Genomic DNA, 54,040 nt, shown 5'->3' with positions numbered 1-54,040 from the left:
AAGGCACGAAGGCCAAGAGCGCATCGGGCTTCGCGTCGGCCACCTTCTGCAGGAAGGGCGAGAAGTCGGGGTTCGCCAGCGGCACCCGCAGGTTCTCCTCCTGTCCGCCCGCCTTCGTGAAGGTCTCGGTGAACGCCTTCTCCACATCGATGCCCGGACCGTAATCGGAGACCAGGGTAACGACCTTCTTGATGCCTTCCTTCGAGGCCCATTCGGCGAGAGGAACGGTCACCTGCGCCGCCGTGAAGCTGGTGCGGACAACATATGGTGACTGCTCGGGAATGATCGACGTGGCGGCCGCCATCACCACTTCCGGCACCTTCGCCTGGGTGGCGAGCGGCGCGGCTGCCAAAGCCAGCGGCGTGAGGCCGAAGCCCGCCATGACGGTGATCTTCTCGTTGACGATCAGCTCCTGCGCCAGGCGCTTGGTGACGTCGGCGACGCCGGTGTCGTCCTTGACGATGAGCTGGATCTTCTTGCTGGCGACCGTATCGCCGTTCTGCTGCATGTCGAGTTTGGCGGCGGCCTCGATCTGCCGACCGGTTGAGGCGAAGGGTCCGGTCATCGGCAGGATGAGACCCACCTTCACCACCTCCTGGGCCGAGGCCAGCGTCGGGCCGAGCGAAAGCGCCAGCGCCGCCGCTCCCGCTTTGAGAATTGTCCGTCTCTTCATGTGTTCCTCCTGGTGATTATTGGACCCGGGCTCTTGAGCGGCCCGGCTTCCTGTTGGCGATCCCTACCGTGTCATGGGATCGATCCGATGGGCCTGGAAGCGCGATGCCAGGGCCGTGATCTCGATGGATTCGACGAGCCCGGCGAGCGCAAACGGGTCGTTCTCCGCGAAGGCCTGAGCGGCCTCACGCGAGGCCGCCTCCAGGATCCCGAAGTTCCCGAGCGGCGTCTCGGCGTCGTCCTCGGTCAAGGCGCTTCCGATCAGCACCCTGGCGAGCCCTCTCCCCCGCCTGTTGCGACATGCTGGCGGTGAGCCTCGCGATGCTGCTCGCGCAGTTCGGTCATGCCCGGCTTGTGGCGGCAGATCATGAGCCAGTACATGACGTCACGCCGCCTCCGCCGGAGCGGCCGTCGCCGCGTTCTCCATGACGATCATCCCCGCGCCGGTCATCGAGGCGGGCACGAAATAGTGCTTGTGGCGGACGACCACGTCCCGATCCATGGCGCCGCGCATCACCAGCCACATCATCAGTTCCGCGCCCTCGCTGCCGAACATCTCCACATATTGCTCGCGCGACATGGCCGCGAGCTTGTCGGGATCCGTGGCGATATCGTTCAGGAAGGCCCGATCGGCCTCCGGATTGACGAAACCCGCCCGTGCGCCCTGAAGCTGGTGCGACAGGCCTCCGGTGCCGAGAATGACGAAGCGCTCGTCGGTGGGATAGCTCTCGATCGCCCGCCGCAGGACGCGGCCCATGTCATGGCAGCGGCTCGGGAGCGGAATCGGATATTGGATCACGTTCACGAAGATCGGCACAACACGCACCGGCCACTCGGCCGGCCGTCCCCAGAACAGCTCCATCGGAACCTGGATGCCGTGATCGACCTCGATCTCCTGGCAGATCATCGGATCGAAGCGGTTCTCGACCAGGGTGTCGATCAGGTGCCAGGAGAAATCGACGGCACCCTTGAAGGGCGGGATGGCGCGCGGTCCCCATCCTTCGTCGACGGGATGGTATTCCTCGGCGCATCCGACGGCGAAAGTCGGCACCTTGTCGAGGAAGAAGGAATTGCCGTGATCGTTGAAGATCACGACCGCCACGTCGGGCCGGTGCTCTCGCACCCATTCTTGCCCCGGAATGTAGCCGTCGAAGAACGGCTTCCAGTCGGGCGTATCCCGCAGGCCCTTGTCGAGCGCCGCGCCAATCGAAGGGACGTGCGATGTCCCCAGACCGCCGATGAGCCTTGCCATTGCTATCTCTTCCCCAAACGGTTGCGCAGGAAGTCGTCGTGCTCCATGCCGGCCTGATGAGCGCCGATCTCGGTGATGCGGACCGGGTCGACGGCGGAGATCTTCAGGATGAAGAACAGATTGCCGCCGAGCCGCACCATCTCGCGCCAGTTGCGGGTCATGACGGCCTCCTTCTCCGCAGGCGACAGACCGAAACGGTCGAGATAGGCGCCCTCGTCCCGCCGGAAGGCCTCGCGGTTCTCGGGCCTGCTCAGCCCCATCGCCATCTTGTTGATCCGGTACCCGCCGAGAGACCGCCTGCGGTCGAACAGCGGAGTGTCCGGAATGCGATCCTCGTGAGGTTTGTCCGCCATGGCTTTCACCCTCCTCCGTGCAGAGCGTCTTCCGCGCCTGCCATCGTGTTCTTGAATCCGAGCCAGCGCAGGAGCGCGCAGGACACCTGCTCGGGCTGCTCGACCAGAGTCATGTGGCCGCTGTTCTCGATGACGACGAGTTCGGCATTCGGGATCAGGGCCGCGATTTCCTCGTGCTGCGCGGGCGGGCTCCAGCGATCCTGACGCCCCACCATGACCAGGGTCGGACAGGTGATCGCGGCAAGATGGGTCCGTGCATCCGCGCGGTTCAGAAGCGCCTGGATCTGGCGGCGGTGCTGCTCGGGCGTGGCGCGCAAGACCATGTCCCTCAACGGGTCCATCAGGGCCCTGTCGCCGACACGCGCCTCGTGAACCATCGGCGGCAGCCAGCGCTCCGCCAGAGCCTCCATTCCCTCCGCGAAGGCCAGGTCGACCAGAACCTGCCGGTTCACCTCCTCCCCCTCGCGACGGGGGTGGATTCCCGTGTCAATCAGACCCAGCCTCTCGATGCGTTCAGGCGCGAGACGAACCATCTCCATGGCGACCCGTGCGCCCATGGAATGGCCGATGATGGTGACGGGCCCCTTCGTCAGCGCCAGGGCGGAGCGAGCCATCCCTTCGATGGAATCATGCTGCGAGAAATCCGCGACGAACACGTCCGCATGCGACTGCAAGGCCCCAACCTGCGCGCTCCAGATCCATGCGTCGCAGAGAAGGCCCGGCAGCAAAACGATCTTGGGTCTCTCACTCATGATGATGCGCCGTGGGCCTTCTGTTGTCGGGCTGCTAATAATTGGAAACGAGCTTCGCGATCGCCGTTTGCGATGGCTGCGCCTCCTCGGGAGCGACCGGATCGGCAAACCGGGAACCAGCGGACAGACGCCATTCGGGCAGGTTCATGCTCTGTTTTTGCGAATTGACGTGCTCTCTCAGGAGGAAATCGACGCGCCAGGGGTCTCTCTGCTCGATCGCGTCGACGATCGTGTGGTGCTGGCGGTGGGCGTAGAACAGAACCTCGAACATTTTGCCGAGTTCGGACTTGTCGAAGGCGATCGCCGACGGGGATGTAAACGGCACCAACTGACACCGGGCGGCGAGATCCGACACGATGGCCTTCCCGGCTCCTTCGAGGATGAGGGCGTGGAACATCCCATTCATGCGGCCGTACAGAAGCGCGTCGTCCTCCGTCAGACGACGCTTTTCGAAGATGGCATCTCCTTCGTCCAAGCACGTGCGGAAGGCCCGCAGCAAGGCCCGCGTGGGGCCCCTCTCGGCGATGGACCGGGCCGCGATCCCCTCGAGAGCAGCGCGGACTTCGATCGCATCGAGGATCTCCTGCGCCGTGAAGCCTCGGACAACGTATCCGCGGGCTCCCCCTGCGACCAGCAGCCCCTCCTGAGCCAGCGCCGGAAGGGCCTGCCGGACTGGGGTGCGCGAAATTCCGAGACGCTCCGCGACCATCGCTTCGGGCACGCGCTCTCCGGGCTTCAGCTCACCCTGAAGGATCATTTCGCGGATTTTGAGCATCACGAGGGTTTGCTGCTTCATTGCTGATAATCCCGTGTGGCGTCTTCGATGTGGCGTCGACATCCCGATTGCGTCCGGGCTGATCGTCCAAACTCTTCGGCCGAATGCGCGATGCCCTGGCCATGAGGCGTGACGGCAGCTCAATCGTCTCGCCGGCCTGTCCGTTTCCGGCCAGGGAGGAATCCTTCTCTCCCGTTCCAATCGGGATCCTAACATCGCAATTTGGGATCCCAAAGCTGATCGCCGCGCGACTTTAGTCGTAGGTTTCACAACGGATTGTTTGCTTTCGGATTGCGTGATTTCATCCCGCGCCTATTTTTGGGATCCAAAGAGAGACCAGGGTCAGCAGGCACCCATTTGCCATTACCGGGCGGCGCGTCGGGGACTTGGCGCATCGCGCCAGATTTCCCGGCGGAGCCCGCAGCAATGCCGCCACCGAAGAGTTCTGGATGGTGCATGTCGCTGTCGGTGTGATCCTTGAGGTCTTCATCCAATGGGAAGACAGCCCGCGCCGGATCGGCGACGGTTCTTGAGCATAGCCGTTTCGTCCGATCGCCGCCGTTTCCGCGTCAGAGATCGGCGCACTCTGCCGAGGGATCCCACGGCACCGAGCACTTTTGCCGCATAATTTGGGCCGATGGCGTCTCAAGAGGTTCAGACATTGTCCTCATTGGTCAAGCAGGTCCTGCCCGCACATGGCTTTATCGTCCCTGGACTACAGCAGAAAGGGCTATGGCGTTCGGCTGTCGAGGATGCGGTATTGAAGGTTGCTTTCGGCGCGATGGCGTTCGGTATCCCGCTTGAGCGGGGCCGGCTCGGTCGCAACACGAAGCCAGTCGGTAAACTGCCTCCTGAGAGACCGAAATCCCGTCTCCGCGCCAGTTGAACGAGGCCTCGGCCGAGCCGCGGAACGGCTTCTCGTCAATGGTGCGGTTGCCGAAGACGAGATCGAGCGCTTGGTCGAGCAGAGGATCCGCGACGGGTGCCGCCACCGGACCCTGCCAGTTGGCTCCATTCGAGAGACCGTTTTCGAGGACGTTTTCCCATGTCAAACACCGCCAATGTCGGCACGCCGGTTCCAGGGCGTGTGGATCAAGAGCTTGAGCCCCTGCGTGTCAAATGGGGCTGGATCGTCGCGCTCGGCGTGATCTTCCTGATCGCCGGTCTCGTCGCCCTCGGCAGCGTCGTGACGGCGACTGTCGCGTCGGTCGCGGTCGTCGGCGTCATGATGCTGATCAGCGGGATCGCCGAGATCATCAACGCCTTCGGCGTCAAGACCTGGGGCAAGTTCTTTCTCTGGGCCCTGCTCGGTGCGCTCTATGTCGTCGCGGGCATCGTGACCTTCCGAAACCCGCTCCTAGCCGCCGCCGTCCTGACGCTGATGCTCGGCGTGGCCCTGATCGTCTCAGGCGGCCTGCGCATCTTCCTGGCCACGCAGATGACGGAGGGCGCACCCTGGGTCTGGGTCGCGCTGTCGGGCGTCATCACCCTGCTCGTGGGCGGCATGATCCTCGCCCAATGGCCGGTTTCGAGTCTGTTCGTGCTCGGCATCTTCCTCGGCATCGACCTCGTCTTCGCCGGGATCGGCTGGATCAGCATGGGCTTGGCCCTGAGGCGTCGCAGCTGACACGAAGACCTCGAAGACCATGTCGGAGCGTGGCGCTCCCGGGGCTAGGGGTAGTGGGGGAATTCGCAGGAGGAACTCCAATATGGACCACATCGACAAATCCGCCGGATCGCCACGAAAGGGCCGCAAGCACGGCGCGCCTGCCTCCACATCGGAGCAGGCCCCGCGACCGGACCGTTTCGCCGTGACGCTGGATGCAAATACCGGCGAGATCATTCAGATCGAAGGCATCGACGCCGCCGGTGCGCGCCACGAGCTCTCCAAGGACGAGAAGGCCACCTTGGCCAAGGACAACGGCCGGGGTGGGCTGGAGGAGCTTCTTGAGCAGGCCTTCGAGGCCGGGATCGCCTGCGTGCTGGGCGGCGAGGACGAGCCTGGCGAAGCCAAGGAGGCCAAGGAGGAGGCCGATCTCCGCCGCATCCTGCTGAAGCCCTTGATCGCGGAAAGCCGGGCCGCGCGTCTTCTGATGCGGCGTGACGTGCTGGACCGCGCCATCGTGGAAACATTGATCCATCACAGCCTCAAGTCCCGCTCCAAGGGCCCCGAGGGAGGCCCGCCGAAGAAGCCCGAGCCGGATCGAGCCGCCCCCAAAGCAACCTGATGAAACAGAGGAGACTATCATGGCTTTAAGCGCTCGTGATGACGACCTTGCCCGCGTCTTGATCGGCAGCCGTACGCTGAAGCGTCAGCGTATGCGCCGCCTGTTGCTCGCCCACCTCCTGCACGAGGGACGCGGAGAGGACGAGGACGAGGATTTCGGCGAAGAAGACGTCGGTGAGGACGAAGGCGAGGAAGGCGGCGACGAAGCCCGCATCCTGCGCCTTCCGCTCGCCGCCCGCGCGCTGCGGCGCCGGCGCATGCGTCGCCTGCTCCTTGCTCATCTGCTGCGCGAGAGGCGTGGCGAGGACGAGGACTTCGGTGAAGAGGGTGAAGGCGAGGAAGGTGAGGAAGGCAGCGACGAGGAGCGTCGCATCCTACGCCTTCTGGTCGCCAGCCGCCTGTTGCGGCGTCGTCGCATGCGTCGCGTTCTCCTCGCCCATCTGATGCGCGAGGGACGCGGCGAAGACGAGGACGAGGATGTCGGCGAGGAGGATGAGTTCGGCGAGGAAGGCGGCGACAGGGAACGTCGGGTCCTGCGGCTTCTGATTGGCAGCGGAATCCTGCGGCGCCGTCGCATCCGCCGCGTGCTCCTTGCCAAACTCCTGCACGAGAGACGCTCCGAGGAAGAGGATTTTGGTGAAGAGGACGAAGGCGAGGAAGGCGGCGACGAACGCCGGCTGATGCGCCTCCTGATCGGCAGCCAGATCCTGCGCCGCCGACGTGTGCGCCGCATGCTTCTCGCCCACCTCCTGCGCGAGAAACGCGAAGCGGCCTGACCGCACGTTGACCAACGGTAGCGGCGCGGCGGGTGGGCCGGAGGCGAGGTCTCCGGCCCATTCCCTGCTTGCCGGATCCACGCATTCGCCCGGCCCGGCGATGGGGAGACCGGTTTTCAGGTGCGCGTTCCGAACGAAGGTGAGGCCCGATGTCCGATACAGCGCCTCTCACCCGCAGAGACAAAGCCGTCTCCGGCCTCAAGCGTTTCGGCGTCATCTTTCTTTATTTCTGGGGCCTGCTCGCCATCTCGTCCCTGCACAAGTCACTCGTCCTGGCCGAAAGCGGCATCTCGTATCGGCAGAGCTTTGCGGTCGTGAATGCGCTCGTGCTGGCAAAGATCCTGTTCGTGGCGGGGGAATTGAAGATCGGAGAGCGCTACGAGCGGGAGCCGCTGATCTACGCGATGGTCTTCAAGGCGGCGGTCTATTCTGTTCTGCTGGCGTCGTGTGAGATTCTCGAAGGCCTCGCCGTAGGATACTTGCGCGGCAAGTCTCTTGCTGAGAGCCTGTCCGATGTCGGCGGCGGCACCCCGTTCGGCATTTTCACGACGACATTGCTCCTGTTCTTTGCCTTGCTTCCCTTCTTCGGCTTCCGGGAACTCTCCGCGGTGGTCGGCGAGCCGGAACTCCACCGTCTCCTGTTCGTCAAGCGAGTGCGGTTGAGGATCATGGACGAGGCCTGAGCTCAGGGTGCCATGGAGCAGCCGTGCAAGGACTGTCAGCCTCTGAGTGGAAAAGGTCGACCATGTATCAGGATATGGCCATCCTCTTTGCCTTCGCGTTCGTGTACGCCCTCATCGCGGGGCGGCTCGAGCGCACGCCCGTCGCAGGGGCGCTGGTGTTCACCGCCTTCGGACTTGTCGTCGGTCCGGCGGGCCTGAACTGGCTCACGCTCGATGTTCATGCACAGAACCTTCGGACCCTGGCCGAGCTCACGCTGGCACTGGTCCTGTTCACGGATGCCGCCAACGCCGATTTGAAGGTTCTCAGGCTCAGTTACACGATCCCGGAGCGCCTCCTGCTGATCGGTCTGCCGCTGACGATCCTGCTGGGCACCGCCGCAGCCACCCTGCTCTTCCCTGCGTTTGGACTGATCGAGAGCGCGCTGCTCGCGACCATGCTGGCGCCCACCGACGCAGCGCTCGGCAAGGCGGTCGTCGTCAACCCCTCCGTTCCCGCTCCCATTCGCGAGGGCCTCAACGTGGAGAGTGGCCTGAACGACGGCATCTGCGTGCCGATTCTCCTGGTGTTGCTGGCGCTCGCCGCCGAACCCGTCAGCGGTGCGGGATCGTGGACGCTGGTGCTCCACCACTTTGCGAAAGAGATCGGGATCGGACTCGCCGTCGGCGCAGGCCTCGCAGCGGCTGGGGTCTGGGCGCTTCGGCTGTCCGCCAGGCAAGGCTGGCTGTCCACGACGTGGCGGCAGCTCCCCGCGGTCGCGCTGGCATTCGCCACCTTCGCGGCCGCCCAGGCCCTGGGCGGGAGCGGCTTCATCGCCTGCTTTACCGGAGGAATCGTGGCCGGCGGGATGGCCCGGCGCCAGGAGCAGAAGCACGAACTCCTTCGTGCGGCCGAAGGAGCCGGTGATCTGTTCGGCCTCCTCACATGGGTGCTCTTTGGAGCGGCGGTCATTGGCCAGGCACTCGGCCGGCTGACCTGGGAGGTCGCGGTCTACGCCGTTCTGAGCCTCACGGTCGTTCGGATGGTGCCGGTCTGGGTGGCCCTGACCGGCGCGGCTCAGGGAGCCGGCGGCAAGCTCTTCCTGGGATGGTTCGGCCCCCGGGGGCTCGCGAGCATCGTATTCGCCATCATCGTGCTCGATGCGAACCTGCCCGACAGCGAGATCCTCACGGCAACGGTCGCATGGACGGTGATCCTCAGCATCCTGGCCCATGGCCTGACCGCGAGCCCGCTGGCCAACGCGTTCGCTCGCCGGATTGGGGCCGTGCAGGCCCCTGCCCCATAGCCTTGGCGGGAGACGGTATCCCGCCAAGGCCGTCATTAAGCAGCGGCGACCTTCTGCAGGAACTGCTCGACGGTGCTTTGGAGATAGCCGGCCCGCGACACGACCGCTTCGGCCGCACCGCGCACCCGCGAGGCCGCAGCATCCGTGTGCTCAACACCCTCGTTGACGCTGCGCATGTCGGCCGAAACGCTCATCGAACCGGAAGCCGCGATGGAGGCGCTGCGGGCGATTTCCTGAATGGCGGCGGATTGCTGGGAAATCGCAGCCGAAATTCCGCCGGTGTAACGGTCGACCTCGTCCATCTGGCGCGTGATGGCGCCGATGGACTGAACCGTTTGAGAGGTCGCGTCCTGGATTTCCGCGATCTGCGCCGAGATGCGCTCCGTGGCTGAGGCTGTCTGGGCCGCCAGGCTCTTGACCTCGGACGCCACGACAGCAAATCCGCGTCCCGCCTCGCCGGCCCGCGCCGCCTCGATGGTGGCGTTGAGCGCCAGCAGGTTGGTCTGTGAGGCGATATCCCGGATCAGTTCAACGATCTCGCCGATGCTCTGAGCCTTGGCGGCCAGCACCTGCACGCTCTCGTTCGTACCAGCGCCCGTCTGGGCGACACCCATGACCACCTGCCGGGCCGAGCGCACCTGGGCTGTGATCTCCTCGACCGAGGCGGACAATTCCTCGGACGCCGATGCGACTTGCTGAACGTTCTGCGACGCCTCGCCCGTAGCGGCGGTCGCGGTCCGGGCCCGGTCGGCGGTCTGCGCTGCGATCGCGGACAGCGACTCCGCGGTTTCGGCCATAACGTGACCGTTCTGGTCCAAGGCGGCCAGCACATCCCCGACCGAACTTTGGAAGGATTGGATCAGCTCTTCGATCCGGCGCTGGCGCTCTTCGCGCGCGAGCTTCTCCTGCTCGCTCGCGTCGCGCAGGGCGCTCCGCTCGATCAGGCTGTCCTTGAAGACTTGGACGGCGCGCGCCATCTCGCCGACCTCGTCTCGCCGCTCACCGGCAGGAATATCCACGGTCAGATCTCCCGCAGCGAGCCTGCTCGTCGCGAGGGCCAGCAGTCGGACCGGCTGCAGCAGCTTGAACAGGATCAGCGACAAGAGCGACGCAATGATCACGATGATGGCGATGCCCAGGGCGATATCCGTCACCGCTTCGAACCGGACCCGCTCGAGCGTCCGCTCGCGCGAGTAGCGGAGGACGAGATAACCCATCGGATTAGCCCCCATCTTGAGAACGGAGATCTCGATCAGCGCGTCGGGTTGAACGACGCTGCGGCGGTCCGCATCCGTGAAGGCGTCCTTGAGCGGGAGACCGATCAGCGCCTCCAGGTCTTTCCCCGAAAGGTTCGATTGAGAACCATCACGGGCGATGCGGATCTCGATGCCGTCCGCCGTAACGAATCCGAGGTCGAAATCGGGATCGCTCTTGAGACCGGAGAGCAGCGTCTCCAGGGTGGTGGAGCTGTTGATCAGAAGCGCATGCGCCGAGGCCTTCTGGATGCTCGACATCGCCGTATTGACCTTGTCGGCGAGATCGCTCGAGGCGCGTTGCGAGCTACGCCACGCGTTTCCTGCCACGCCAAGCCCCAACATGGTCGTGAGCACAACGGCAACCGCTACGACAATCTTTCCCCGCAGCGAGCCCAACCGAATCTTCATCATAGAACCTTTACGAAGCGAGCAACCCTGTTTACGCTGGCATGATGAAGCGGCTTTACTAAAATTTTCCTATGTCGCTCTTTGCGTCGACGCCTCTATCGCAGCTCGCATCTACGCATTTCGATTAAGATACTTTGGCGCATCGGCCGACTTGCGGTCTTCACGCCCCAACGAATAAGCAACACCGGCTCCAGACCACCTTATTTCACTCTCCGATCCCGATGAATATTGACCTGCGCCCCGCTCGTTCGGACGACTACGCCTTTGCTCTCGACCTTTACGTCGAATCGATCAAACCTCTCGCAGGAACCTGGACCGAATGGGTCGATGAGGATCAGCGGGCTCAGTTTGCAACACTCTGGCGTCGGGAGGATTCATGGATCGTCACCATCGATGGCAAGGAGGAGATCGGCTGGGTCGAATTCCGACAGACCGGTGACGAAGTCTTTCTCAAGCAACTTTATATCTCTCCCGCCCATCGACGGCGCGGAATCGGCTCGGAGATCATCCGGCGACTGATGGAGGAGCGTCGCGGCACGGCGACGTCGATCGCTCTGTTCGTGCTGAAGAACAATCCTGCCTTTCGGTTCTATGAGCGGCATGGGTTTTCGATCGCACTGGAGACGAGGACGAAGTTCGTGATGCGCCGTGAGATGAATCGGGCAGCCTGACCTATCTTGTTGGTCAACCGGCTGCCTGCAGGGCGAACGTCAACCCGATGCCGGTTTTGGGAGGCGCTATGAACATCTTCGTACTGACCGGGGCCGGCGTGTCCGCCGAGAGTGGGCTGGGCACCTTTCGCGACAAGGACGGCCTCTGGTCCCGCTTCGACCCCACGAAGCTCGCCACGCCGGAGGCCTTTGCCCGCAATCCGGACGCGGTGCATGCCTTCTACAACATGCGCCGCCAAAACCTCCTCTCGGCAGAGCCCAATGCCGCGCACCGGGCGCTCGCCCGACTGGAGGACGGCCTCGCGGAGCGCGGCGGCAGCCTGTTTCTGTGTACGCAGAATATCGACGACCTTCACGAGCGAGCCGGATCGCAGCGCGTCGTCCATATGCATGGCGAGTTGCTCAGGGCTCGATGCACCGCCTGCGGCGAAACCCTGCCGTGGCAGGACGACCTGAGCGTCGAAATCCCCTGCCCGTCCTGCCGCCATTCCGGAGGGTTGAGGCCGCACGTGGTCTGGTTCGGCGAGATGCCGCTGGAGATGGACGCGATCTATGACGCCCTGCTCGGGGCAGACCTGTTCGTCGCCATCGGCACGTCGGGCTCGGTCTATCCCGCGGCAGGTTTCGTGTCGGAGGCGCGCGGACATGGCATCCGCACCTGCGAGATCAATCTGGAGCGCTCCGACAACGCCAGGCAGTTCGACGAACGGCGCTACGGACCTGCGAGCGAGGCCGTTCCGGCCTGGGTCGATCAGGTTCTCACGACGTGAGGCAGCTTTTTGCTGCTGCGAGAGATCGGGCGGCTCAAAGACGTGAATGCCCGGCACAGGGCCGGGCATGACGGGTGGTGCACGAGGCCTGCGCCGGGCTTGCTTACCCGACGGAGGCCCTCGCGGATCTTACTGGGTCAGCTTGCCGTACTGGCCGTTCTTCCAGACGTTGATGTCGTAGCGCGGGTTCTTGATGTCGCCCTTCTCGTCGAAGCTGACGGGCCCGAGGACCGTATCGACGCTGGTGCTGCGCAGGGTCTTCGCAACGGCGACCGGATCGGTGCTGTTCGCCTTTTCGATGCCGCCGGCGATCGCCTGGATCACGGCGTAGGAGAACAGGCTGAAGCCCTCCGGCACGAAGTTGATCTGCTTGAACTGCTCCACGGCGGCCTTCGCGGCCTCGGTGTTGCGGGCATCCGCCGGGAAGGTGAACAGGGTGCCCTCGCCCGCCGGTCCGGCGACCGACCAGAATTCAGGGGTGGCGAGGCTGTCGCCCATCATCAGCTGGAACTGGTAGTTCTGGTCCGCCGCCTGCCGTTTGATCAGCCCGGCCTCGGTGTGATAGCCGCCGAAATAGAGGAATTCGACGCCCGAGCTCTTCAGCCGGTTCACCACGGCGCTGTAGTCCTTCTCCCCGGCGTTGATGCCCTCGTACATCACTTCCTTCACGCCCGCCTTGTTGAGGGAGTCCTTCACCACGTCGGCGAGGCCTTTTCCGTAGGCGCTCTTGTCGTGCAGGATGGCGATCTTCTTCGTGCCGTAATGCTCCTTGATCCACGGTCCGATGAAGCGCCCTTGCGCGTCGTCGCGGCCATAAAGGCGCATGATCGTCGTGTAGCCGTTCTGCGCGGCATCGTCCGTCAGTTTCGGTGCGCTCGAGGCCGGGCTCATCATCAGCACATGGTTCTCGCCGTAGACCTCCGCTGCGGGAATGGACGAGCCCGAGCAGGCATGACCGTCGACGAACTTGATGCCCGCCGACAGGATGCGGTTGGCGATGGCGACCGCCTGCTTGGGATCACAGGCGTCGTCCTGGATCGAGACCACGATCTTCTTGCCGTTGACGCCACCCTTCTTGTTGATGGCCTCGGCCGCCAGTTCGGCTCCATGCCGGATCTGCTCACCGATGGAGGCGACCGGCCCCGTCATCGGACCGGCCACGGCGATGGTGATGTCCTGGGCGTGGGCCGCGCCGGTCGCGGCCATAAGGGACAGAATGGAAAGGGAAAGCAGCGGCCTGACGTTCATGATGTTCCTCCGGTTTGCCGATCGGGGCGGACTCGCGGCCCTTGCCGCCGATCATTGCTCTGGGCTTACCAGCGCCGCCGGATCGCATCCAGATAGCCAAAATGATCATGCCGCGGCACCGGGAGGAACTAGGATGCCGATCCGGACTGTGAAGACCGCGCGCTCGTTTGGGGTCGACTTCTCTCGTGACCTCCTCTCGTCATGGCCGGGCTTGACCCGACCATCCACGCCTTTGGAACCACAGCGGGTCGAAGACGGGGATCCCCGGCACGAGGCCGAGGATGACGAGAAGGTGAGATGGACCCGCTCGCGCATCCTGCGCCCGAGCAAGGCAGGCATGCCCCCCGCGTCGTGGACGCATGAGAAACGATCCTTTACAGCCGTGCGGGCCGGACAGTTTTCAGACCGAAAGATTTCATGCTCTCTCTCGTTGTGCGGGAATGGTACACGATCGCCGTTGCCGGAATGGTCGTGCTTGCCTCCCTGGTTCCGATCAGCGGCGAACCGGCCGTTGCCTTCTCCGCCGCGACGAATGTCGCCATCGCGCTGCTGTTCTTTCTGCAGGGCGCGCGCCTCTCCCGCGACGTGGTGATCGCGGGCATGGTCCATTGGCGGCTGCATCTGTTCGTGCTGGCGACGACCTTCGTGGTGTTTCCCCTGCTCGGCCTCGTCATTCTCGCCCTGCCGCACCTGATGAACCCGACGCTGGGCCTGGGCGTGGTGTTCCTCTGCGTCCTGCCCTCGACGATCCAATCGTCCATCGCCTTCACGTCGATCGCGGAGGGCAACGTGCCCGCGGCGATCTGCTCGGCCTCCGCCTCGAACGTCCTCGGCATGGTGCTGTCGCCGCTGATCGCGGGGCTCCTGTTCCACACGCAGGGCCATTCGGGCATTTCCTGGGGCGCGGTGGAGGGCATTCTGCTGCAGCTCTTCGTTCCTTTCGTGGTGGGCCAGATCCTTCAGCCATGGCTCGGGAAATGGCTCCTCCGCCACAGGATCCTGACCCAGATCGTCGACCGGGGATCGATCCTCATGGCCATCTACGCCGCCTTCAGCGAGGCGGTGATCGGGGGATTGTGGAGCACGATGGGCGCGCGCGATCTCGCCGCCCTCGTCCTCGTGGACATGGCGCTGCTCGCCGTCGTCCTCTGCTTCACCTTCTATGGGAGCGGCTGGCTCGGCTTCAACCGGGCGGACCGGATCACGATCATGTTCTGCGGCTCCAAGAAGAGCCTCGCCTCCGGGGCTCCCATCGCCAACGTGATCTTCACCGGGCGCGACGCGGGGACCATCGTCCTGCCGCTCATGATCTTCCACCAGATCCAGCTGATGGCCTGCGCCATCCTGGCCCGGCGCTTCGCGGACAGCGCCCGCCGGGGCGGGGCCGCAAAGCCCGAGGCCGCGCCGTCCGCCTGATGCTCAGGGGTTCGCCAGGGCCTGCCCGACCAGGGTGAACGGGGCGGACAGCACCGTTCCGGCCGCGTTGAAGACGAAGGCCCCGGCCTGACGTAGCGGGCCCGTTTCGCCATGCGGTGCGACAGACGAATAGACCGCCGCGAAGCTGACGAAACGGTCGTGATTGAAGGTGTCGGGGGAGGACAAGGTCGAGATGTCGACGACTCGCAGCCTCTCCTCCCGCGCGATGGCTTGGACCCGGGCATCCGCCACGTCCAGCGAGCCGACCCTCTCGTGCCCTCCGGACAGGCGGCTCGAGGCCGCAAGCGCCCAATCGTCCTTCGAGACGAGAATGGTCATCGGCGGCGACATGGGGCCGACCACGGCGACCTGGGTCCGGAACACGTCGATGTCGATGTCCGGGGCCGCAAGGACCACCTGAAGCCGCGCAAGAACCTCGCTGCGCCCCTGAAGGCGAAGCTGGCGCAGGGTCTCCATGGTCAGCCATCCACCCATGCTGTGCCCGATGACAGCAACCTTGCTCACAGCTCGCTCCCGCGTCAGGAGCGTGAGAACATGGGCCAGATAGTCCCGCGAATAGGTCACGGCCTCCCGATCCGCCACGTAGCCGGTGATGGCGGCCCTGGAAGGCCAGGCGAAGAGCACCGGCACCGTGTCCGGCTGGGAATCGGCGCTGAGCTGAGCGAGACGGAACAGCGCCTGCTGGAAATTGGTGTTGTATCCGTGGACGAAGACGCCCACGTCCCGCTCGCCGCGCTTCGTGCGGTCGCCGATCCTCTTCCGGAAAGTAGCTTCGTCGAGAGGCGCCTGCCGGAGTGTGACGAAGCTCGTGGCCGGATCCGGCGTCGCACCGGGCCATTCGATCTCGCCCGTCTTGTGCCCCGGCGGGATGGAGATCGTGAACTCCGCGTAATTCAGGTCGGCCGAGCGTCCCGCCGTGAAGACGTTCTGCCCGGGCGCGGCGCGCTCGCGGGTGGTCGCCACATAGACCGTGACCGTCCGCGCACCGGGAGCCGCGGCGGCGACGGGCGTCAGAACCTCCGGCCCCGGCCTGCCCGCACAGGCGCTCAGAACGATCGCCAGAAGGCCGAGGATGACGGACGCGAGCGGCGGCATCCCAGAGGCGCGTCGGGCGAAAGGGCGTCGTCTCGCGGTCGGCATGAAGGGCTGTATCATTATTCTCTTGCTGAGGGACGGTAGCGCCACGGGTCAGTGCTAGCACGAAATTCAAGCTTTGCGAGCCGGGCGGCTTCTTCGGCCTAAGCCCCTTTGCCCAGCTCCCGTTTCGGAACCACTGTCCTCCCCAGAAGTTGTGCCCCTCTGATGTTGCGATCCGGTCGGGAGAGCATCATGGCCTTTCGCACATGGGTGGCGCTGACCTCCATCGTGGCCGCCATTCTTGTTTTCTGCCTTGTCATCCTCGGCGCGGACATGGATCCCGAGGCGAGGCCGGATCGGCCCGCGACCACTGGACAGATCGTCAGGCAGGTTCCCTCGGGCCCAACCACGGCCCCGCCGCAGTGAGAGCGCGGATTTCGCCGCCGATTATCCATAATTTAACCAAGACAGTATCCAATCAGCGCCAGTGAAAGTGTGTTTTCGCGCGCGGCCGTCCCGGCACTCTGGGGCTCCTTCCCCGTCTGCCCCTCGAAGCATGACGTGCGCGGCAAAGATGTTGCGTAGAGTTCGCCATGGTGCATTACCGCTATCCGTCAGGCCGCCGCGTTCAGCGGAAAAACCGGCGCAACCTGTTCCTGACGGCGGCCCTCGTGGCGATCTCCATGAGCCCCGTCGCCTTCTACGCCAAGCTCCAGGGACAGGATGCGCCACCACCTGCAATGCAAGCGGCGGACATCGCCGACGCCGCCCCCGTGCGGGAGGCCCAGGCGGCGGTCGCGGCCGAGAGCCCGGGATGGTCGCTGGTCGACCCTGCGCTCACGCTGAAGCCCGAGGCGCTCGCCTTCGCGCGCAACGCGCCGCTCGCAAACACGTTCAGGCCCTTCGGCGAGCCCCGCGCCGTCGCTCGCACGGCGACGCCCGCCTCTCTGCCGGAAGAGACGGTCCAGGCGCCAGAACCCGCACCTGAGCCTCAAGTGGCGCAATCCGCTCAACCGGTGCCGCTGCCCGTGCCGCGTCCCGCCGAATTCCGGATTGCGAAGGCGCCTGCGCCTCAGACGCCCGAAACGCCGCGGGCGGCCCGGGCGCCGCTCGCCACTCCGATGCAGGTTGCGGCCGCACCGAGCGCACAGGAAAACGCGCCGAATTTCCTGGAGAAGCTCTTCGGCATCAAGCCTGCGCGCCCACCCGAGAACGCCCTCAGCTATGCTGCGCTGGAGACCGGCAATGTCGCTCCCGGCGGCCGCCTCAACGCGATCGCCGGCGACGGCACGGCCGTCTACGACATCAGCGCGAAAGTCGTCATCATGCCCAACGGCGAGCGGCTGGAGGCGCATTCCGGCCTGGGCGATAAGCTCGACGATCCCCGCTTCGTCCATGTGCGCATGAGGGGCGCGACGCCGCCCGGCACCTATGCGCTCACCGAGCGCGAGGCGCTTTTCCACGGCGTGCGTGCCATCCGCCTCACCCCGGTCGGCGGCAGCGCCGCGATCTACGGGCGCGACGGCATCCTCGCCCATACCTACATGCTCGGACCGAACGGGGATTCGAACGGCTGCGTATCGTTCAGGAATTACGACCGGTTCCTGCAGGCCTTCCTGAGGGGCGAGGTCAAGCGCATGGTCGTCGTTGCCGGACGCGGTCAGGACGCCCTGCCCCGCATGGTCGGCCGGGGCCGCACGTCCTAACCCTTTCGAGGCGTCCGTCCGATCTTGCTCCCTGCCCCTCCGGGACTAGTTCCGGGTCGAGAGAGGGTCACGGGATCATGGCTTCACATCGACGGGCTGCACGGCAGCCATCACTCCGCGCCTGCAGCAGGATCACGGCATGCGTCGTGCTCGGCCTCCTGTTGGTCACCGGGCACGCCGAAGCGCAGGGGCTCGGCTATCTGATTCCGGCTCCCGGCCCGAAAGACCTCCAGAAGACGCCGCGATACGATTGCGACAATCCGGGCGAACCGCTGGTCTCGCTCGACGTGAAGAGCAAGTACAGGCAGGACGATGTCTCCCGTGCAACCATCGACGAGGAGGCGGAGGAGGCCTATTCCGAAGCCGTCGAGCCGCTGCGCAACTACGTCAAGGCATTGGTGAAGATCTCGAACGCGTATGTGAGGTCGGAGCCGAGGAACACCGCGGCCGCGGCCTGTGCCCTCTCCTGGCTCGACGCCTGGGCCAAGGCTCACGCGCTGACCGACATGCAAACCAGACAGGCGAGCCATAATCAGGGACAGGCCGTGGGCGGCATCGCCTTGGCCTATCTCCAGGTCCGCAACGCCCCGGGATTGCCCGACGACCAGAAGAAGCGCGTCGAGCGATGGCTCGGCAAGCTCGGGCATCAGGTGATGGACGCCATGAACAGGAACGACGGCGTCTCGAGCCGCAACAATCACCGCTACTGGAACGGTCTCAGCGCCATCGCGTCCGGCATCGCGAGCGGCGACGAGACGCTGATCAGGTGGGGGGCCGACAGCGCGCGGATCGGGATCCGGCAGATCGCCAGGGACGGCACCCTGCCGCTGGAGCTCAAACGCGCCAAACGCGCCCGCGACTATCACCTCTTCGCGGCAGAGCCGCTGATCGCCACCGCGGAACTCGCGCGCACTCAAGGGATCGACCTCTACGCGGAAAACGACAACGCCCTGTCCAGGCTCGCCGAGCGCGTGATTGCGTCCGTCTCGGATCCGTCCTTCTTCGAGAAGGCGACGGGGTCCAAGCAGGAGCCCTATCCCGACGATGGGACCGTGCCGGGCTCACGCATCGCCTGGCTCGAAGTCTATCAGAGCCGCTTCCCGTCGCCCCAGGCGGAGGAACTGCTCCGCTCCAAGCGCCCCGTCGCCTCGAGCGGCATCGGCGGAAACACCACTCTGCTGTTCAAGGGCAAGGACTGACCTCTCCCCGCTGAACGGAACTAGGGCTGCCCGCTGCCGCCGGCCGCGCCATAGACCTGACCGGTCGCATAGCTCGCATCGGAGGCCGCCAGCTGCACGTAGATCGAGGCGAGTTCCGCCGGCTGGCCCGGCCGCCCCAGGGGTGTATCGCCGCCGAATTGCTGCACCTTCTCCTGCGTCGCGCCGCCGCTCACCTGAAGCGGCGTCCAGATTGGGCCGGGCGCGACGCCGTTCACACGGATGCCCTTGGGCCCGAGCTGCTTCGCGAGCGACTTCGAGAAATTCATCATCGCCGCCTTGGTCATGGCGTAGTCGACGAGATTGGCGGACGGATCGTAGGCCTGCTCCGATGTGGTCTGGATGATCACCGAGCCCGGTTTCAGATGCGGTAGCGCCGCCTTCGTGATCCAGAACATGGCGTAGATATTGGTCTTCATGGTCGCATCGAAATCACCCGTCGTGATGTCGAGGAGCGACTGACGCTGCTGCTGGCGGCCGGCGTTGTTCACGAGAATGTCCAGGCCGCCGAGCTCCCGCACCGCATCGGCCACGATCCGGGTGCACAGGGCCTCGTCGCGGATGTCGCCCGGCAGCGCGACCGCGATGCGCCCTTCCCGCTTGATCAGATCGATCACCTCGCGGGCATCGGGCTCCTCGTCGGGATGATAGCTGATCGCCACGTCGGCTCCCTCACGGGCATAGGCGATCGCCGCCGCCCGGCCCATGCCTGAATCGCCGCCGGTGATCAGCGCCTTGCGGCCCTGAAGGCGCCCGGATCCCTTGTAGCTCGCCTCTCCATGGTCCGGGCGCGGCTCCATCCTGCCCGCCAGGCCGGGCCAGAGCTGGGACTGGGAGCGGAAGGGAGGTTTGGGATATTTGGTCGTCGGATCTTCCATGGAGACACCACCTGTGCTTGCCGTTTGAGCCTTCGCGGGCCCTGCCGTTGCGGTAACAAAGCCGACCGCAGCCCCGCCCACGACGCCCCGCCGTGAGATCGAACCTTCCGCATCGTGAGCCATGCCGGCGGCCTTTCGCTGAATCAGATCACCCGTTAACTGTTCGGGCGAGCCCCGGTTCGATCACGAACGCGGCCTCATGGAGTTCCTGATGTCAGACCTCTCTGCCTTCCCCATCACCCGCCGCTGGCCCGCAGCCCATCCCGACAGGCTGCAGCTCTATTCGCTGCCGACCCCCAACGGGGTGAAGGTGTCGATCATGCTGGAGGAGATCGGCCTTCCTTACGAGCCGCACACGATCAATATCGGCGCGAACGAGACCTGGACCGAGGAGTTCCTGTCCCTCAACCCCAACGGCAAGATCCCGGCCATCATCGACCCCGACGGACCGGGCGGGAAGCCGTTCGGCCTCTTCGAATCCGGGGCGATCCTGCTGTATCTGGCCGAGAAGAGCGGCCAGCTCCTGCCGAAGGACCCGGCGCTTCGCTTTGAGACGATCCAGTGGGTGTTCTTCCAGATGGCGGCTGTCGGCCCCATGTTCGGCCAGCTCGGCTTCTTTCATAAATTCGCGGGCCGGGAGATCGAGGACAAGCGCCCGCTCGAACGCTACCGCGCGGAGTCAAAGCGCCTGCTGGGCGTTCTGGAGAAGCGTCTCGATGGCCGCCAATGGATGATGGGCGACGACTACACCATCGCCGACATCTCCCTGCTCGGCTGGGTGCGCAATCTCATCGGCTTCTACGGCGCTCGCGAACTCGTCGAGTTCGACACGCTCAGGAATGTTCCCGCGTGGCTCGAGCGCGGTCTCGCCCGCCCCGCCGTCCAGCGGGGCCTTGAGATTCCCAAGCGACCGTGACATTGTATCAAGCATGAGCCCGAACTCATGCTGCCATAAACCGCGCCGGGCCTCGTTTCATCCGAGGTCCTGGCACATCCTGCCGTTCCTCGGCCTCATGACTTTCGCTGCATCCTCTGCACTGGCCATGGATCTTGCGTCCAGCAAGCATCCGCTTCTTTCCTTCGATGTCATGATCGAGGTGCCATCTCCCCCGCAGCGATACTTCATCGGGGAGCTTCGCGACTTTCTCAAAGCGCTCGATCAAGCCGGCCGCGCCTGCAGAAGCGAGGCTCAGGCATCGACCGTCAGCATCGCCTGCCGTGAAGGGGATGCGCAAACCCTGATCGAACTGGCCGTCAAGCCGACAACCATTTCGGCAGACAATCTGCGCATCGAGAGCATCCGGAGCAAAGGGACGACGATCCCGGTCGATGAGTTCCCCGAGTTCCTGTCCACATTCCTTAATCCCTAAGCAGCGCTACCCCAGCAGATCCCGCAGCGTGCGCATGAAGACCCTCGCCCCGATGGGAATGAGATCGTCCGGGAAATCGTAGTCGGGATTGTGAAGCGCCGCGTGTTTCTCGCCCGCGCCGAGGAAGAACATCGCGGCGGGCGCATTCGCGCCCAGATGCCCGAAATCCTCCGAAGGGCGCATGGGCAGATCGCCCCGGTCGTGCGGCACGCCCTCGGCATCGAGGGCGCGGCGCAGATGCGCCACTGCCTCGGGTGCGTTCTCGCAATGGCGGAACACGTCGCTGTAGGACACCGCCACGGACAGGCCGCTCGCGCGGGCTGCGTCGTGGGCCAGTCTCTCGGCCTTGGCGACGAGAGCGTCCATGCCCGCATCCGTGAGCGTGCGCAGGGTCGCCCAGACCTCCCCGTGGGCGGGCGCGATCCCGAAGGCGGGCTCGCCGATCCGGGCATGGGTGACCGTCACCATCGCGAAGCTCTCGTCCATGGGGCCGCCGCTCCCGAGGGCGGTGAGCGCCGGCATGAGACCGGCCACGGCATTGACCGGCGAACGCCCGGTTTCGGGCATCGAGGCGTGAGCGGTCTTGCCCGTGAACACGATGCGCATGCCGCGCGAGGCGCAGCTTACGGGCCCCTCGATCAGAGCGACCTTGCCGAATTTCATGCCGGGCAGGTTGTGGAGGGCGAACACGAAATCCGGAGCGACCTCGCGGAATCTCGGGTCGGCCGCCACGGCCGCCGCGCCTGCCCCGGTCTCCTCGGCCGGCTGGAAGAGCAGAATCGCCCGGCCCCGTTGCGGGCGCTGACGGCTCAGGCCCAGGGCGAGAGCCGCCAGAATCGCCATGTGCCCGTCATGGCCGCAGAGATGCGCCTTGCCGGGAACGCGCGACCGATGGAGCGCCTCGGAGATTTCCTCGATGGGCAGAGCGTCGAGCTCGGCGCGGACCATGACCGTCGGGCCGGGCTCGCGCCCTTCGAAAATGCCCGCAATCCCATGCCCGCCGATCCCGGTGACGATCCGGTCTGCGCCGGCCGAGGCGAGAAAGGCCTGAACGGTGCGGGCGGTCTCGGCCTCCTCGCCCGATATTTCGGGATTGCGGTGCAGCCCACGCCGCCACTCGGCCAACGCGACGACATCCTGGTTGGTCAAAAACATGGAAAGTCTCCGCCCCATTGCGCAACGGCTTGATGCTGCCAATCAGATGGTACCGTCTCGCTGCCCTGCCGCAATCGCCTGCTCCGCCAGTCGGAGGGCGGATTCCCGCGAACGCGCTCCGCAGATGAAGCCGCTCGGATGACAGAAGACGCCGTCCGGAATCCCGGCGGCCGTGGAGAACGCATCTTCCTGCAAGCCGCGCCAAGCCTCCGGCAGGGCCAGCCTCTGGCCAAAGGAATTCGGTTCCGGCGGGATCGTGCGGCAGTACCAGGAGGTCGCGTCCTCGTTCGGGTAGACCACGAACAGCAGATCGGTCAGGTCGCTCTCGAACACCGCCTTCTCCCAGGGGAGCTTTCGGTCGAGCACGATAACGCGCGGATCCTTCGCCTCTCGGGCAGCCTTGAGCACGAAGGCCGTCGCCCGGGCTTCCGCATGGGCCTGACGGCTGGCCCGCTGCAGGATTCCGTGCGCAAGGCCGACCGCCTCCGCAAAAGCCTCGTCATAGGTCTGCGTACTGTCCCAGGTCGGGTTGAAGGCTTCGACCAGAAGACCGAGATGGCTGGGACACGCGGTTGCGACGCCGTTATCCGCCCGATCGATGGGAAGAATGAGGCCCGCATCCACATCCTGCCAGACGGAATCGAGTTCCTCCTCCTCGATGCCCGGCACGAAGCGGGACAGGGCTGCCCGGCCATAGTCGCGCCAGATCAGCCCGACCGAGCTGTAGGGGGTGCCATCCTCCCGCCGCGGCAGGTCGCGCATGTGATGGTCGTACCGCCTGCGGTCGGGATCGTAGACCCCGCCGACGTCGAAGACGAGGTCGGCCGCAGCGATCAGAGCCGCGTCGCGGGTGCGGGCGAAATCGAAGTCCCCGAGGGCTGCACGCAGGACCGCAGAGGCGAACACGTCATCCGCGTGAAACGTCCCGCTGTGGGTTACGACCTTCATTCTTTCTTCCCGTCGGCACATCAAGAACTCTGCGACTCCAACCTTGCATCTCCCGGAACAGCCAAGCTGCGGGCGGGACATATAACCTTATCACGCGGGCATGCGATAGCACCGCTGGACCTCAATAGTCTTTTTCGTGGTTATGGCGAAGGCGTTCTTTTGTGTGAGGGAGCGCCTTTCTCGGCTTCCCGACGCTTGACCTTACCATGGTCGGAAGGTCCAAAAGTCTCAGAATCCCATTGATGAAGGATTCAGTCATGTTCCGTTTCCATGTTCCAGGAATGACCTGCGGCGGCTGCCTCGGAGCCGTCACAAGAGCAGTCCAGAAGCTCGATCCACAGGCGCATGTCGAAGGCGACCTGGAAAACCGCACGATCGCGGTGACGTCGGACAGTTCCGAAGCGGCGCTGCTCGCGGCCTTGGACAAGGCCGGCTACCCGGCCAAGCCTGTTTCCGAAGCTCTCTGACACCGGATGCAGCGTCCGAGGCGGCCCAGACGGTCGTTTTTCCCAGCACATACAAGGATAATGAATATGATCCTACGCCCTCTGCTTCTCGCAACCGCCATCCTTGCTCTGCCCACCCTTGCGACGGCGCAGGGAACCGGTCACAGCGGCCATTCCATGCCCATGCAGACGCAGCAATCCACGGACAGCCCTTCCACGAAGGAATACCGTGAGGCCAATGCGAAAATGCACCGCGCCATGGATATCCCCTATACCGGCGATTCGGACGTGGACTTCGTGCTCGGCATGATTCCTCACCATCAAGGTGCCATCGACATGGCCAAGGTGGCCCTTCGCAACGCCAAGGACGAGCAGATCCGCAAATGGGCGACGGACGTCATCCGCGAGCAGGAGCGCGAGATCGCGGAGATGCAGGCCTGGCTGAAAAAGAAAGGGATCAAGTAAGGCCTGGGGCCCCAGTTCCTTGTGGGTATTGCCGTTTCGGGAGAGCGGCCGCTCGCACCTTGGCAGTGTCAATCCGGCCGGTGAGCGTGTACAGATGCGTCGCTGCGCACTTGTGGGGACTTCTCTGCTTCGAACGAGAGGGCTCGTGCGTTAACGGGTATCCCTTGCGGGCGACAGGAAAGGAAAAACCATGGTCACGCTTACAATCAGCGACAAGCCGATTGCCATTACCAATGCCGATGAGGAGGAAGCCCGCGAACTCCTCATGAGCGAGGATTTCAAGGAAGACCTTAAATACCTGGAGAGCGAAGGCGCTCCGATCTGGGACGGCTTCGCCACGCTCAACATCCGGCCTGCGACGGACGAAGAAAAAGCGGAATTCGAGGATGCGGATTTCGATGACGAGGAAGACGACGATGATGAGGAGGAGGACGGCCCCTACATCATGTTCCTGGTGGATGTGACCGATCCCGACGAGGCGGATGACGAGGCCTAAGCCCTCAACGCCAAAGGCATTTTTCAAGAAAGCCGCGCCCGGATCGCCCGGGCCCGGCACCTCCCCGGGCAGAGGGAGCCGGAACAACCCTTCAGCTTGACGGTTTTGACCATGGGTCTTTCTCTCGCATTCGAGAAGGCACATGGTTCTTCGGTTCGTCTCTCTCCTTCTCCTCGTTTGTCTCTCCCTGCCCGCCGTGGCGGCGCAACTTGCGCCAGTGCGCCTCGGTCTCGTGAAATTCGGCACCGTCGCCTGGGAGGCCGACACGATCCGGCAGCATAAGCTGGATGAGACGAACGGCATCGCCCTGTCCGTCACCGAGTTCGCCACCAACGAATCCGCCAAGGTCGCCCTGCAGGCCCAGGCCGTCGACCTGATCGTCACCGACTGGCCCTGGGTGAACCGCCAGCGGGCAGAGGGCGCATCCTTCAGTTTCGCTCCGTATTCGAGGGCCGTCGGAGCGCTCATGCTTGCGCCCGGATCGCGCATAACATCCCTGGCGGATCTGAAGGGCAAGCGGATCGGCATCGTCGGCGGACCGCTCGACAAGAGCTTTCTCCTGCTGAGAGCCTTCTCCCGCAAGACACTGAACGCCGACCTGTCGGAACTCGCGGACCCCGTATACGGCGCGCCGCCTCTCCTGAGCGAGGAACTCGCCCAGGGCCGGATCGACGCGGTTCTGACCTACTGGCACTACGCCGCACGCCTCGAGGCGCAGGGCGCCCGCACCCTGCTGACTGTCACCGACATGATGCAGCAGCTCGGCGGGACCAGCGACATCCCCATGCTCGGCTATGCCTTCCGCGAAGACTGGGCAAAGACGCATCCGGACGCGCTGCAAGGTTTTCTGAAAGCGTCGCGGGACGCCAGGCGCCTTCTCGCGACCTCAGATGAGGAATGGCAACGCCTCGCGCCCGTCCTCGGCACCGATGATCCGAGGGTGCGGTCCCTGCTGAAGGAGGGCTATCGGGCCGGCATTCTCGAAAAATGGGGCGACGACGAGAGACGTGGCGCCGCGCTGCTCTACAATGTCCTGGTCGAGCTGGGAGGTGTACGCCTCGTCGGGACAGCACGGACACTCGATCGTGGCACCTTCTGGCCCATGAATCTGGATTGAGGCGCGATGACAGCCGCCGGCTATCGTCATTGGCAGTTCCTGCCCTCCATTCTGCTGCTTCTGGCGCTCTGGCAGGCCGCCGCGCTGCTGGCGCAGAGCCGCCTGTTTCCCGATCCTCTGACGGTTGCCGGAAGCCTGTGGAACGAGGCGGCCCATGGTCCGCTGCTGCTTCACCTCGGCATCTCCCTGCTCCGGGTCGCATTCAGCTTCGCGGTCGCGATGCTCGTCGGCGTCGCGGTGGGGCTGCTGCTCGGCCGCTCGCAGGTCCTCGACCGCTGGCTTCAGCCGTGGCTCGTGGTTCTGCTCAATGTCCCGGCCCTCGTCGTCATCATTCTCACTTACGTGTGGATGGGGCTTACCGAGGCGGCCCTCCTCGTCGCCGTCGCCCTGAACAAGATCCCGAGCGTCGCCGTGACCTTGCGCGAGGGAGCGCGCGCGCTCGAAAAAGATTACGCCGAGATGGCCGAGGTCTACGGGTTCGGCTCCTGGAAAACGCTGCGCCACGTCACCCTGCCGCAGCTCGGGCCATACCTTCTCTCGGCCGCGCGCAACGGCCTGTCGCTGGTCTGGAAGATCGTGCTCGTCGTCGAGCTGCTCGGGCGCTCCAGCGGAATCGGTTTCCAGCTTCAAACCTATTTCCAATTGTTCGACGTGCCGCGCGTGATCGCCTATGCGGCCGCCTTCGTCCTCTGCGTGCTCGCCATCGAGGCCGCCATCTTCATGCCGCTGGAGCGGCTGGTGGGGCAATGGCGGCGATGAACCTCGAAATCGACATCGTGGAAAAGACCTTTCCGGCGCGTGCCGGTGCTCCGGAGCGGCGCATCTTCGACAATTTCCACCTGTCCGTGGCGGCAGGCGAAGTCTGCGCCCTCACCGGCCCTTCCGGGATCGGCAAGTCGAGTCTTCTCCAGATCGTTGCCGGGCTTGACCGGGACTTCGCGGGAGCGGTCACGGATGCGCCCCGCCCGATCGGCTATCTCTTCCAGAATCCCCGTCTCCTGCCCTGGCGAACGGCAAGGCAGAATCTGGAGCTCGTCCTGCCCGACCGCCCTCACGAAGCCACGCTCTGGCTTGCGCGCGTCGGGCTCGAAGAGGCCGCGAATGTCTATCCGTCGCGCCTCTCGGTCGGCATGGCCCGACGCGTCGCACTGGCGCGGGCCCTGGCCGTCGAGCCCAGGCTGCTGCTGCTCGACGAACCCGTCTCCGCGCTCGATGCGGATACGGCGCGGCTGATTCAGGACCTGTTGCGCGAGAACATTGCACGCCTCGGAGCCACGGTCCTTCTCGTCACCCATTCCTGGCAGGAGGCCGCCGCCCTGAGCCACCGCATCGTCACGATCGAGGGTTCGCCCGCGAGGATCGTGCGGGATCAACCCTTCACGCAGGCGAGGGCCGCCGAATGAGGATCCTGCTTCTCCTGATCGGTCTCGTTCTGGCCGTACCCGCTCAGGCGCAGGACAAGGGGATGAGCATCGCGGTCGTGACGAAGGCGAAGCCGCCCTCGCAGCCCGTGTCGCGTCTCGACGACGTCGTCACGGACGAGGGCGCGGCCGGAGCCCGTCTCGGCATTGCCGACAATCAGACCACCGGCCGCTTCACCGGACAGCATTTTACCCTCGTGGAAAAGCGGCTTGCCGGGGACGACGATCCGGCGGACGCGATCCAGGCGCTTGCGAGCGAAGACATCCAGTTCGTCATCGCCGCGACGGATGGGGCAACCCTCGGGGCGCTCGCGCGCGCCGCCGCGGCGAAGAACATCCTGATCCTCAACGCGGGCGCTCCCGACGACAGCCTTCGCAACGATGCCTGCAGCCGGAATGTGCTTCACACCCTGCCGAGCCGCGCCATGATCGCGGACGGGCTCGCGCAATATCTGGCGCTAAAGCGGTGGAAACGCTGGTTTCTGGTGACGGGCCGCCAACCGGCCGACAGGGAACTCGCCGACGCCTTCAGACGCGCTGCGAAAAAATTCGGCATGGAGATCGTGGCCGAGAAGGAATGGACCTTCCAGCCCGGCAACGGCCGCACCGATACCGGCCACGTGCAGTTGCAGACCGAAATTCCAGCCTTCACGCAGGGTCCCGACTACGACGTGCTCGTGGTGGCGGACGAATCCCACGAGTTCGGCGATTATCTGGAGGGACGCACCGCCCGCCCGCGACCCGTCGCAGGGACGCAAGGCCTCGTTGCGACGGGATGGAGCCCGGTCACCGAGCAATGGGGCGCCGCGCAGTTGCAGAACCGGTTCGAGAAGCAATCGAACCGGCGGATGACCGCCATCGATTACGCCGCCTGGGCGGCTGCGCGCGCAATCGGCGAGGCGGCCTTCCGCACCAGGAGCACCGATCCGGACACCGTCGCCGCCTACATGCGAAGCCAGGATTTCCTGCTCTCGGGATTCAAGGGGCAAGGCCAGGGATTCCGCGAATGGGACGGACAGATGCGCCAGCCCATCCTCATCGTGAACCAGCGGCTTCTGGTCTCGGCCTCGCCACAGGCCGGCTTCCTGCACAAGCGGTCGGAGCTCGACAGCCTGGGAACCGACAAAGAGGAAAGCCGATGCAAGTTCTGAAGCACAGCCTCCTCTGCTGTCTCATTTCTCTCGCGAGTCCAGCCGTCGCGGAGACCATCTATGTCTCCAACGAGCAGGACAACACGATCTCCGTCATCGACGGCGAGAGCCTGACAATGACCGCGACAATTGAGGTCGGACGGCGACCGCGCGGGATCGCCCTGAGCCGGGACAAGACGAAGCTCTACGTAGCGGTCGGGGACGATGACCGGATCGATGTGGTGGATCTGAAGACGAGGCGCGTGGAAAGCGCGATTCCCTCGGGGCCCGATCCCGAGTTCTTCGCCGTCCATCCAGACGGACAGCGCCTGTTCGTGGCGAACGAGGACAACAACCAGGCTTCCGTCGTCGACCTGCCCAAGCTCGCCATCGTTCAGGAGATCGAGGTCGGCGTGGAACCGGAGGGCGTCGGCGTGAGCCCTGACGGACAATGGGCCGCCGTGACGTCCGAAACGACGAGCATGGTCCATGTGATCGACACGGAATCCCTGGAGATCATCGACAACATCTTGGTCGACACGCGTCCGCGCATGGTGCTGTTCTCTCCGGACAGCAAGCAGATCTGGGTGTCCTCCGAGCTGCGCGGAACCGTCTCCGTCTTCGACACGCAGACGCGGGAGCCCGTGGCCAAGATCGGCTTCGAGGTGCCCGGCGTTTCACGCGAGCTGGTTCAGGCGGTTGGCCTTGAGCTCACCCCCGACGGCTCCCGCGCCTATGTGGCCCTCGGGCCGTCGAACCGCGTCGCGGAGGTGGACGCCAAGACATTCAAGGTGTTGCGCACCTATCTCGTGGGCCAGCGGGTCTGGCACATCGCCCTCTCGCTCACAGGCAAGCGCCTCTACACCGCCAACGGCAACTCGAACGACGTGTCCGTGATCGACCTCGACGACCAGAGCGTGATCAAGAGCATCGGTGTCGGACGCTCTCCCTGGGGCGTGGTGGTGGCGCCGTGACGGCTCTCGTTCTCGACAACCTGAGCCATCATTTCGGCAAGCGCCGCGCGCTCAGCGAGGTCAGCTTTTCTGTGGAGCCCGGCACATTCGCCGTGCTTCTCGGACCCAACGGCGCGGGAAAGACGACGCTGATCTCCCTGGTCACGGGGCTTTATGCGGCCAAACACGGCGAGATCCGCATTCTCGGGCATCGCCTGCGGACCGAGCCCTTGAAGGCCCTTGCCCATCTCGGAGTGGTGTTTCAGGCGCCGACCCTCGATCTCGATCTGAGCGTTGCCGAGAACCTCCTCTATTTCGGTTCCCTGCACGGACTGTCGCGACGGGAGGCCTGGGACCGCTCGACCGAGGAACTGGAGCGTCTCGGCATTGCCGACCGCATGGACGACACGGTGCGCAACCTATCGGGCGGCCTGAGGCGGCGGGTCGAGATCGCCCGCGCCCTCGTCCATCGCCCGCGCCTGCTCATCGTCGACGAGGCGACGGTCGGTCTCGATGTTCCAACCCGGCAGGCGCTGCTCCGGCATGTCCGGTCGCTCTGCCGCGACCAGGGCCTGAGCGTCCTTTGGGCGACCCATATGCTCGACGAGGTCGAGCCCGGGGATCGCCTCATCGTCCTTCACCAGGGCTGCGTGTGCTGGCAGGGAGAAGCACGCGATCTGTCCCCCACTGCTTCGAGCCTGCCCGATGCATTCCTCAGATTGACGGGTCAGGCCGCATGAGGGCGCTCCATGCCATCCGCGCCCTCAACGGCATCGTCCGCCGGGAGAGCCTCAAGATCCTCGGGCAGCACGGACGGCTCGCGGCCTCCATCGTGCGTCCGCTGGTGTGGCTCGGCATTTTCGCGGCGGGCTTCCGCTCCGTTCTCGGCCTCTCGATCATTCCGCCCTACGAGACCTACATTCTCTACGAGGTCTATGTGGTGCCCGGCCTGGCGGCCATGATGCTGCTCTTTCACGGCCTACAAACCTCGCTCTCCATGGTCTACGACCGGGAAATGGGCTCCATGCGCGTTCTCCTGACCGCGCCCCTGCCCCGCTGGTGGCTTCTCGCCGCGCGGCTGATCGCCAACACGATCTCCGTCGTTCCGATCGTCTACGTTTTTCTCGCCCTCGCCCGTCTCTGGGACGTTCGCCCGCCGCTTCTCGGCTACGCCGCAGTTCTTCCTGCCCTGCTCGTCGCAGGAATGATGCTCGGCGCCTTCGGGCTTCTCCTCTCGGCCTTCGTGAAGCAGCTGGAGAACTTCGCAGGCGTGATGAACTTCGTGATCTTTCCGATGTTTTTCGCCTCGACCGCGCTTTACCCGCTCTGGCGCCTCGAAGAGGTGAGCCCTCCCCTGGCCTTGATTGCACAGATCAACCCTTTCACCCATGCGGTCGAGCTGATCCGCTTCGCCCTCTACCTGCGCCTCGAGCCGACATCCCTTGCCGTCTGCCTCGGCGCATTCGTGGTGTTCCTGGCTGCGGCCGCCTGGGGCTACGACCCCGGGCGCGGCCTTTGGGCACGCCGGGCGGCTGCCTGAACGGACCTTCTTCAGGAACTTACCCATCCGGGAATCGTTAAGCTGGGCGATTCAAAGTGTAGGGTGTGAGGTCGTGGGAATGCACCGAGGCTTGGCCGCTCTCCACCGTGGTGCCGTTCAGGGGTTGGTCTTTCTGACCTTGTGCCTCCCCGCCCTCGCCCAGCAGCAGCCCGTTCCGACAGCTCCCCCAGCCGCCGCCCCGAAGGATGACGGCCAGTGGACCATGCCGGCAAAGAACTACGCCAGCACCCGCTACAGCGAGCTCGACCAGATCAACGCGGAGAACGTGAAGAACCTGCAGGTGGCCTTCACGTTCTCGACAGGCGTCAACAAGGGCCAGGAATCCTCGCCGCTCGTGGTCGGCACCACGATGTACGTGCTCACGCCCTATCCGAACATTCTCTATGCGCTCGACTTGGCGCAGCCGGGCGCGCCGCTGAAGTGGCAATACAACCCGAAGCCGGATTCCTCCGCGCAGGGCGTCGCCTGCTGCGACGTCGTCAACCGCGGCCCGACCTTCTCGAACGGCAAGATCTACTTCACGACCCTCGATGCCCATGTGGTGGCCGTGAACGCCGACACGGGCGAGGAAATGTGGAAGACGAAGCTCGGCGACATCAACAAGGGCGAGACCATGACGATGGCTCCCCTCGTCGTGAAGGACAAGGTCATCGTCGGCATTTCGGGCGGCGAATACGGCGTGCGCGGATGGATTCAGGCGCTCGACGCCAATAGCGGGCAAAGCGTCTGGAAGGCCTATCACACCGGCCCCGACCAGGATGTGAAGATCGGCCCCAACTTCAAGCCGTTCTACGACAGCGACAAGGGTCAGGATCTCGGCGTTAGCACCTGGCCGCCGAACGCCTGGGAACAGGGCGGCGGCACGGTCTGGGGCTGGATCTCCTACGATCCGGACCTGAACCTCATCTTCTACGGCACCGGCAATCCCGGCCCCTGGAACTCCAATCAACGCCCCGGCGACAACAAATGGACGGCGGGCATTTTCGCGCGCGACCCGGATACGGGTGAAGCGCGCTGGTTCTACCAGACCGCGCCCCACGATCTTCACGACTGGGACAACATCAACGAGATGATCCTGCTCGACATCGAGTGGGAGGGAAAACCACGCAAGGTGTTGGTGCACCCGGGCCGCACGGGCTTCGTCTACGTGATCGACCGGACCACGGGCGAGGTTCTCTCCGCCAAGCCCTTCCACGCGCTGACGGCGGTGACCGGGGTCGACCTCAAAACGGGACGGATTCAATACAATTCCGAGAAGGATCCGGTGAACAACCGCGTCATCCGCGACATCTGCCCGACCGCGCCCGGTTCAAAGGACTGGAATCCCAGCGCCTTCTCGCACAAGACCGGCATTCTCTACATCCCGCACATGAATATGTGCATGGACTGGGAGAGCGTGGAGCCCAACTACATCGCCGGCACGCCTTATGTCGGAGCCGAGGTGCGGATGTTCCCAGGGCCGGGCGGGCATATGGGCGAGTTTTCCGCCTGGGACATCCGGGAGGGCAAGGAACTCTGGACGATCAATGAGCGATTCCCGCTGTGGAGCGGCGCCATGGCCACGGCAGGAGACGTGGTCTTCTACGGCACCATGGATGGCTGGTTCAAAGCCGTCCACGCCCGCAGCGGCGAAGTGCTGTGGCAGTTCAAGACGGGCTCCGGGATTATCGGGCAGCCCACCACCTATCGCGGTCCCGACGGCAAGCAATATGTCGCCATACTCTCCGGCGTCGGCGGCTGGGCGGGCTCCATCGTCTCGAACGATCTCGACCCGCGCGATGGCACGGGCGCGGCTGGATTCGTCAATGCGATGCGTGATCTGAAGAACGCCACGACGAAGGGAGGGACGCTGTATGTCTTCAAGCTTCCTTAAACCCGTTCTCGTCGCGGCTCTTCTCACGGCCGGCTCTGCCGAAGCCCGGGAGCTGAAGGTCTGCGCCGATCCCAACAACCTGCCCTTCTCCAACGACAAGGGCGAAGGCTTCGAAAACAGGATCGTCGATCTGATCGCTCACGATATGAATGCCACCGTGACCTATACCTGGCGCGCCCAGCGCAGGGGTTTTCTGCGCGAGGGCCTGAAAGCGGAAGCCTGTGACCTCGTGCCGGGTCTCCCGAGCAACATGGAGGGTGTGCGCACCACATTTCCATATTACCGCTCCTCCTATGTTTTCGTGACGCGCGTGGACGAGGCCCCGCCGCAATCCTTCAACGATGCGCGTCTTCGCGACATGAAAGTCGGAGTGCAGCTCGTCGGCGACGACGGCTGGAACACGCCGCCCGCCCATGCGCTCGCCAAGCGCGGGATCATCGAGAACGTGCGCGGCTTCAGCCTCTATGGCGACTACAGCGAGCCGAACCCGCCTGCCCGGATCATCGAGGCAGTGGCCGACAAAAAGATCGATGTGGCCATTGCCTGGGGTCCCCTCGGAGGCTACTTCGCAACGCGGGAATCCACTCCGCTGAAGGTCACGCCGGTCAGGCCCCTCTTCGATGGCCCGCAGCTGCCGATGGCGTGGGACATCTCCATGGCCGTCCGGAAGGAAGACGACGCGCTGCGCTACGAGATCGAAGGCACGCTGACCCGCCTCAAGCCGCAGATCGACGCTATTCTCGAGGAATACGGCGTCCCGCGTCTCGACAAGCCCGCGAAGAATGCGGAGGTCCGGCCATGAGGTCTCTCTGGTTGATCCCGCTCGCAGCACTTCTGCTCACGGCCTGCGAACGCGAGAAACGGGAGTTCCGCCCGCCGCAGGTATCCGAGGAAACGGACGAGAAGATTGCCCTGTCGTCCCTCTCCCCCGGGTCGTCGGCGCCGACGCAGCAGACCTCGGACAAGGGAAAGGAATATGAAGAGAGCGCCTACCACATCAGCGAGGGCCAGAAGCTCTACACCTGGTTCAACTGCAACGGCTGTCACGCCAATGGCGGGGGCAACTCCGGCCCGGCGCTAATGGATGACCGGTGGATCTATGGCGGCTCGATCGAGAATATCGTGCACACGATCCGCGAAGGCCGCCCGAACGGAATGCCGTCCTTCCGCGGCAAGATCCCCGACGATCAGATCTGGGAGATTGCCGCCTATGTGCGCTCCATGGGCCGCTACACGCCGAAGGCCGCGTCTCCCTCACGGAAGGACGACATGAGTCCGGGCCCGGCCGAGTCGCGCCGCCCTCCGGCGGAGATGAATCAGGGCGGAAGCGTTCCACCATCCGCGCAAATGCCTCAGTGAGGCATCGATGCGCATGCGTCCGCTCCTCATTACTCCGATCGCCCTGGCCCTCTCAGGATGCTCCGGCTGGCAATCTGCCCTGGATGCGCATGGCCCTCACGCCGACAGCCTCGCGCGGCTCTTCTGGATCTTCCTTGCGATCCTTGGCACGATCTGGACGGTGACGATGGTCATGCTCCTCTTCGCGCTGCGCCGCAGGCGCGCGCCGGGCGAGGATCCGCTCATGACGAGGCCGGGCACGGAGCGGCGCATGACGATCGTCGTGTCCTCCGCCGTGGCGCTGACCGCACTCATCGTCATATCCCTGACGGTCGTGAGCTACGGTGCGCAGAGCGTGCTGTTCGGCCACAGGGACGGGCCACTCACTCTGCTGGTGACGGGCCAGCAATTCTGGTGGAAGGTGCAATACGAGGATGCCTCGCCCGCCCGCACTTTCACCACCGCGAACGAGATCCACATTCCCGTCGGCGAGAAGGTTCTGATCAAGCTCGAAGCGAGCGACGTCATCCATTCCTTCTGGGTGCCGAGCCTCAACGGCAAGATGGACGCCATCCCGGGCCGCCAGAACCAGATCGAGGTCCAGGCCGACCGGCCGGGCGTCTATCGCGGCCAGTGCGCCGAATTCTGCGGCTGGCAGCATGCCCATATGGGGCTGCTCATCGTGGCCGAGAGCAGGCAAGACTTCGAGCGCTGGCGCGACGGGCAGATCAGCGCGGCGCAGACACCCGACGATCCCGAAACGCAGAAGGGCATGGAAATCTTCATGACCAAGCCCTGCATCATGTGTCACGAGATCCGCGGCACCTCCGCCGGCGGCAAGGTCGCGCCCGACCTCACCCATGTGGGCAGCCGCCAGTACATCGGCGCGGGCACCCTGCCCACGACCCGCGGCAACATCGCCGCCTGGATCATCGATCCACAGCGGATCAAACCGGGCGTGCACATGCCGCTCATCCAACTCGCGCCGGAGGAGATCCAGCCGCTGGCCACCTACCTGGAGAGCCTGAAGTGAGCGATCTTGCTGCCGGCAAGGACGAGTTGCGCGACACCCACCTCAGCGACGCCGAGCTCTCGGCGCGGCTCGCCAGGACCTGGGGCACCGCCAAGGGGATCATCGGCGCCCTCTCCACGGTCGATCACAAGATCGTCGGCCGCCGCTACATCTTCACCGCCATCTTCTTCCTCTTTCTCGGCGGCCTCGCCGCGGTCGCCATGCGCCTGCAGCTCGCGCGGCCCGAGAGCCAGCTGATCGGGCCCGATCTCTACAACCAGCTCTTCACCATGCACGGCACGACGATGATGTTCCTCTTCGGCGTGCCGATCGGCGAGGCCTTCGCCGTCTATCTCGTGCCGCTCATGGTCGGCACCCGCAACATCGCCTTCCCGCGCCTCAACGCCTATTCCTACTATGTCTATCTCTTCGGCGGCCTGATGGTCTGGATCGCCTTCATGCTCAATATCGGGCCCGATGCAGGCTGGTTCGCCTACGTCCCACTGTCGGGGCCGGAGAACGCGCCCGGCAAGCGCGTCGATTTCTGGGCGCAGATGATCACCTTCACGGAGGTCTCCGGCCTCGCCGTCGCGGTGCAGATCGTCGTGACGGTGTTCAAGCAGCGCGCGCCGGGCATGACCCTCGACCGGATTCCGCTCTTCGTCTGGGCGGAGCTGATCAACGCCTTCATCATCATCTTCTCCCTCCCGGCCGTCGTGACCGCCTCGGCGATGCTGATGATGGACCGGCTCGTCGGGACCCATTTCTTCAATCCGGCGGAGGGCGGAGACGCCCTGCTTTACCAGCACCTGTTCTGGTTCTTCGGACACCCGGAGGTCTACATCATCTTCATCCCGGCGACGGGCTGGGTCTCGGCCATCGTGGTCACGTTCTCGCGCCGGCAGGCATTCGGCTATCTCCCCCTCGTGCTCTCCATGATCTCCGTGGGCTTTCTCTCCTTCGGCCTCTGGGTGCATCACATGTTCACCACGGGCCTGCCCCAGCTCGGCGCGAGCTTCTTCACCGCCTCCAGCATGCTGATCGCCATTCCCAACGGCATTCAGATCTTCTGCTGGATCGCGACCCTCTGGGACGGGCGGCCCGTCTTCCGCACCCCGCTTCTCTTCGTCGTCGGCTTCTTCTTCATCTTCGTGCTGGGCGGGCTGTCAGGCATCATGCTGGCCTCGGTGCCGCTCGATACGCAGGTACACGACACCTATTTCGTGGTGGCGCATTTCCATTACGTTCTCATCGGAGGCAATGTGTTCCCGCTGCTCGGCGCCATCTATTACTGGTTCCCGAAATTCACCGGGCGCATGATGAGCGAGCGCATCGGGAAATGGCATTTCTGGCTCGCCTTCATCGGCTTCAACATGGCCTTCTTTCCCATGCACATCACCGGGCTCATGGGCATGCCCCGCCGGGTCTACACCTATCAGCCGGAGATGGGCTGGGAGACCTACAACATGATCTCCAGCATCGGCGCGCTCATTCTGTTCGCAAGCTTCGTTCTGTTCCTCTACAACATGGTCTCGAGCGCCCGCCGGGGCCCTCTGGCGGGGGACAATCCCTGGGGCGCGGGCACCCTCGAATGGGCCACTGCGTCGCCGCCTCCGCCGCAGAACTTCAACCGCATTCCCTTCGTCACCAATCGCGAGCCGCTCTGGGCCGAACGGGAAACGCTGCCCGTGGTGACGGGGCTCGCCGTCAGGAAGCGCGAGCTCGTCATCACGACCGTGTCGGAAGCCAGGGCCGACCTGCGCGAAAGCTCTCCCGATCCATCCATCTGGCCGCTCCTGGCCGCGATCGCCACCACTATCACCTTCGTGTCCTCGATCTTCACGCCCTGGGCCGTGGCGTGGGGCGGCCTCCTGGTGGCCTTCACGCTGACCGGATGGTTCTGGCCCAAAGGCAACCCGGAGGATGAAGGATGAGGCACCACCCGGTCCAGGACGTCTCCGGCCTGCCCGATTATGCCTTCGGCCCCCGCATGACGACATGGTGGGGGACGCTGGCCTTCTGCGCCGTCGAAGGCATGGGCTTTGCGATGGTGATCGGGGCCTATCTCTATCTCGCCTTCATCAATCCGCAATGGCCGCTGAGCGCCCCCGCGCCGGGGCTCGTCTGGTCGGGGATCTTCACCCTGGTGCTGCTGGCGAGCCTCTGGCCGAACCACATGGCCGGAAAGAGCGGAAAGAATCAGGATCTTCCCAGGGCCCGGCTCTATCTCGTCATCATGAGTCTGATCGGCGTCGTGCTGCTCGGCATTCGCTACTTCGAGTTCTTCAGCCTGAACGTGCGCTGGGACCAGAACGGCTACGGCTCGGTCGTGTGGCTGCTGCTGGGCCTGCACACGCTGCACGTTCTGACGGATCTCGGCGACACCATCGTCCTGACCGTGCTCATGTTCACCCGCCACGCGCACGGCAAGCGCTTCAGCGACGTGGAAGACAATGCCTTCTACTGGAACTTCGTCGTGATCACATGGCTTCCGATCTACGCCCTGCTCTACTGGGTTCCGAGGATGTGAGGCGCTCATGATGGCCACTCTTCGCACGGGCATCCCTTCGGCGGGCATTTTCCTCGGCCCCCTGGCGTGGCTCTTCAATACGCAGCTCAACTACGCCCTGGTGCCCTGGATCTGCGCCCATCAGGTGCGGCTCGTTCCCGTCGTCGCCTTTGCGGCGGCGCTGGTCAGTCTGGCGGGAGGGTTCCTGTCCTGGCGCGCCTTCAGGCTGTCGCCCGTCACGCCGCAGCCCGACAGCACGGGCGCGGGGCGGCCCCACCGCTTCACGGCTCTTGCCGGCATGGCGATCGCCGCCCTGTTCACGGCCGTCATCGTTCTCCACGGCGTGGCAGGCCTCATGTTCCACGGATGCGAGCGATGAGCGTCCTGTTTTCGTGGCTCTTCCTCCTCATCCCGACGGCCGCCCTTGCTCACGGCGGCGACCATCACCTGCCCTCCCCATGGGCCCTCGAGACCTGGGTGGCAGCGGCTCTCTTCGCTTCGGCCGCTCTTTATCTGGCAGGCGTCACCCGCTTGTGGCGCAAGGCCGGGATCGGGCGCGGCGTCCGCGTGTGGCAGTTCTGCTGCTTCCTGATCGGATGGCTCCTGCTCGCCGTCGCACTCGTCTCTCCCGTGCACGCCCTCGGCGAGCGGCTCTTCACGGCGCACATGATCGAACATGAGATTCTGATGGCGATCTCCGCCCCGCTTCTGGTGATGGCCCGGCCGATCGGCGGAATGCTGTGGGCCCTGCCCCCGGTCGGGCGGCGCATCGCCGGAAAGATCGAGCGCAACCGGATCATCGCCCGCATCTGGTCCATCCTGATCGATCCTGCCGCCGCAACGCTCATCCATGGCGCCGCCATCTGGGTCTGGCACGTGCCGATCCTGTTCAATGCGGCGCTGACGAACCCTCTCCTCCACGGGCTGCAGCACATCAGTTTCTTCGCCACGGCGATCCTGTTCTGGTGGGCGCTCCTGCGCGGAAAGGCCCGCACGCACGGCTACGGCGCGGCGGCGCTCTATCTTTTCTTCACGGCGCTTCATTCGGGCTTCTTGGGCATCCTGATTTCCGTGACGAAGACGCTGATCTATCCGGGCCAGACCGCCGCCGCTCCGGAATGGGGGCTCAGCCCTCTGGAGGACCAGCAGCTTGCAGGCTTGATCATGTGGGTTCCGGCAGGCGTCGTTTACGCGGCGGCGGCCCTCGTGATGGTGGGGATCTGGATCCACCGGTCGAGCGCCATGTCCACCTCGGGAGGAGTTCATGCCTCGCTTCCTCGGTAGAACCGCCTTCACCGCCCTCGGAGCCCTGGCCGTCGGCTATTCCCTGGCCAAGCGCACGGGACAGCCACGGGGCACGAGAAAAACCTCCGCGCCGGAGTCGGCCTTCACCCCCTTCGTCGAAAGGCCCTATCGGCTGCCGCGCAGCGGTGTGATCGGGTTCGTTCTTCTGTTGGTGGCGATTGCGGCAGGCTATGTGGGCTACGCCTATATGAATACCCGCGAGCGGGAGCGGCTGGCCGAGAGCATGACAGGGGGAGACCTCACTCGCGCCGAGGCTCACTTCGTGCGCTATGGCTGCGCCGGCTGTCACACCATTCCCGGGATCGCCCGCGCCAATGGGCTCGTCGGGCCTCAGCTCAATGCGATCTCGCGGCGCGTCTATATTGCGGGGATGCTGCCGAACTCGCCGGAGAACCTGATCCGGTGGATCGTCAACCCGCGCGACGTGAATCCGAACACCGCCATGCCCGTGACCGGCATCTCGGAGGACGAAGCGAGGGACGTGGCAGCCTATCTCTACTCGCTGCGGTAACACCATCGGCCATTCGCAGTTGACCTTGCCATGGTTGGAAGGTCCACTTCACGAGCAACGTGGCTCCATGGAGGTTCAATCATGCGCACTGACCTGACGATCAGCCGAAGGGCACTTCTGACCGCTCTCCTCGTATCACCCGTCGCGTTGCAGGCCGCTTCGGCGGGCTCTTCTCCTGCAATGGTCGTGGCAAAGGACCCCAACTGCGGCTGCTGCGGCGCGTGGGTCGATCATGTCCGCTCGTCCGGATTTGCCGTCGAGGTCGTGGAAACGCCGGAGATGAACCGTGTGAAGGCGCGCCTCGGCGTGCCGCAGCAACTCGCCTCCTGCCACACGGCGGAGATCGGCGGCTATGTGATCGAAGGTCATGTGCCTGCGGACGCGATCATGCGCCTTCTCCAGGAGAAACCCGATGCAAAGGGCCTCGCCGTTCCTGGGATGCCGGTAGGCTCACCCGGCATGGAAGTCGCGGGCATGGAGCCCGAGATCTTCGAAGTCATCCTATTCGGCCCGGCCGGCCAGCGGCCCTTCGCCCGCTACAAGGGAGACAAACCGGCCTGACGCAGGTCGGGAACACGGAGAAGGCGGGGTCGTTGGCCGTTCGTGTCTTGGCTTGTTCAACCCCGTCTCGTGAACGATCCCTTCGGCGATCCAGGCGCATTTCTCGATTTCCGGTTTGGACGCCGGGCGATCCTGTTTGATCTGGGAGACGTGAGCGCGCTCTCCTCGCGCGAATTGCTGCGGGTGAGCCATGTCTTCGTCTCCCATACCCATGTCGACCACATCGCCGGCTTCGACCGCCTGTTCAGGCTGTGCCTCCATCGCCCCTCGCCGCTCGTCCTCATCGGTCCTCCGGAATTCGCCGATCGGATCGAGCATCGGATCCGCAGCTTCACCTGGAACCTGCTGGATGAGAACTCGGTCGATTTCTGCCTCCGCGCCATGGATTACGATGGTTCCCGCCTCCTGAAGGCGGCCGAGTTCCATGCTCGTGAGGCCTTCAGGAGGAGGGACGTGCAGACGCCGCAATTCCCGGAGGGGCTCGCATGGGCGGAGGCGGATTTCGTGATCGAGGCCGTTGCCCTCGATCACGGCATTCCATCGCTCGCCTTCGCCTTGAGAGAAGTGATGCAGGTGAATGTGTGGCGCGGCGTCCTGTCGGAGATGGGGTTGCCTCCCGGTCCTTGGCTGAACGAAGCGAAACAAGCCGTTCGCCGTGGAATGCCGGACGACCATCCGATTCCCGTGCCCGACGGCAGGATCCTCAGGCTCGACGATCTGAAGCATCGCGCCCTGCGCATGGCTCCGGGTCAGGTGGTCGCCTACGTCAGCGACGCCGCGCCCCATGCGGAGAACCGCGCCAAGATCGTTCAGCTGGCGAAGAACGCGGACCAGCTCTTCATCGAGGCCGTGTTTCTGGAATGCGACCGGCACCTCGCCGAAGCCTCGCGCCATCTTACGGCATGGGAAGCGGGCGCCCTTTCCCGTGAGGCCAACGTGCGGCACGTGACGCCCTTTCATCACTCGGCGCGCTACATTGCCGAACCCGACGCGCTCCGGCAGGAGCTCGTCGAGAGTTTCCAGGCGGGCGAAACTCGATCCCTGAGCGCGTGATCGGATCACCGCGCCGCGAAAACCGCATCGTGGATTTGGTCCGGATCCGGACGCTTCTTGGACTGGAACCGCAGGACGCGGTAGCCGCAGGATTTGAGGATCTGGTCGCGCTTGGCGTCGCGCTTTGCATCGTGCGAACGGTCATCGAGCTCGATCAGGGCGATCACCTCCATGTCGCGGGCGATCACCCAGTCGACGCGGGCGTTGGAGATCTGCTTGAACGCGACCCAGAAGGTGCGGCTGCCCTCCCGCGCATCGGGACGCACGAGAGCCAGAAGCGGCACCTGCGGCCAGATCTCGCAATCGGGAAGCGCCTGGAGAAGGCGCTGATAGAATTCGCGCTCGTTGGCGGTCATGACCGATGTGCGGCGATACCGCACACGGCGCACCCAGACGAGCGCGACCAGGAACGCCAGAACGAGCAGGGCAATGCCCGCAACCCATGTCCAGGACATATTCTCGACCATCGTTTCCCCCTCCCGATCGCAAGCCCTTCCATCGTGAACCCTGAAGCCATGTCTGTCCGCGACAGGCTTTCGGTTCATGAAACCGAGCCGTGTGGTCCCGCGTCTTCTTATTGCCAGGTTGAAGCCTTGGGGAGAGTGAAGATGGACCTCAATCGTCGCGCCTTTTTTCTGGGCCTTCCCGCCGCAGCCGTCTGCTCCAGCCTTCCGGTCGGCCCGAGCCTCGCTCAGCAGCTGGGGTCCCGCTCGGTCTATCGGGCGATCTACGCCCCCATCGAGGACGACCTCTATCCGGTTCCGGGCGTGGATCTATCGCGGATTAATCCCAATTACCTGCGCCGGGTCGTCGCCTATGAAACCGACGAGCAGCCCGGCACCATCGTGATCGATCCTCAGAGCCGCTACCTTTATCTCGTCCTGCGGGACGGCATGGCCGTCCGGTACGGCGTCGGCGTGGGACGTTCCGGCTTCAGCTGGTCCGGCACGGCCGTCATCAAGAACAAGCAGGAATGGCCCGACTGGTACCCCCCGAAGGAAATGTTCGGACGCCAGCCCGAGCTGATGCGGCAGATGGGCGAACTGCCCGGCGGGCCCGGCATGCCCGGAGGTCCCGGCAACCCCCTCGGCGCCCGCGCCATGTATCTCTGGCAGGGCAACAAGGATACGCTCTATCGCATTCACGGCACCTTCGAGCCCTGGACCATCGGCACCAACGTCTCGTCCGGCTGCATCCGCATGATCAATCAGGATGCCATCGACCTCTACAACCACACCCCTCTCGGCGCGAAGGTGGTCGTTCTGGGATCCGGAAACAGGCGGGGGCAGCATACCGCACGGGCTACTTAGCAGCACGAACGAAGTATTAAGCCTATTTTTGCCATGGTTGACCGCCAAACCTCTCGTAAGGGTAGCGGGATAAAACCACAATGCGGGACATCATGGCCCGACCGGAACGGTCGTTCGGCAAACATTGCGCGGCAGATGTGCTCGCAGACACTGGCGGGCACTTCAGGAAAACGAGCCTAAAGATTGCTTATCTTCTTGTCGGGGCGGCTAGTCTGCTTGCCCTGTACCCGTCGAACGCAACGGTGCAGGCGGAGGGTGAGACACGCACCCTGAGCTTCGTCCACACGCATCGTCAGGACAGCGTCACCATTACCTTCCGCAGGAACGGGCAATACGACGAACAGGCCCTGAACCAGCTCAACTGGTTCCTTCGCGATTGGCGCAACGACAAGCCCGCGCGCATGGATCCGCGGCTCTTCGACATCCTGTGGGAGGTCTATCGCGAGTCCGGATCGCGACAGCCCATTCACATCATCTCGTCCTATCGCTCGCCGGAGACGAACTCCGCCCTGCGGCGCCGGTCCAGCGGCGTGGCGGAAAACAGCCAGCACATGCTCGGCAAGGCCATGGACATCCGCCTACCTGACGTGCCCACCGATCGGCTTCGGGAAATCGCCATGCGCATGCAATATGGCGGCGTGGGCTACTACTCCTCCTCTGATTTCGTGCATGTGGACACGGGTAATGTCCGCGCTTGGCCGCGCATGTCGCAGCAGCAGCTCGCGCGCCTCTTCCCGGATGGAAAGACCGCGCACCTTCCCTCCAACGGGAAGCCGCTCCCCGGCTATGAGCAGGCCAGAGTCGAGATCGCGGCCCGCAACGCCACCCTCGCCCAGCAGGCTTCAGCGGGCGGCGGCTCCATCGGCACGCTTCTCGCGAATGTCTTCGGACGGAAGACGCCACCGCAGCCGCAGACCCCCGCCCCGCAGCAGCCGACATTGGTTGCCTCCGCCGCGCCGGAGAGCGTCGCGCCCCCCGCGCCCCTGCCGCCGCAGCGGCCGCAGGACCTTCTGCCTCAGGTCATGCCGCAGGTCGTCGCATCGGTCGAGCCGCCGGTGCCGCCGGCCCGGATCGCGCTCGCCGCGCAGCCGGGCGGCCAACTCAAGGCCTCCTTCGAGCCGATCCTGGGCTACAACGTGAAGGCTGCCGTGCGTTCCCTCTTCGAGCCAAAGACCGCATGGCTCGATATCGGGTTCTCGGCGGACTCCCTCGAAGAGCTGAGTACGGTGCGCTTCACGGGCCCGGCGATCAAGCCTCTTCCGCGACTTGAACAGCAGGAGCCGCCCAGAAACGTATGGGCGAACGCGGGCTGATAGGATCCCGATGAGCTAGATGGCCGCCGCGAAGACGACGAGCGAGGCGACCGCAAAGGCGAGGAACCCGATTCCCGCAATGATCCAGTGGACCGGGGGCAGCGTCTCGGCCGGGGCCCGAGGCTGCTCGGGAGGTGGAGCCTTCACCGTCTGCTGAGGTCTCGCCTCCGGCGCCCTGCGCTTCGCTCGAGGACCGGGGAAAGGAATGATCTCTGCGCTCGGTCGCGGCAATGGCGCCGGTTTCGGGTCGGCTGAAAGCAAACTCTCTTCGAGTTCGACCGGAACGCCTGTCTCCTCCAGATGAACCACGACCTGCGCGATCTCTTCCGCGCTCATGCGCTCGATGGGGAGGCTGGCGCGAAGATCTTCCGTCGTCAGGTGTCCCCGCTCCCGCCCGAGGGAGACCAAACGGCCCAAAGTATCGCTGTCGAATGCCGGCTGCATGAGGACATCACCTCAAGGTTCTACAAGGCTTGACAGGCTAACGCCGCAATCTGTCGAGGCGTTGCACGCCGCGGGAGATTGTCCGGCAAGATTTTTTGAAAGCGGCCGCTCAGGCCCAGCCGTTTCAGTTCTTGGTCGCGCCCGAGGCCTCCTCCAGCGCAGCCTTCTGCTGGCGGACCTGCTCGGAGAGCTGCTCGGCGATCGCAGCGAGACGGGCCGCCGCCACATCCTTCCCGAGCACCTCGACCTGACCGGCAAGGCCCACGGTGAGCAGAGATTCGAAGATGATGTCGGCCGGCAGGCCCTTCTTGATCAGCTCGATGGCGAGCTTCTGCCACTGATCGGCGAGCTGGATGCGGAGAGCGGAGGTGTCATCTGTCATGAAACGATCCATACATGATCCGGCGCATTCTGTCCCCGGCAATCGTCCCGGATCCGGACCTGTCACTCAGCTTACACAGAAGCCTCTTAAGTCCATCCTGTCACACGAGACGGAGAAGCCAAATGGACGAGCACAAGGGTCGCCTTCGCGCGAGCGAGCTGGAGGATTCCGGCGATATCGGCGTCAATCCGACGGGAAACCTCACGATGGGCGAGATCATCGCCGCCCGGTTCAACCGGCGTGATTTCCTGCGGGGCTCCCTGGCCGTGGCCGCCATTTCCGCTACGGTCGGAACGCGGGCTCTGGCCGCGAACGGGCAGCCGGACAAGATGGCCGGGACGGGCTCCTTCGATTTCGCGGAGATCGAAGCCGGCGTCGATCAGACCCATCACGTGGCCGACGGCTACGATGCCCAGGTGCTGCTGCGCTGGGGCGACCCGATCTTCGCCGACGCCCCCGAGTTCGACCCCATGAATCAGACGGCGGAACGCCAGGCCCGCCAGTTCGGCTACAACAGCGACTTCATCGGCTTCATTCCGCTCGACGGTTCGAGCGAACGCGGCCTTCTCGTCGCGAACCACGAATACACCAACGAGGAACTCATGTTCCCCGGAATCGGCGTTCAGGATTCCAAGGACGTCAACTTCGCGAAAATGACCAAGGAGCTGGTGGATATCGAGATCGCGGCCCATGGCGGCGCCGTGGTTGAAATCCGCCGGGTCGACGGCAAGTGGCAGGTGGTCAAGGACTCCAAGTACAACCGCCGCATCACCGCCGACACGCCCATGGAGATCACGGGACCGGCGGCCGGGCACGAGCGCATGAGGACCGGCGCCGATGCGAGCGGTCGTCAGGTTCGCGGCATGATCAACAACTGCGCCGGCGGCGTCAACCCCTGGGGTACCTGGCTGAGCTGCGAGGAGAACTTCAACGGCTACTTCTGGGGCAAGGCCGGAGACGACCATCCCGAGGCGAAGAATTGCAAACGCTACGGGATTGGCACACCCGCCTATGCCTGGGGCAAGTTCTACGACCGCTTCGATCTCGCCAAGGAGCCCAACGAAGCCAACCGTTTCGGATGGGTGGTCGAGATCGATCCCTTCGACCCCGCCTTCGTGCCGAAGAAGCGCACGGCTCTGGGACGCACCAAGCACGAAGGCGCAGCGGGCATCACCAACAAGGATGGCCGTTACGTGATTTATCTCGGCGACGACGAGCGCTTCGACTACGTCTACAAGTTCGTCACCGCCGGAAAGGTTGATCCGCAGAACCGAACCGCCAATCTCGGCCTGCTCGACGAGGGAACCCTCTACGTCGCCAAATACAACGCGGACGGCACGGGGACATGGCTGCCGGTGGTTCACGGACAGGGACCGCTCACCGAGGCGAACGGCTTCAGGAGCCAGGCCGACGTGCTCATCGAGACGCGCCGCGCGGCGGACCTTCTCGGCGCCACCAAGATGGACCGCCCGGAGGACATCGAGGCGAACCCGCAGACGAACCGCGTCTATGTCATGCTCACCAACAACACCCGCCGCAAGGAAGAGCAGGTGGATGCGGCGAACCCGCGCGCGAACAACGCATTCGGTCATATCGTCGAGATGATGCCGGAGGGTGAGGACCACGCCTCGACCGCGTTCAAATGGGAAGTCCTGGTCAAGTGCGGAGATCCCTCCGTGGCTTCCGTGGGAGCGACCTTCTCCTCCGAGACCACGAAGAACGGCTGGTTCGGCATGCCCGACAACTGCGCCATCGACAGCCAGGGCCGCCTCTGGATTGCAACCGACGGCAACAGCGCGAAGGCCACGGGCCGCGCCGACGGCCTCTGGGCGCTCGAAACGGAGGGCGAGCTGCGCGGCACGTCCAAGCATTTCTTCCGCGTTCCGGTGGGCGCGGAAATGTGCGGCCCGTGCTTCACGCCCAACGACGAGTCGCTGTTCCTGGCGGTGCAGCATCCCGGCGAGCCCGAGGACGGCGTTGCGGCGAGCTTCGAAAATCCGATCACCCGCTGGCCGGATTTCAAGGACGGCGTGCCGCCGCGCCCTTCCGTTCTCGTGATCACCAAGAAAGGCGGCGGCAAGATCGCCTGATCCGCACCGGCATCGTCGAGAACCGGCAGAGGAGCCCTGCGGCTCCTTTGTTCGTTCAGGGAGCGGACACACGAAAAGCAAAGATGGGGCGTCGATTCCACGCGAGTGGAAACGGCTCAGAGCCGCATCACGAGGATGTCTTGAAGGGAGCAAATCTTTGAAGGGAGAAAGTGGCGCGGGCGACGGGGCTCGAACCCGCGACCTCCGGCGTGACAGGCCGGCACTCTAACCGACTGAGCTACGCCCGCGCATTTTTCTATCCATCGCTTCGAACCGGGGCCCGACATTTCTGCGGTGGAGGCCGCGCTGATACGGGTGATTGGCCGAGCTGTCAAATGTTGTTTTCATCATCCACAGCCCGGACCGCTTTTGAGAGGACGGTCCCGTCGATCAATCCCGCGTGCTGATGGAGAACACTTCGTAGCCGGCTCCATCCAGCACGCGCACCGCCTCGATCTCGGGGTCGCGGGATTGAGGCCTGCGGGCGAGCGAAAACACCTTGGCGGCGCGCTCCTTCGCCTTCTCCACGGAATCGGTGCGGACCATGATCCGCCGGACCACTCCACCGCCCGCCTCCTCGGAGGCGATGGTCTCGATGCGAAAAATTTCAACCACGCAGGTGGAACTCCCTCTTGGACGAATGCTCCATGATCACGCCTCCCGGCGCTGGAGCTTGTCGAATTTCTTGATCAGGCGATCCCGTCTCAGCCTGGACAGGCGATCGATCCAGAAGATGCCGTCGAGCTGATCGATCTCGTGCTGGTGGCAGACGGCCATCAGGCCCTCCGCCTCCTCCTCATGCTCTCCGCCGTCGAGATCGCGATAGCGCACCCTGACGCGGGCATGCCGTTCGAGCTCATCGGTCACGCCGGGCATGGCGACGCTCCCCTCCACATGCCGGATCATCTCCGGCGAGGCCCAGATGATCTGCGGATTGACGAAGCTCCGAGGAGAAGGATCGGACTCGAGCTGAATCACCACGAGCCGCTCGAGCACTCCGATATGGGGAGCCGTGATGCCGATGCCAGGAGCCGCGCGCATGGTCTCGGTCAGATCCTGCGCCAAGTGGCTGAGCGCGCTGTCGAAGCGAGTGACGGGCTCCGCCTTCAGGCGCAGGCGCGGATCGGGATAACGCAGGATGGGACGGATCGCCACAGGCCGGCTCCTTCGCGCGAGCGGATTATTTGTACCGGCCGCCGCGCTGCAGCACTTCGATCTTGTAGCCGTCGGGATCCTGAATGAAGAAGAACTTCGCCAGGAGCTTGCCTTGATGCATGAACTCCTTGATCGGCAGGGGATTTAGGCCGATCTGCGCCAGGCGGGCATGCTCTGCCTCCAGGTCGTCCACGGAGACGGCGAGGTGGCCGTAGCCGTCACCCAGGGCATAGGGTTCGGTGCGGTCGTGGTTGATGGTCAGCTCGACCTCGAACTCGCTTTCCGGATTGTGCAGATACACCAGGGTGAAGCCGTCGAATCCGAGCCGCTCCGCGACGCCGAGGCCGAATGCCTTGCCGTAGAAGTCGAGCGAGCGCTGTTCGTCCAGAACGCGGATCATGGAATGAATGGCTTTTGCCATGGGAAACTCTCGCCTAAATCGAAGCCTTGAAAAGCGCAGGACGCTTCGGGAACGGGCTTGGTCCAGCTACAGCCCATAATCGAGAAAACGTGAACCTGCCAAGCTGTCCGGAGGGCAGCACAGGCCGGAACCATATTTCGGTCCTAATTCTTGACTTGGCACGGAGGCATCACACCCGCAACCCCTTATCGCCTCCGCCAACTTGGAGCCCCGTTCAGCCCGCTTTGGAACGGGGCTTTTTCATGGGCGGGTCACTTGTCCAGCATCTCGGCGATCGAGCGGATGCGGTTGCGGACATAGCTGGGCAGGCCCGCGCTAATGGAATTGCCGGTGTTGAATGAGCTCTTTCCCATGAGCACCTGCACGGGGATGAGGTTGCGCAAGACGGGCACGCTCGCGAACTCCTTCTTCTGCTGCAGAACGTCCGTTTCAATGCCCAGCGCCATGAACACGGTCGCGAGCGTTTTCGTCCGGTCCGCCGGATCGGGTTGGAGGACGGCGAGCAGCTTGCCGAACTGCATGACCTGATTCACGTCGAACAAGGTCTGTTCGAGCACGCCCGCCACGGGCCCATCCACATTGGTGAGCTTCGCGAGACCCGCCTGGTCGATCTCGGACTGGGGCAGAACTCTGATCTCGCTCTGGAACTCCATGAACTCGGAAATTTTCTTGCCGCCCTCCTCCAGCTTGTTGACAAGCCGGATGCCCACCGGAAGGCGCCCTTCGAGGGGATAGCGGGATTCGATACAGAGGCTCTGCGGGGCCTCGCACCAGCGCCGGTCCGGATTACGGTTATGGGCGCTCTTCGGATCGATGTTGGGGCGCGCCTGATCGGCCGTGATGCGGTGGTGGCGGATCGAGGGGTCGAGCCGCTCCACGACGTCGAGCGTGACGAACCGGTTGAGATCGATCGCATCCGCGGGCTTCGAGATGAGAAACCGCGTTGCCACCACGTACATGTGGAGCTTTTCGACGTAAGGCTTCTCGATGCCGTGTACCGAAACCTTGATGCGCGGCTCCGTATAACCGGGAAAAGGGCTCAGGAAGCGCTTCTGCAGCGGCTGCTCCCGCGCCCAATCCTCGAACTTCATGAGGCCGGTCTCGCCGTCCGCGATCCTGTCGTCCGGACGATCGCTGAACAGGATCGTCCTCGGCTTCATCCGCGCGGGGGACACCGCCGTGACCGACGGCACCTCCTCTACCCGAAACTCCTCGGCCGCGGCCTGCGAGATGGACAGGGATAGAGCGGCCAGGGCGATCAGGCGCCGGCAGCGGAAAAGACGTGCTTTCATCAATAAACCCGTTGGTAGCCCCAGGGATAATCGGGATCGACCCGGTGCGGTCTCGAACGAGGCTCGTCCTCCCACCACCCCCGCGCGCCCGGTTCCGGACGGCGCTGTGCGGGGGCGTTCTGACGGAAGGAATCCAGCCAGCTCTGCCCGGGCATATACGGCGCCTCCTCATAGGGACTGGATGCGCCGAACTCGTCCCCATCGCTCCAAGGGTAGGGGTTGGGATCGGGATTGCGGAAGGCATAGACCTGGTCCTGAGGCACAAGGCGGTATTGCGTCTCGCTCAGGCGTCCGAACCAGTTGAGCCTGAAATATTCCATGAAGGCTCCACGCTGTCCGTCCGTGACGCGGTCGCCGGAATTGAGGTCGATCGGCAGGGCGACAAGCTGCTTGGCGGCCTGGGGCGACGGCGGGCTCAGCGGTGTTTTGGGCACATGCGACCGCCAGGCCGCCTCCATGATGTCCTTGAAGATCGGGGCCGCCACCTTCGCGCCGGTCTGCCCGCGTCCGAGCGTCCGGCGCTTGCCGTCCGCGTTGTCGTGCCCCACCCAGACCGCGACCGTGATCTCGTTCGAGAACCCGACGAACCATGCATCGTTCTCGTCGTTCGACGTGCCGGTTTTGCCACCGACATAAGGCGCAAGAGCCCTCAGGTTGCGTGCGGTGCCCCGTTCCACGACGCCCTGCAGCATGGATTTCAACTGATAGAAGGTGGCGGCATCGGCCGAGCCGATCCGGACGAGGGACGGCGCCTTGCGGCTGTAGATGCGACGTCCCTGCTCGTCGATGCTCTCGAAGGCATGGGGCACCGGCATGGCTCCCTCGTTGGCGATGGCGGCATAGAACGCGGCCAGATCGATGATCCGCACCGGCTGCGCGCCGAGCACGAAAGGATAATGTGGCGTGCATTCGAGATAGAGTTGCGCCTCCAAGGCGAGATCGCACACGTCCTTCAGGCTGCGCGCGGGATCGGACTCGATGCCGCCGTCGAGCAGGCGGGCGGTCACCAGGTTCTTCGAGTTCTCGAACGCGCGCCGCAGCGTCACGATGCCGCCTCCGCCTCCGTCGTAATTCTTGGGCGACCAATAGTCCTGCCCTCGGGCATTGAGGCTTCCATTCACGGGCGGAAGGGTCACGGGCGCGTCCCACACCAGGGTGTTGGGCTGGAGTCCCTTCGAAAGAGCGGCCAGATAGACCAGCGGCTTGAATGCGGAGCCGGGCTGGCGCTGGGCCTGCGTCACGCGGTTGAGCTGGCTCAGCGGATAGGAGAAGCCGCCGGCCATCGCGAGGATGCGGCCCGTCCTGTTCTCCAGAACAACCGCCCCGCCCTGCACGGACGGCGGCACGCGCAGATCGGCGCGGATGGCGCCCTTGCCTTTCTGCTCGACGACGCGCACGCGCACCACGTCATAGAGTCTCAGGTCGCGGCGCGCGGCGTCCCAGGCATTGAGCGGCAGCACGCGCCCGTCGGACAGGCCCACGCGCAGGATGCCTGCGCCCTTCTTAGCCCCCCCGCCCTTCTCGATCACCACGGCGGCGGGCCAGTGGACGTCATAGAGAGGCAGCCGCGCGCTTTCGAGCGCCCTGCGCCAGGACGGCGTCCCGTTGTCGTCCTTGGCGCCGTCGAGCGCCTTGACCGCGTCGGCGAGATTGGCCTCCGCCGCCTGGAATCGCTGTCGGCCGATGCTCATTTCGTAACGCGCCAGCCCCTCCTGCAGGGCCGACTCGGTCGCCTGCTGCAGGTCCGAGTCGATCGTCGTACGCACCGTATACGAGTCTGCCGTCAGGCTTTCGATCCCTGCAAGGCTGCGTGCATCGCGCTTGAGATGATCGACGAAGTAGAAGCCGCTGTCCCGGCGCGGGCGCTCGAAAGGAATGCGCGGCGGCAGGGCAGCGACGGCCTGCCGCACCTGCTCGGCGTTGAGGAAGCCGTCCTCCTGCATGCGGCTCAGCACATAGGCCATGCGGTCTCGCGCCCGATCGGGCTGCGTGTCGGGGTTGTAATAATTGGGTCCCTTCGCGAGCCCCGCGAGAAGTGCGCCCTCGGCGACGGAGAGCGCTTTCGCGCTCTTTCCGAAATAGCTTTGGGCCGCCATTTCAATTCCCCAGGAACTGCGCCCCAGATAGATGGAGTTGAGATAGATCTCGAGAATCTCCGCCTTGCTGAGCAGTTTCTCGGCGCGGGCGGCGACGATCATTTCACGCATCTTGCGCTCATAGGTCACGTCGTCGCCGACGAGCAGGTTCTTGGCCACCTGCTGCGTGATGGTAGAGCCGCCGGCCGGCCGGCCCGGATCGGCGAGATTGTTCATGAAGGCGCGGATCACCCCGCGCTCGTCGACTCCCGAATGCTGGTAGAACCGCTTGTCCTCCGCCGAGACGAAAGCCTGCTGCACCGATTTCGGAATATCCGCGAGCGACACCCAGATGCGCCGATGATCGGGCTCGTACATTTCAGCGAAGCGCTTGCCGCTGCCGTCCAGAAGCACGCTGACGCCGGGCAGCCTGAGCCCCTTCAGCTGCCCCGCATCGGGAAGATCGGCCACGGCATTGTTGTAATAAGTAATCACTTCGCCGAGATCGACGGGCGAAGGCTCCACCGTCTCGTTCTTGCAGAACAGCCGGTAGCTGGCGTGCAGATCGTTGAAGCTCAGGCCCTGAAGAATCTTGAGATCGCCGGCGACCGCCTGCGGATCGTCCATGGCGGTGGTGATCAGATCGTCGAGATTGATGTCCTCGATGTCGAAGGCGCGCCGCATATGCGCGCAGCCCTGCTTGAGAATCCCGGCCACCTCCTCGCGATCCCGCACCGGATCGAAGGAAGTCTTCACCGCGTCCGGAGTCACCAGAACCTGGCTCAGGGTGAGAGCCGTCGCGAAGATCTTGACGAGGATTGCGCTCATGCCGCCGCCATCATGGAACGATCCTGCTCATTCGAATGCCCGGTTCGCGATGAAACCGACCGGCAAGCGGCCGACCCTCTCACCCTGTCGGAAGAAGGCTGAATGAAAGCTGGATAGTACGGCTGTTTTAGGACCGGCATGAGGGTCCATATGGAGCGGGAAGGCCAGGCTTCACAGCCTGGCCGATCGGAATTTCCGCCCTAGAGCATTTTTCGGCGAAGTGGATCCGGTTCGCCGTCAAAAATGCGGAACAGCAAAGGAAAGAGCTGATTCCACGCAAATGGAAACAGCTCTCGCGCATCGGATGTGGAAAGTGGAAACCACTTTTAGGACCCATCCGATGATCCGCAACGAACGATGCATTACCCCCGGCCGACGAAGGGCATCTTCGTCGCCATGACCGTCATGGTGAGCACGTTCGCCTCCAAAGGCAGGCCTGCCATGTAGACGACTGCCTCCGCCACGTGAACAGGATCGATGGTCGGCTCCGACATGACGGTTCCGTTTGGCTGCAGAACGCCCACCGACATTCTCGCGGTCATGTCCGTCGCCGCATTGCCGATATCGATCTGCCCGCAGGCGATGTCATAGGCCCGGCCATCGAGCGACGTGGATTTGGTCAGGCCCAGGATGGCGTGCTTCGTCGCCGTGTACGGTGCGGACAAGGGACGCGGCGCGTAAGCCGAGACCGAGCCGTTGTTGATGATGCGTCCGCCTCTCGGGTCCTGCGCCTTCATGATCCTGAAGGCTTCCTGCGTGCAGAGGAAGGCGCCGGTCACGTTGGTGTCGACGACGCTCTGCCATTGCTCCAGCGTCAAATCCTCCAGAGGAACCGCCGGCGCGCCGACGCCGGCGTTGTTCACGAGCAGATCGAGTCTGCCGAAGGTCTCTTTCACTCTGGAGAACAAGGCCTTGACCGAAGCAGCATCCGAGACGTCGGCGGCGACGAGAAGGGGCGTCCCACCGATCTCCTGCGCCGCCTTCTCGAGCACCTCCTGCCGGCGTCCCGCCATGACTACATTGTAACCCTCGCTCAGAAGAGCGGCGGAGATCGCCCTGCCGACGCCCGTTCCCGCACCGGTGACGATCGCGACCCTGGAATTCTTGCTCATGTTTTCCTCCTTGTGGAACCGGCCAAGCTTTTTCGCGTTCGCATTCTGCCAATCGGAAAGGAGTCCGTCATGCGCAATCGTGTCCTAAGCTCGGCCGCCACTCTGGCCGTGATCACCCTTCCCCTCGCTCTCGCCGCCTGCCAGAGCGGGACTGCTTCGGGCGCCGCGGGCGGCGCCGTGACGGGCGCCATCGTTGGCGGTCCGGTCGGCGCTGCCGTCGGCGGCGTCGCCGGTGCGGCCGTCGGCGCAGCCCTGTCCCCTGAGGAATCCACCCGCGTCCGCAGCTACGTGGTCGCCCAGCGCCGTCCGTCCATCCGCGTTGCCGAAGACGTGACGGTCGGCCAGCCGCTCCCGCCTCGCGTGCGCCTCTATTCCGTTCCGCAGAGCGTCGGATTGGCGAATCCCTACAGCTATACCATCGTGAACGACCGCACCGTCCTCGTCGATCCCCAGACCCGCACCATCGTCCAGGTGATCGAATAACCCCCGCATGCCTTCCGGATGAGGCGGCTCGTGGGAGCCGCCTTTTCCTGCGCGGACGATCGCTCCGCCAGAGGAGCCCGTCGGACACGACCAGGGCGCAAGACCGCTGCCCTGCCCTCTCCTGGCTCCAAGACCCCTTTATATGATGCTCGCGAGGAAGCGCGTCCTCGGGCAGCCCGGGCACTTGATTCTCCTCTTGCATAAAAAACCGAATCGCTTATATCGGCGCAACCCAGCGCGAAGCCCCCGCGGCGTCGCGCTTCTTTCATTCCGGATAACGCAGCAATCGGCTCAGGCAGCGCTGCAGGAGCAGGAAAGCTCGCGCCGGAGCCGGCGACGAAGCTTTCGTGTTCGGCGATCCAAGAGCCTTTTGGCATTGGCGGGGCGACCTGCGGTGTTTTGGGGCTCCTCTGGAGCATATCCTTCAGTCTTCGCCGGCGGGTTTGGCCCGTTCGGCAGGTTCAGCCTGG

At 64.5% G+C, this 54,040-nt stretch carries 61 protein-coding genes and 1 tRNA gene (1 of these 62 cut by a window edge); 38 read left to right on the top strand and 24 right to left on the bottom strand.

The features are described from left to right. The 8 genes from ACS5Q0_RS20510 to ACS5Q0_RS20475 form a co-directional block, all read right to left on the bottom strand. Window positions 1-673, bottom strand: partial view of an ABC transporter substrate-binding protein gene (locus ACS5Q0_RS20510; RefSeq protein WP_473128503.1) — the 5' portion only. The gene continues 503 nt to the left of window position 1, outside the view; 673 of the gene's 1,176 nt are visible here — the first part of the coding sequence; the start codon lies at window positions 671-673; its stop codon lies beyond the left edge, outside the window. Window positions 674-736: 63 nt separating this feature from the next. Further along, entirely contained in the window at window positions 737-922 is a 186-nt protein-coding gene (locus ACS5Q0_RS20505; RefSeq protein WP_473128502.1) for a YciI family protein, read from the bottom strand. A gap of 11 nt (window positions 923-933) precedes the next feature. Then, the gene (locus tag ACS5Q0_RS20500; RefSeq protein ID WP_473128501.1) at window positions 934-1,053 is read right to left on the bottom strand and encodes a YciI family protein; all 120 of its coding nucleotides are present in this window, start codon (window positions 1,051-1,053) and stop codon (window positions 934-936) included. Between the two features lie 4 nt (window positions 1,054-1,057). Next, window positions 1,058-1,924, bottom strand: coding sequence for a class III extradiol dioxygenase family protein (locus ACS5Q0_RS20495; protein WP_473128500.1), 867 nt, complete (start codon window positions 1,922-1,924; stop codon window positions 1,058-1,060). A 2-nt stretch (window positions 1,925-1,926) separates the two neighbouring features. Continuing rightward, window positions 1,927-2,277 (bottom strand): extradiol ring-cleavage dioxygenase, encoded by a 351-nt coding sequence (locus ACS5Q0_RS20490; RefSeq protein ID WP_473128499.1) that lies wholly within the window; start codon window positions 2,275-2,277, stop codon window positions 1,927-1,929. Between the two features lie 5 nt (window positions 2,278-2,282). Then, window positions 2,283-3,029 carry an alpha/beta fold hydrolase gene (locus tag ACS5Q0_RS20485; RefSeq protein ID WP_473128498.1) on the bottom strand — a complete coding sequence of 249 codons (747 nt, stop codon included), beginning with the start codon at window positions 3,027-3,029 and terminating at the stop codon, window positions 2,283-2,285. Window positions 3,030-3,063: 34 nt separating this feature from the next. Continuing rightward, complete coding sequence (locus ACS5Q0_RS20480; RefSeq protein ID WP_473128497.1) at window positions 3,064-3,825, bottom strand: GntR family transcriptional regulator; 762 nt, start codon at window positions 3,823-3,825, stop codon at window positions 3,064-3,066. A 245-nt stretch (window positions 3,826-4,070) separates the two neighbouring features. After that, on the bottom strand, window positions 4,071-4,298 hold the full coding sequence (locus tag ACS5Q0_RS20475) for a hypothetical protein (protein WP_473128496.1): 228 nt from the start codon (window positions 4,296-4,298) through the stop codon (window positions 4,071-4,073). Window positions 4,299-4,849: 551 nt separating this feature from the next. Between ACS5Q0_RS20475 and ACS5Q0_RS20470 the strand changes: the two genes are divergently transcribed. The 5 genes from ACS5Q0_RS20470 (at window position 4,850) to ACS5Q0_RS20450 (ending at window position 8,773) form a co-directional block, all read left to right on the top strand. Next, entirely contained in the window at window positions 4,850-5,431 is a 582-nt protein-coding gene (locus ACS5Q0_RS20470; protein ID WP_473128495.1) for an HdeD family acid-resistance protein, read from the top strand. Window positions 5,432-5,513: 82 nt separating this feature from the next. Beyond that, complete coding sequence (locus ACS5Q0_RS20465) at window positions 5,514-6,032, top strand: hypothetical protein (RefSeq protein ID WP_473128494.1); 519 nt, start codon at window positions 5,514-5,516, stop codon at window positions 6,030-6,032. Window positions 6,033-6,051: 19 nt separating this feature from the next. Beyond that, window positions 6,052-6,807: a hypothetical protein gene (locus ACS5Q0_RS20460; RefSeq protein WP_473128493.1), complete on the top strand. Its 756-nt coding sequence runs from the start codon at window positions 6,052-6,054 to the stop codon at window positions 6,805-6,807. A 149-nt stretch (window positions 6,808-6,956) separates the two neighbouring features. Further along, window positions 6,957-7,490: a hypothetical protein gene (locus tag ACS5Q0_RS20455; RefSeq protein WP_473128492.1), complete on the top strand. Its 534-nt coding sequence runs from the start codon at window positions 6,957-6,959 to the stop codon at window positions 7,488-7,490. 62 nt (window positions 7,491-7,552) lie between these two features. Continuing rightward, window positions 7,553-8,773 (top strand): cation:proton antiporter, encoded by a 1,221-nt coding sequence (locus ACS5Q0_RS20450; RefSeq protein WP_473128491.1) that lies wholly within the window; start codon window positions 7,553-7,555, stop codon window positions 8,771-8,773. Window positions 8,774-8,808: 35 nt separating this feature from the next. On the opposite strand, the gene ACS5Q0_RS20445 is transcribed toward ACS5Q0_RS20450, so the two are convergent. After that, entirely contained in the window at window positions 8,809-10,440 is a 1,632-nt protein-coding gene (locus tag ACS5Q0_RS20445) for a methyl-accepting chemotaxis protein (protein ID WP_473128490.1), read from the bottom strand. Window positions 10,441-10,658: 218 nt separating this feature from the next. Here ACS5Q0_RS20445 and ACS5Q0_RS20440 point away from each other — a divergent pair, with 218 nt between their 5' ends. Together ACS5Q0_RS20440 and ACS5Q0_RS20435 are read left to right on the top strand one after the other, a co-directional pair. Then, on the top strand, window positions 10,659-11,108 hold the full coding sequence (locus tag ACS5Q0_RS20440) for a GNAT family N-acetyltransferase (protein ID WP_473128489.1): 450 nt from the start codon (window positions 10,659-10,661) through the stop codon (window positions 11,106-11,108). A gap of 68 nt (window positions 11,109-11,176) precedes the next feature. Beyond that, on the top strand, window positions 11,177-11,878 hold the full coding sequence (locus tag ACS5Q0_RS20435) for an NAD-dependent deacylase (RefSeq protein ID WP_473128488.1): 702 nt from the start codon (window positions 11,177-11,179) through the stop codon (window positions 11,876-11,878). Window positions 11,879-12,007: 129 nt separating this feature from the next. Here ACS5Q0_RS20435 and ACS5Q0_RS20430 read toward each other — a convergent pair whose 3' ends face one another. Continuing rightward, a complete protein-coding gene (locus ACS5Q0_RS20430) occupies window positions 12,008-13,126 on the bottom strand; it encodes an ABC transporter substrate-binding protein (protein ID WP_473128487.1) in 1,119 nt (372 codons plus the stop codon). A gap of 417 nt (window positions 13,127-13,543) precedes the next feature. Here ACS5Q0_RS20430 and ACS5Q0_RS20425 point away from each other — a divergent pair, with 417 nt between their 5' ends. Next, on the top strand, window positions 13,544-14,542 hold the full coding sequence (locus tag ACS5Q0_RS20425) for a bile acid:sodium symporter family protein (RefSeq protein ID WP_473128486.1): 999 nt from the start codon (window positions 13,544-13,546) through the stop codon (window positions 14,540-14,542). A 3-nt stretch (window positions 14,543-14,545) separates the two neighbouring features. Here ACS5Q0_RS20425 and ACS5Q0_RS20420 read toward each other — a convergent pair whose 3' ends face one another. Beyond that, window positions 14,546-15,718 carry an alpha/beta hydrolase gene (locus tag ACS5Q0_RS20420; RefSeq protein ID WP_473128485.1) on the bottom strand — a complete coding sequence of 391 codons (1,173 nt, stop codon included), beginning with the start codon at window positions 15,716-15,718 and terminating at the stop codon, window positions 14,546-14,548. Window positions 15,719-15,892: 174 nt separating this feature from the next. Here ACS5Q0_RS20420 and ACS5Q0_RS20415 point away from each other — a divergent pair, with 174 nt between their 5' ends. The 3 genes from ACS5Q0_RS20415 (at window position 15,893) to ACS5Q0_RS20405 (ending at window position 18,545) form a co-directional block, all read left to right on the top strand. After that, entirely contained in the window at window positions 15,893-16,066 is a 174-nt protein-coding gene (locus tag ACS5Q0_RS20415; protein WP_473128484.1) for a hypothetical protein, read from the top strand. 167 nt (window positions 16,067-16,233) lie between these two features. Then, a complete protein-coding gene (locus ACS5Q0_RS20410; RefSeq protein ID WP_473128483.1) occupies window positions 16,234-17,346 on the top strand; it encodes a DUF2778 domain-containing protein in 1,113 nt (370 codons plus the stop codon). Between the two features lie 146 nt (window positions 17,347-17,492). Continuing rightward, window positions 17,493-18,545 carry an alginate lyase family protein gene (locus tag ACS5Q0_RS20405; RefSeq protein ID WP_473128482.1) on the top strand — a complete coding sequence of 351 codons (1,053 nt, stop codon included), beginning with the start codon at window positions 17,493-17,495 and terminating at the stop codon, window positions 18,543-18,545. A gap of 20 nt (window positions 18,546-18,565) precedes the next feature. Here the strand turns inward: ACS5Q0_RS20405 and ACS5Q0_RS20400 are convergent, their stop codons facing one another. Beyond that, a complete protein-coding gene (locus ACS5Q0_RS20400) occupies window positions 18,566-19,564 on the bottom strand; it encodes an SDR family oxidoreductase (protein WP_473128481.1) in 999 nt (332 codons plus the stop codon). A gap of 88 nt (window positions 19,565-19,652) precedes the next feature. Here ACS5Q0_RS20400 and ACS5Q0_RS20395 point away from each other — a divergent pair, with 88 nt between their 5' ends. Both ACS5Q0_RS20395 and ACS5Q0_RS20390 read left to right on the top strand, forming a co-directional pair. Beyond that, a complete protein-coding gene (locus ACS5Q0_RS20395; protein ID WP_473128480.1) occupies window positions 19,653-20,357 on the top strand; it encodes a glutathione S-transferase N-terminal domain-containing protein in 705 nt (234 codons plus the stop codon). Window positions 20,358-20,484: 127 nt separating this feature from the next. Continuing rightward, entirely contained in the window at window positions 20,485-20,811 is a 327-nt protein-coding gene (locus ACS5Q0_RS20390) for a hypothetical protein (RefSeq protein ID WP_473128479.1), read from the top strand. 6 nt (window positions 20,812-20,817) lie between these two features. On the opposite strand, the gene ACS5Q0_RS20385 is transcribed toward ACS5Q0_RS20390, so the two are convergent. Beyond that, window positions 20,818-21,966: an amidohydrolase gene (locus ACS5Q0_RS20385; RefSeq protein ID WP_473128478.1), complete on the bottom strand. Its 1,149-nt coding sequence runs from the start codon at window positions 21,964-21,966 to the stop codon at window positions 20,818-20,820. A 42-nt stretch (window positions 21,967-22,008) separates the two neighbouring features. Further along, window positions 22,009-22,914 (bottom strand): MYG1 family protein, encoded by a 906-nt coding sequence (locus tag ACS5Q0_RS20380; RefSeq protein WP_473128477.1) that lies wholly within the window; start codon window positions 22,912-22,914, stop codon window positions 22,009-22,011. Window positions 22,915-23,171: 257 nt separating this feature from the next. Between ACS5Q0_RS20380 and ACS5Q0_RS20375 the strand changes: the two genes are divergently transcribed. The 21 genes from ACS5Q0_RS20375 to ACS5Q0_RS20275 all read left to right on the top strand — a co-directional run bounded on the left by ACS5Q0_RS20375 (window position 23,172) and on the right by ACS5Q0_RS20275 (window position 40,665). Next, entirely contained in the window at window positions 23,172-23,381 is a 210-nt protein-coding gene (locus ACS5Q0_RS20375; RefSeq protein ID WP_473128476.1) for a heavy-metal-associated domain-containing protein, read from the top strand. Window positions 23,382-23,447: 66 nt separating this feature from the next. After that, a complete protein-coding gene (gene copM / locus ACS5Q0_RS20370; RefSeq protein ID WP_473128475.1) occupies window positions 23,448-23,825 on the top strand; it encodes a CopM family metallochaperone in 378 nt (125 codons plus the stop codon). Between the two features lie 190 nt (window positions 23,826-24,015). Further along, window positions 24,016-24,321 (top strand): hypothetical protein, encoded by a 306-nt coding sequence (locus ACS5Q0_RS20365; protein ID WP_473128474.1) that lies wholly within the window; start codon window positions 24,016-24,018, stop codon window positions 24,319-24,321. Between the two features lie 142 nt (window positions 24,322-24,463). Next, window positions 24,464-25,438, top strand: a complete 975-nt coding sequence (locus ACS5Q0_RS20360; protein ID WP_473128473.1) for an ABC transporter substrate-binding protein — start codon at window positions 24,464-24,466, stop codon at window positions 25,436-25,438. 6 nt (window positions 25,439-25,444) lie between these two features. Beyond that, window positions 25,445-26,197, top strand: a complete 753-nt coding sequence (locus tag ACS5Q0_RS20355; RefSeq protein WP_473128472.1) for an ABC transporter permease — start codon at window positions 25,445-25,447, stop codon at window positions 26,195-26,197. Next, a complete protein-coding gene (locus tag ACS5Q0_RS20350; protein ID WP_473128471.1) occupies window positions 26,185-26,841 on the top strand; it encodes an ABC transporter ATP-binding protein in 657 nt (218 codons plus the stop codon). Before ACS5Q0_RS20355 ends, ACS5Q0_RS20350 begins: the two co-directional genes overlap by 13 nt. Beyond that, window positions 26,838-28,010 (top strand): ABC transporter substrate-binding protein, encoded by a 1,173-nt coding sequence (locus ACS5Q0_RS20345; protein WP_473128470.1) that lies wholly within the window; start codon window positions 26,838-26,840, stop codon window positions 28,008-28,010. Before ACS5Q0_RS20350 ends, ACS5Q0_RS20345 begins: the two co-directional genes overlap by 4 nt. Continuing rightward, window positions 27,998-28,963 carry a PQQ-dependent catabolism-associated beta-propeller protein gene (locus ACS5Q0_RS20340; RefSeq protein WP_473128469.1) on the top strand — a complete coding sequence of 322 codons (966 nt, stop codon included), beginning with the start codon at window positions 27,998-28,000 and terminating at the stop codon, window positions 28,961-28,963. The genes ACS5Q0_RS20345 and ACS5Q0_RS20340 overlap by 13 nt, the downstream gene beginning before the upstream one ends. Further along, complete coding sequence (locus ACS5Q0_RS20335; protein ID WP_473128468.1) at window positions 28,960-29,682, top strand: ABC transporter ATP-binding protein; 723 nt, start codon at window positions 28,960-28,962, stop codon at window positions 29,680-29,682. Before ACS5Q0_RS20340 ends, ACS5Q0_RS20335 begins: the two co-directional genes overlap by 4 nt. Continuing rightward, on the top strand, window positions 29,679-30,482 hold the full coding sequence (locus ACS5Q0_RS20330; RefSeq protein WP_473128467.1) for an ABC transporter permease: 804 nt from the start codon (window positions 29,679-29,681) through the stop codon (window positions 30,480-30,482). The genes ACS5Q0_RS20335 and ACS5Q0_RS20330 overlap by 4 nt, the downstream gene beginning before the upstream one ends. A 79-nt stretch (window positions 30,483-30,561) precedes the next feature. After that, a complete protein-coding gene (locus tag ACS5Q0_RS20325) occupies window positions 30,562-32,376 on the top strand; it encodes a methanol/ethanol family PQQ-dependent dehydrogenase (RefSeq protein ID WP_473128466.1) in 1,815 nt (604 codons plus the stop codon). Beyond that, complete coding sequence (locus tag ACS5Q0_RS20320; protein ID WP_473128465.1) at window positions 32,357-33,178, top strand: substrate-binding domain-containing protein; 822 nt, start codon at window positions 32,357-32,359, stop codon at window positions 33,176-33,178. The genes ACS5Q0_RS20325 and ACS5Q0_RS20320 overlap by 20 nt, the downstream gene beginning before the upstream one ends. Continuing rightward, the gene (locus tag ACS5Q0_RS20315; RefSeq protein WP_473128464.1) at window positions 33,175-33,735 is read left to right on the top strand and encodes a c-type cytochrome; all 561 of its coding nucleotides are present in this window, start codon (window positions 33,175-33,177) and stop codon (window positions 33,733-33,735) included. The genes ACS5Q0_RS20320 and ACS5Q0_RS20315 overlap by 4 nt, the downstream gene beginning before the upstream one ends. A gap of 7 nt (window positions 33,736-33,742) precedes the next feature. Further along, entirely contained in the window at window positions 33,743-34,747 is a 1,005-nt protein-coding gene (gene coxB, locus ACS5Q0_RS20310; RefSeq protein WP_473128463.1) for a cytochrome c oxidase subunit II, read from the top strand. Continuing rightward, window positions 34,744-36,660 (top strand): cytochrome c oxidase subunit I, encoded by a 1,917-nt coding sequence (gene ctaD, locus ACS5Q0_RS20305; protein WP_473128462.1) that lies wholly within the window; start codon window positions 34,744-34,746, stop codon window positions 36,658-36,660. Before coxB ends, ctaD begins: the two co-directional genes overlap by 4 nt. Beyond that, entirely contained in the window at window positions 36,657-37,256 is a 600-nt protein-coding gene (locus tag ACS5Q0_RS20300; RefSeq protein WP_473128461.1) for a cytochrome c oxidase subunit 3, read from the top strand. Before ctaD ends, ACS5Q0_RS20300 begins: the two co-directional genes overlap by 4 nt. Before the next feature lie 7 nt (window positions 37,257-37,263). Continuing rightward, window positions 37,264-37,614, top strand: coding sequence for a hypothetical protein (locus ACS5Q0_RS20295; RefSeq protein WP_473128460.1), 351 nt, complete (start codon window positions 37,264-37,266; stop codon window positions 37,612-37,614). After that, window positions 37,611-38,519 (top strand): cytochrome c oxidase assembly protein, encoded by a 909-nt coding sequence (locus tag ACS5Q0_RS20290; protein WP_473128459.1) that lies wholly within the window; start codon window positions 37,611-37,613, stop codon window positions 38,517-38,519. Before ACS5Q0_RS20295 ends, ACS5Q0_RS20290 begins: the two co-directional genes overlap by 4 nt. Beyond that, on the top strand, window positions 38,500-39,051 hold the full coding sequence (locus tag ACS5Q0_RS20285) for a c-type cytochrome (RefSeq protein ID WP_473128458.1): 552 nt from the start codon (window positions 38,500-38,502) through the stop codon (window positions 39,049-39,051). The genes ACS5Q0_RS20290 and ACS5Q0_RS20285 overlap by 20 nt, the downstream gene beginning before the upstream one ends. An 81-nt stretch (window positions 39,052-39,132) precedes the next feature. Next, window positions 39,133-39,612, top strand: coding sequence for a DUF411 domain-containing protein (locus ACS5Q0_RS20280; RefSeq protein WP_473128457.1), 480 nt, complete (start codon window positions 39,133-39,135; stop codon window positions 39,610-39,612). Between the two features lie 42 nt (window positions 39,613-39,654). After that, entirely contained in the window at window positions 39,655-40,665 is a 1,011-nt protein-coding gene (locus ACS5Q0_RS20275) for a ribonuclease Z (protein ID WP_473128456.1), read from the top strand. A gap of 5 nt (window positions 40,666-40,670) precedes the next feature. Here the strand turns inward: ACS5Q0_RS20275 and ACS5Q0_RS20270 are convergent, their stop codons facing one another. Beyond that, on the bottom strand, window positions 40,671-41,132 hold the full coding sequence (locus tag ACS5Q0_RS20270; RefSeq protein ID WP_473128455.1) for a DUF2726 domain-containing protein: 462 nt from the start codon (window positions 41,130-41,132) through the stop codon (window positions 40,671-40,673). Between the two features lie 141 nt (window positions 41,133-41,273). Here ACS5Q0_RS20270 and ACS5Q0_RS20265 point away from each other — a divergent pair, with 141 nt between their 5' ends. Both ACS5Q0_RS20265 and mepK read left to right on the top strand, forming a co-directional pair. Then, complete coding sequence (locus tag ACS5Q0_RS20265) at window positions 41,274-41,975, top strand: L,D-transpeptidase (RefSeq protein ID WP_473128454.1); 702 nt, start codon at window positions 41,274-41,276, stop codon at window positions 41,973-41,975. An 80-nt stretch (window positions 41,976-42,055) separates the two neighbouring features. Continuing rightward, window positions 42,056-43,288, top strand: coding sequence for a peptidoglycan L,D-endopeptidase MepK (gene mepK, locus ACS5Q0_RS20260; protein WP_473128453.1), 1,233 nt, complete (start codon window positions 42,056-42,058; stop codon window positions 43,286-43,288). Window positions 43,289-43,303: 15 nt separating this feature from the next. On the opposite strand, the gene ACS5Q0_RS20255 is transcribed toward mepK, so the two are convergent. Both ACS5Q0_RS20255 and ACS5Q0_RS20250 read right to left on the bottom strand, forming a co-directional pair. Beyond that, window positions 43,304-43,732, bottom strand: coding sequence for an RNA polymerase sigma factor region1.1 domain-containing protein (locus ACS5Q0_RS20255; protein ID WP_473128452.1), 429 nt, complete (start codon window positions 43,730-43,732; stop codon window positions 43,304-43,306). A 124-nt stretch (window positions 43,733-43,856) separates the two neighbouring features. Next, complete coding sequence (locus ACS5Q0_RS20250) at window positions 43,857-44,114, bottom strand: hypothetical protein (protein ID WP_473128451.1); 258 nt, start codon at window positions 44,112-44,114, stop codon at window positions 43,857-43,859. A gap of 122 nt (window positions 44,115-44,236) precedes the next feature. Between ACS5Q0_RS20250 and ACS5Q0_RS20245 the strand changes: the two genes are divergently transcribed. Continuing rightward, complete coding sequence (locus ACS5Q0_RS20245) at window positions 44,237-46,204, top strand: PhoX family protein (protein ID WP_473128450.1); 1,968 nt, start codon at window positions 44,237-44,239, stop codon at window positions 46,202-46,204. Between the two features lie 171 nt (window positions 46,205-46,375). On the opposite strand, the gene ACS5Q0_RS20240 is transcribed toward ACS5Q0_RS20245, so the two are convergent. From ACS5Q0_RS20240 to ACS5Q0_RS20210, 7 genes are all read right to left on the bottom strand, one after another. Next, window positions 46,376-46,452 (bottom strand) — tRNA-Asp (locus tag ACS5Q0_RS20240). 142 nt (window positions 46,453-46,594) lie between these two features. Next, window positions 46,595-46,819 (bottom strand): hypothetical protein, encoded by a 225-nt coding sequence (locus ACS5Q0_RS20235; protein WP_473128449.1) that lies wholly within the window; start codon window positions 46,817-46,819, stop codon window positions 46,595-46,597. A gap of 36 nt (window positions 46,820-46,855) precedes the next feature. Continuing rightward, on the bottom strand, window positions 46,856-47,359 hold the full coding sequence (locus ACS5Q0_RS20230) for a peptide deformylase (protein ID WP_473128448.1): 504 nt from the start codon (window positions 47,357-47,359) through the stop codon (window positions 46,856-46,858). Window positions 47,360-47,384: 25 nt separating this feature from the next. Beyond that, the gene (locus ACS5Q0_RS20225; protein ID WP_473128447.1) at window positions 47,385-47,780 is read right to left on the bottom strand and encodes a VOC family protein; all 396 of its coding nucleotides are present in this window, start codon (window positions 47,778-47,780) and stop codon (window positions 47,385-47,387) included. A 251-nt stretch (window positions 47,781-48,031) separates the two neighbouring features. After that, window positions 48,032-49,072: a hypothetical protein gene (locus tag ACS5Q0_RS20220; protein ID WP_473128446.1), complete on the bottom strand. Its 1,041-nt coding sequence runs from the start codon at window positions 49,070-49,072 to the stop codon at window positions 48,032-48,034. Next, window positions 49,072-51,975, bottom strand: a complete 2,904-nt coding sequence (locus tag ACS5Q0_RS20215; RefSeq protein WP_473128445.1) for a penicillin-binding protein 1A — start codon at window positions 51,973-51,975, stop codon at window positions 49,072-49,074. The genes ACS5Q0_RS20220 and ACS5Q0_RS20215 overlap by 1 nt, the downstream gene beginning before the upstream one ends. Window positions 51,976-52,337: 362 nt before the next feature. Then, window positions 52,338-53,087 carry an SDR family oxidoreductase gene (locus tag ACS5Q0_RS20210; RefSeq protein WP_473128444.1) on the bottom strand — a complete coding sequence of 250 codons (750 nt, stop codon included), beginning with the start codon at window positions 53,085-53,087 and terminating at the stop codon, window positions 52,338-52,340. A gap of 69 nt (window positions 53,088-53,156) precedes the next feature. Between ACS5Q0_RS20210 and ACS5Q0_RS20205 the strand changes: the two genes are divergently transcribed. Continuing rightward, window positions 53,157-53,570 (top strand): DUF1236 domain-containing protein, encoded by a 414-nt coding sequence (locus ACS5Q0_RS20205; protein WP_473128443.1) that lies wholly within the window; start codon window positions 53,157-53,159, stop codon window positions 53,568-53,570. Window positions 53,571-54,040 lie beyond the last annotated feature (470 nt).

The organism is Microvirga sp. HS2 (assembly GCF_055792805.1).
The sequence above is the reverse complement of the archived record's forward strand: the minus strand, read 5'-3'. Positions and strand labels throughout refer to the sequence as shown.

Bases quoted from the DNA above. Each gene is read 5' to 3' on its own strand.
- ACS5Q0_RS20280 (WP_473128457.1), top strand. From the start codon at position 39,133: ATGCGCACTGACCTGACGATCAGCCGAAGGGCACTTCTGACCGCTCTC.
- mepK (WP_473128453.1), top strand. From the start codon at position 42,056: ATGCGGGACATCATGGCCCGACCGGAACGGTCGTTCGGCAAACATTGC.
- ACS5Q0_RS20480 (WP_473128497.1), bottom strand. From the start codon at position 3,825: ATGAAGCAGCAAACCCTCGTGATGCTCAAAATCCGCGAAATGATCCTT.
- ACS5Q0_RS20495 (WP_473128500.1), bottom strand. From the start codon at position 1,924: ATGGCAAGGCTCATCGGCGGTCTGGGGACATCGCACGTCCCTTCGATT.
- ACS5Q0_RS20265 (WP_473128454.1), top strand. From the start codon at position 41,274: ATGGACCTCAATCGTCGCGCCTTTTTTCTGGGCCTTCCCGCCGCAGCC.
- ACS5Q0_RS20415 (WP_473128484.1), top strand. From the start codon at position 15,893: ATGGCCTTTCGCACATGGGTGGCGCTGACCTCCATCGTGGCCGCCATT.
- coxB (WP_473128463.1), top strand. From the start codon at position 33,743: ATGCGCATGCGTCCGCTCCTCATTACTCCGATCGCCCTGGCCCTCTCA.
- ACS5Q0_RS20360 (WP_473128473.1), top strand. From the start codon at position 24,464: ATGGTTCTTCGGTTCGTCTCTCTCCTTCTCCTCGTTTGTCTCTCCCTG.
- ACS5Q0_RS20225 (WP_473128447.1), bottom strand. From the start codon at position 47,780: ATGGCAAAAGCCATTCATTCCATGATCCGCGTTCTGGACGAACAGCGC.
- ACS5Q0_RS20490 (WP_473128499.1), bottom strand. From the start codon at position 2,277: ATGGCGGACAAACCTCACGAGGATCGCATTCCGGACACTCCGCTGTTC.
- ACS5Q0_RS20435 (WP_473128488.1), top strand. From the start codon at position 11,177: ATGAACATCTTCGTACTGACCGGGGCCGGCGTGTCCGCCGAGAGTGGG.
- ACS5Q0_RS20455 (WP_473128492.1), top strand. From the start codon at position 6,957: ATGTCCGATACAGCGCCTCTCACCCGCAGAGACAAAGCCGTCTCCGGC.
- ACS5Q0_RS20210 (WP_473128444.1), bottom strand. From the start codon at position 53,087: ATGAGCAAGAATTCCAGGGTCGCGATCGTCACCGGTGCGGGAACGGGC.
- ACS5Q0_RS20425 (WP_473128486.1), top strand. From the start codon at position 13,544: ATGCTCTCTCTCGTTGTGCGGGAATGGTACACGATCGCCGTTGCCGGA.
- ACS5Q0_RS20350 (WP_473128471.1), top strand. From the start codon at position 26,185: ATGGCGGCGATGAACCTCGAAATCGACATCGTGGAAAAGACCTTTCCG.
- ACS5Q0_RS20215 (WP_473128445.1), bottom strand. From the start codon at position 51,975: ATGAGCGCAATCCTCGTCAAGATCTTCGCGACGGCTCTCACCCTGAGC.
- ACS5Q0_RS20220 (WP_473128446.1), bottom strand. From the start codon at position 49,072: ATGAAAGCACGTCTTTTCCGCTGCCGGCGCCTGATCGCCCTGGCCGCT.
- ACS5Q0_RS20205 (WP_473128443.1), top strand. From the start codon at position 53,157: ATGCGCAATCGTGTCCTAAGCTCGGCCGCCACTCTGGCCGTGATCACC.
- ACS5Q0_RS20330 (WP_473128467.1), top strand. From the start codon at position 29,679: ATGAGGGCGCTCCATGCCATCCGCGCCCTCAACGGCATCGTCCGCCGG.
- ACS5Q0_RS20375 (WP_473128476.1), top strand. From the start codon at position 23,172: ATGTTCCGTTTCCATGTTCCAGGAATGACCTGCGGCGGCTGCCTCGGA.
- ACS5Q0_RS20270 (WP_473128455.1), bottom strand. From the start codon at position 41,132: ATGGTCGAGAATATGTCCTGGACATGGGTTGCGGGCATTGCCCTGCTC.
- ACS5Q0_RS20245 (WP_473128450.1), top strand. From the start codon at position 44,237: ATGGACGAGCACAAGGGTCGCCTTCGCGCGAGCGAGCTGGAGGATTCC.
- ACS5Q0_RS20465 (WP_473128494.1), top strand. From the start codon at position 5,514: ATGGACCACATCGACAAATCCGCCGGATCGCCACGAAAGGGCCGCAAG.
- ACS5Q0_RS20340 (WP_473128469.1), top strand. From the start codon at position 27,998: ATGCAAGTTCTGAAGCACAGCCTCCTCTGCTGTCTCATTTCTCTCGCG.
- ACS5Q0_RS20460 (WP_473128493.1), top strand. From the start codon at position 6,052: ATGGCTTTAAGCGCTCGTGATGACGACCTTGCCCGCGTCTTGATCGGC.
- ACS5Q0_RS20255 (WP_473128452.1), bottom strand. From the start codon at position 43,732: ATGCAGCCGGCATTCGACAGCGATACTTTGGGCCGTTTGGTCTCCCTC.
- ACS5Q0_RS20315 (WP_473128464.1), top strand. From the start codon at position 33,175: ATGAGGTCTCTCTGGTTGATCCCGCTCGCAGCACTTCTGCTCACGGCC.
- ACS5Q0_RS20420 (WP_473128485.1), bottom strand. From the start codon at position 15,718: ATGATACAGCCCTTCATGCCGACCGCGAGACGACGCCCTTTCGCCCGA.
- ACS5Q0_RS20320 (WP_473128465.1), top strand. From the start codon at position 32,357: ATGTCTTCAAGCTTCCTTAAACCCGTTCTCGTCGCGGCTCTTCTCACG.
- ACS5Q0_RS20410 (WP_473128483.1), top strand. From the start codon at position 16,234: ATGGTGCATTACCGCTATCCGTCAGGCCGCCGCGTTCAGCGGAAAAAC.
- ACS5Q0_RS20395 (WP_473128480.1), top strand. From the start codon at position 19,653: ATGTCAGACCTCTCTGCCTTCCCCATCACCCGCCGCTGGCCCGCAGCC.
- ACS5Q0_RS20500 (WP_473128501.1), bottom strand. From the start codon at position 1,053: ATGTACTGGCTCATGATCTGCCGCCACAAGCCGGGCATGACCGAACTG.
- ACS5Q0_RS20250 (WP_473128451.1), bottom strand. From the start codon at position 44,114: ATGACAGATGACACCTCCGCTCTCCGCATCCAGCTCGCCGATCAGTGG.
- copM (WP_473128475.1), top strand. From the start codon at position 23,448: ATGATCCTACGCCCTCTGCTTCTCGCAACCGCCATCCTTGCTCTGCCC.
- ACS5Q0_RS20325 (WP_473128466.1), top strand. From the start codon at position 30,562: ATGCACCGAGGCTTGGCCGCTCTCCACCGTGGTGCCGTTCAGGGGTTG.
- ACS5Q0_RS20450 (WP_473128491.1), top strand. From the start codon at position 7,553: ATGTATCAGGATATGGCCATCCTCTTTGCCTTCGCGTTCGTGTACGCC.
- ACS5Q0_RS20380 (WP_473128477.1), bottom strand. From the start codon at position 22,914: ATGAAGGTCGTAACCCACAGCGGGACGTTTCACGCGGATGACGTGTTC.
- ACS5Q0_RS20485 (WP_473128498.1), bottom strand. From the start codon at position 3,029: ATGAGTGAGAGACCCAAGATCGTTTTGCTGCCGGGCCTTCTCTGCGAC.
- ACS5Q0_RS20355 (WP_473128472.1), top strand. From the start codon at position 25,445: ATGACAGCCGCCGGCTATCGTCATTGGCAGTTCCTGCCCTCCATTCTG.
- ACS5Q0_RS20385 (WP_473128478.1), bottom strand. From the start codon at position 21,966: ATGTTTTTGACCAACCAGGATGTCGTCGCGTTGGCCGAGTGGCGGCGT.
- ACS5Q0_RS20400 (WP_473128481.1), bottom strand. From the start codon at position 19,564: ATGGCTCACGATGCGGAAGGTTCGATCTCACGGCGGGGCGTCGTGGGC.
- ACS5Q0_RS20430 (WP_473128487.1), bottom strand. From the start codon at position 13,126: ATGAACGTCAGGCCGCTGCTTTCCCTTTCCATTCTGTCCCTTATGGCC.
- ACS5Q0_RS20300 (WP_473128461.1), top strand. From the start codon at position 36,657: ATGAGGCACCACCCGGTCCAGGACGTCTCCGGCCTGCCCGATTATGCC.
- ACS5Q0_RS20390 (WP_473128479.1), top strand. From the start codon at position 20,485: ATGGATCTTGCGTCCAGCAAGCATCCGCTTCTTTCCTTCGATGTCATG.
- ACS5Q0_RS20295 (WP_473128460.1), top strand. From the start codon at position 37,264: ATGATGGCCACTCTTCGCACGGGCATCCCTTCGGCGGGCATTTTCCTC.
- ACS5Q0_RS20470 (WP_473128495.1), top strand. From the start codon at position 4,850: ATGTCAAACACCGCCAATGTCGGCACGCCGGTTCCAGGGCGTGTGGAT.
- ACS5Q0_RS20285 (WP_473128458.1), top strand. From the start codon at position 38,500: ATGCCTCGCTTCCTCGGTAGAACCGCCTTCACCGCCCTCGGAGCCCTG.
- ACS5Q0_RS20365 (WP_473128474.1), top strand. From the start codon at position 24,016: ATGGTCACGCTTACAATCAGCGACAAGCCGATTGCCATTACCAATGCC.
- ACS5Q0_RS20290 (WP_473128459.1), top strand. From the start codon at position 37,611: ATGAGCGTCCTGTTTTCGTGGCTCTTCCTCCTCATCCCGACGGCCGCC.
- ACS5Q0_RS20440 (WP_473128489.1), top strand. From the start codon at position 10,659: ATGAATATTGACCTGCGCCCCGCTCGTTCGGACGACTACGCCTTTGCT.
- ACS5Q0_RS20445 (WP_473128490.1), bottom strand. From the start codon at position 10,440: ATGATGAAGATTCGGTTGGGCTCGCTGCGGGGAAAGATTGTCGTAGCG.
- ACS5Q0_RS20345 (WP_473128470.1), top strand. From the start codon at position 26,838: ATGAGGATCCTGCTTCTCCTGATCGGTCTCGTTCTGGCCGTACCCGCT.